Origin of the sequence: Pseudomonas sp. MD330_10, assembly GCF_042610415.1 — a bacterium.
In the GTDB taxonomy this organism is placed as follows: Bacteria; Pseudomonadota; Gammaproteobacteria; order Pseudomonadales; family Pseudomonadaceae; genus Aquipseudomonas; species Aquipseudomonas rhodesiae.
Genome location: NZ_JBHGZU010000007.1, coordinates 113,514 through 168,819 on the forward strand (window position 1 = coordinate 113,514; position 55,306 = coordinate 168,819).

Sequence of the window (55,306 nt, forward strand, 5' to 3'; positions counted from 1 at the left end):
CATCGCCCAGGCTCTGCCTGAAGGTGTCGACAACGGCCACGGCGACCGCGACCGGGTGCTGGCGTTGGCCCAGGCATTGCCGGCCGAAGACGTGCAGTTCTATTACCAGATGGGCCTGATCGGCCGTCGCGATTTGCCCCTGGCGCCGGATCCGCGCGGCGGTTTTGAAATGGTGCTGTTGCGCATGCTGGCGTTCCGGCCCGCCGATACGGCGGATGCGCCGAGACAGCCGCTAAAGCCAGTGGGGATCAGCCAGGCCACAGTTGATTCCGCCAAACCTGTGGCTGGCGCCGCCGTAGTCGCGCCAGTTGCCGCCGCGCCTGCGCCGGTCGCGCCTCCAGCTGAGGCGCCTGAGCCAGTAGTGGTTGCCGCGCCTGAGCCCGACCCTGTGGTCGACCTGCCGTGGAACGAACCGGCGGACGCCGAGCCCGAGCCCGAGTTGCAGCCTGCCGTGGAGCCCGTGCTGGAAACCACCGGCGAGCAACCCGAACTGACCCCGATGCCCACGCCGACGCCTGACAGCGTGGTGCCGGATGCGCCGGAGTGGGTGTCCGCGCCAGTGCCCGAGCCGACGGTCGCCCAAGTCGACGCGGCCACGCCGGGCATCGACCTCGACGACGAGCCGCCGCTGGACGAAGACTACATCGAGCCGGACATGGATTCGGCCTACAGCTACCTGGACGAATTGGCCAGCGAACACGCCGCCGAACCTGCCCCGGAGCCCGAGCCTGAACCCGCCGCAGCGCCGGCCACCGGTCTGGCTCTGCAGTGGCTGGAACTGTTCCCGAAATTGCCGATTTCCGGCATGACCGGCAGCATCGCCGCCAACTGCACACTGATCGCCGTCGACGGCGACCACTGGTCGCTGCACCTGGACCCGGCCCACAGTGCCTTGTTCAATGCAACCCAGCAGCGTCGCCTCAATGATGCCCTTAACCAGTACCATGGGCGCACGCTGACGATCAGCATCGAATTGATCAAGCCTGAGCAGGAAACCCCGGCCCAGGCCGCGACCCGCCGGCGTCTGAACCGCCAGCGTGAAGCCGAGGACGCGATCCACGCCGATCCGCTCATCCAGCAAATGATGCAGCAGTTCGGTGCGGTGGTGCGCCACGATACTATTGAACCTGTCGAAGCTCCGGTGCCCCAGGCGTCATGACACCGGGCTACTAACTTGATCCACGTACTTTTGAGGTGATTCCCATGATGAAAGGTGGCATGGCCGGCCTGATGAAGCAGGCGCAGCAGATGCAGGAAAAAATGGCCAAGATGCAGGAAGAACTGGCCAACGCCGAAGTCACCGGTAAAGCCGGTGGCGATATGGTCAGTGTGGTGATGACCGGTCGTCACGACATCAAGCGCGTGAGCATCGACCGGAGCCTGCTTGAAGGCGTCAGCGATGACGACCGTGAGGTGCTGGAAGATCTGTTCGCGGCTGCCGTGAACGACGCCGTGCGCAAGATCGAAGCCAACAGCCAGGACAAAATGTCCGGTGTGACCGCCGGCATGCAACTGCCGCCGGGCATGAAGCTGCCGTTCTGATCCACAGGCTTTAGCTAGACTCCAATGCCAGGCATCGCGCCTGGCATTTTTGTTTATGCCGATCCGATCGAACCCCGGCACGGCACCCATGGTCTGCACCCTATACCGATGAATTCGATAAGGAGCCCTCTGATGCCTCACGAACCGACACTCAACCAGCGAATCGTCCTGGTTTCGCGTCCTAAAGGCGCACCGACCCCTGAGAACTTCCGCCTGGAGCGTGTGACTTTGCCGGAGCTGGCGGACGGCCAGGTGCTGCTCAAAACCCTGTACTTGTCCCTTGACCCCTACATGCGTGGGCGGATGAGCGATGCGCCGTCCTACGCGGCACCGGTGGAAATCGACGAGGTGATGACCGGCGGCGCTGTCAGCCGGATCGAGCAGTCGCGTCATCCGAAGTTTGAAGTGGGTGATCTGGTGGTCGGTGCGACCGGCTGGCAGAGCCACAGCATTTCCGACGGCCGCAACCTGATACCGGTGCCTAAGGGGCTGGCCAGTCCTTCCATGGCGCTGGGTGTGCTGGGCATGCCCGGCATGACCGCCTACATGGGCCTGATGGACATCGGCCAGCCAAAGGCCGGCGAAACCCTGGTGGTGGCCGCGGCGTCCGGAGCGGTCGGCTCGGTGGTGGGGCAGGTGGCTAAGCTCAAGGGCCTGCGTGTGGTCGGTATTGCGGGCGGCGCGCAGAAGTGCCGCTATGTGGTGGACGAGTTGGGCTTTGATGCCTGTATCGACCATAAAAGCGAGGATTTTGCCGACGAGCTGGCCCAGGCCTGCTTCAAAGGTGTAGACATCTATTTCGAAAACGTCGGCGGCAAGGTCTTCGACGCAGTGTTGCCGCTGCTGAACGCCAAGGCACGGGTGCCGCTGTGCGGCCTGATCGCCGGCTATAACGCCCATGAGGCGCCCAGTGGTCCAGATCGTCTACCGGCCCTGCAACGGACTCTGCTGACCAAGCGCGTGCGCATCCAGGGCTTTATTGTGTTTGATGACTACGGCGACCGTCAGCCCGAGTTCCTCAGCGCCATGGCGCCGTGGGTGCGCGAGGGCAAGATCAAGTTCCGCGAAGATGTGGTCGAGGGCCTGGAGCAGGCGCCCGAAGCCTTTATCGGCCTGCTCGAAGGGCGCAACTTCGGCAAGTTGGTGGTGCGCGTCGCGCAGGATTGATCATTTGACGCTAATCCGGGGCGCGGGTATAAACCGCGTCTCGTCGTTTTGTCGGACCCATGCCCCATGAGCTTCAGCCCTCTGATTCGTCAACTGATCGACGCCCTGCGTACTTTGCCGGGTGTCGGCCAGAAAACCGCCCAGCGCATGGCGCTGCAATTGCTGGAGCGTGACCGCAGCGGCGGCACTCGCCTGGCCCAGGCCCTGAGCCAGGCCATGGAAGGCGTTGGCCACTGTCGCCAGTGCCGCACTCTCACCGAAGAAGAGCTTTGCCCGCAATGCGCGGACCCGCGCCGCGACGACACTTTGCTGTGCGTAGTGGAAGGGCCGATGGATGTGTATGCGGTGGAACAGACCGGCTATCGCGGACGCTACTTCGTGCTCAAGGGCCACCTCTCGCCGCTCGACGGCCTCGGCCCGGAGGCCATCGGCATCCCGCAACTGGTGGCGCGTATCGAGGAACAGGGCACCTTTACCGAAGTCATCCTCGCCACCAACCCCACGGTGGAAGGTGAAGCGACTGCCCATTACATCGCCCAACTGCTGACCAACAAAGGCCTGATCACTTCACGCATCGCCCACGGCGTGCCGCTGGGAGGCGAGTTGGAACTGGTGGACGGCGGCACCCTGGCGCACTCGTTCGCCGGTCGCAAACCCATCGCCCTCTAGCCAACCCGGCTGTTGTAGTGAGCAGGCTTGCCCTGCGCTGGGCTGCGAAGCAGCCCTACAACCTGGTAACCGTTTCCGCCTGACCCACCGCAGCGCCTGGAGACAGGGCCGCTTCGCGCCCCAGCGCGGGACAAGCCCGCTCACCACTGCAGCATGTGCGCCGCTCCCCGTGTAGTGAGCAGGCTCGCCCTGCGCTGGGCTGCGAAGCAGCCCTACAACCTGGCAACCGTTTCCGCCTGACACACCGCAGCGCCTGCAGACAGGACCGCTTCGCGCCCCAGCGCGGGACAAGCCCGCTCACCACTGCAAGCATGTGCGCCGCTCCCTGTGTAGTGAGCAGGCTTGCCCTGCGCTGGGCTGCGAAGCAGCCCCACAACCTGGCAACCGTTTCCGCCTGACCCACCGCAGCGCCTGGAGACAGGGCCGCTTCGCGCCCCAGCGCGGGACAAGCCCGCTCACCACTGCAAGCACGTGCGCCGCTCCCCGTGTAGTGAGCAGGCTTGCCCTGCGCTGGGCTGCGAAGCAGCCCTATAACCTGGCAACCGTTTCCGCCTGACCCACCGCAGTGTCTGGATACAGGGCCGCTTCGCCGCAACAAGTGTGTGGCGGGTTCAGTTCGGATTTCTTTGGCACCACGTTTTTTCGAATGCTTGTTAACCAAGCAAGCGCTTGGTAATTTCTCTCCACCGTTGCGTGGAGTTTGCCGATGTCTGCCTATCAGGATTACTTCGACCCCCATCACCAGCTGATCCGCGACAGCGTGCGACGCTTTGTCGAGCGCGAGATGCTGCCGGGCATCGAGCAATGGGAGGAGGCTCAAAGTTTCCCCCGCGAACTCTACGACAAGGCCGGTGCGGCGGGGATCCTTGGCATCGGGTATCCAGAATCATTGGGTGGCAGTCACGAAGGCGATTTGTTCGCCAAGGTTGCGGCCAGCGAAGAGTTGATGCGCTGCGGCTCCGGCGGCGTTGTCGCGGGGCTCGGTTCGCTGGATATCGGCTTGCCGCCGGTCGTCAAATGGGCACGGCCCGAAGTGCGCGAGCGAGTGGTGCCGCAGGTGTTGGCAGGGGCGAAGGTCATTGCTCTGGCGGTTACCGAGCCGGGTGGCGGTTCCGATGTGGCCAACCTGCACACCCGCGCCGTGCGCGACGGCGACTGTTACCGCGTCAGCGGCAGCAAAACCTTTATTACCAGCGGCGTGCGCGCCGACTTCTACACCGTGGCGGTGCGCACCGGTGGGCCGGGATTTGCCGGTATCAGCCTGCTGTTGATCGAAAAGAACACCCCTGGTTTTACCGTCGGTCCACCACTGAAGAAGATGGGCTGGTGGGCGTCGGACACGGCTGAGTTGTTCTTCGATGACTGCCCAGTGCCCGTCGGCAATCTGATCGGCGCCGAGAACATGGGGTTCGCCTGCATCATGGGCAACTTCCAAAGCGAACGCCTGGCTCTGGCATTGATGGCCAATATGACCGCGCAGATGGCCCTTGAACAGAGCCTGCAATGGGCCGCTCAGCGTGAGGCGTTCGGCAAACCCATCGGTAAATTCCAGGTGCTCAAGCATCGCTTGGCGGAAATGGCCACGGCCGTGGAAGTCTCGCGGGAGTTCACCTACCGCCAGGCAGCGAAGATGGCGGCGGGCAAAAGTGTGATCAAGGAAATTTCCATGGCCAAGAACCTGGCCACCGACACCGCCGACCGCGTCACCTACGACGCCGTGCAGATCCTCGGCGGCCAGGGCTATATGCGCGGCAATCTGGTGGAGCGGCTGTATCGCGACAACCGCATCCTGTCCATCGGCGGGGGGACTCGGGAGGTAATGAACGAAATCATCAGCAAGCAGATGGGCTTGTGATGGTCAGTGCCATTAGCGTTCAGTCAATGAAAACTGCGTCAGGCAAAACGTCGGGATGCCCATGTCTTCCAAGCGCTGCGAGCCACCCAGCTCCGGCAGGTCGATGATTGCGGCGGCTTCGAACACCTTCGCACCCATGCGCCGTACCAGGTTCGCAGCGGCTATCAGCGTACCGCCAGTGGCGATCAGGTCATCGAATATCAGCACCGAGTCGCCTTCGCACAAGCTGTCGGCGTGCACTTCCAGGAAGGCTTCGCCGTATTCTGTCTGGTAACCCTCGGCCAGCACATCGGCCGGCAGTTTGCCTTGCTTGCGAAACAGGATCAGCGGCTTGTTCAACTGATAAGCAATGATCGAACCGATCAGAAAACCACGAGCATCCATCGCGCCAATGTGGGTGAACTCGGCTTCGACGTAGCGCTGGGCAAAGCTGTCCGCCACCAGGCGCAGGGCCTTGGGCGATTGGAACAGCGGGGTGATGTCACGGAAGATCACCCCAGGCTTGGGGAAGTCGATGACAGGGCGGATCAGGGATTTGATGTCGAACGAGTCGAAGGTCATCGTCGAGGAGTCCTGGGTGCGGAAAACGGACTCGAAGTATACCTGCGACCTTGCCGATTGGCGCGGCCGCAGGTGTCTGCATCAACCTTCTATGGAGCCACCGGCCAGCGCGCACAGCTGGATCGGGTCGAGGATATGCACTTCCTTGCCTTCGGCGGCGAGCAGTTCGTTCTGCTGGAAACGGGTGAATACGCGGGACACGGTTTCCACCGCCAGCCCCAGATAGTTGCCGATTTCGTTGCGCGACATGCTCAAGCGGAACTGGTTGGCCGAGAACCCACGGGCGCGGAAACGGGCAGAGAGGTTAACCAGGAAGGTGGCGATGCGCTCGTCGGCGGTTTTCTTCGACAGCAGCAGCATCATTTGTTGATCGTCGCGGATCTCGCGGCTCATCACACGCATCAATTGGCGGCGCAGTTGCGGCAATTGCAGCGCCAGCTCATCCAGGCGTTCGAAGGGGATCTCGCACACCGAGGTCGTCTCCAGCGCCTGGGCCGATACCGGGTGAATCTCGGTGTCCATGCCCGATAACCCCACCAGTTCACTCGGCAGATGGAAACCGGTGATTTGTTCCTCGCCGCCGTCGCTCAGGCTGAATGTCTTCAACGCGCCGGAGCGTACTGCATAGACGGAATCGAACTTGTCGCCCTGGCGAAACAGAAACTCGCCTTTCTTCAGCGGGCGACCGCGTTTAACGATGTCGTCCAGCGCATCCATGTCTTCCAGATTCAGCGAAAGTGGCAGGCAGAGGGGGGCCAGGCTGCAATCCTTGCAATGGGCCTGGTTATGAGCGCGCAGCTTGACTGGCTCGGACATTACTAAAATCCTTGTGGGGAATCACACATAATGCGTAAGGGTAACGCACTGTGGGCAGTCAGGCCAGCCTGTACAAAAAAGCACCAATAGTATAGAGGTTAACGCAAGCCCGGCCCTCACCGCGCCGGGGCTTGCCCTTCAGATCACCCGCGAAAACCGCTGCCGGTTCTGGTGCTCCAAGTACGCATCGAACACCATGCACACCGAACGCACCAGCAGTCGGCCGGCCGGCAGCACGCGAATGCCGTGTTCGTCGAGGGCGATCAGACCATCCGTGGCCATCGCCTCCAGTTGCGGCCAGAGATCGGCGAAATACCCGCGAAAATCAATATTGAAAGCCTGCTCTACAGGTTCGAAAGCCAGGCTGAAATTGCAGATCAGTTGCTGAATCACTTCACGCCGCAAACGATCGTCCGTGGTGCAGACCAGGCCACGGCTGGTGGCCAGTTGCGCGCCAGCCAAGGTGTTCTGGTAGGTATTCAGGTCACTGCTGTTCTGACAATACAGATCGCCGATCTGGCTGATGGCCGACACGCCAAGCCCGATCAGATCGCAATGACCATGGGTGGTGTAACCCTGGAAGTTGCGTTGCAGCCGGCCCTCTTCCTGGGCGATGGCCAGCTCGTCGTCGGGCAGGGCGAAGTGGTCCATGCCGATGTAGCGATAGCCGGCCTGGGTCAGTTGTTCGATGGTGGTTTGCAGCATCAACAGTTTTTGCGCCGGGGAGGGCAGTTCGTCGCTGTTGATGCGGCGTTGCGGCATGAAACGTTCCGGCAGGTGCGCATAGTTGAACACCGACAGGCGGTCCGGCTGCAGCTTGATGACTTCCTCCACGGTGCGCGCGAAGTTGATCGGCGTCTGTTTAGGCAAGCCGTAGATCAGGTCGATGTTGATCGAACGAAATTGCAGGGTGCGCGCCGCGTCGATCACCGCGCGGGTTTCTTCCAGACTTTGCAGACGGTTCACTGCGCGCTGGACCTCGGGATCGAGGTCTTGCACGCCGATGCTCACGCGGTTAAAGCCCAGCTCGCGCAGCAGGCCCATGGTGGCCCAGTCGGCTTCGCGCGGGTCGATCTCGATGCCATAGTCGCCGGAGTCATCGTCTAGCAGGTTGAAGTGCTGGCGCAGGCAGGTCATGACCTGGCGCAGTTCGTCGTGGCTGAGAAAGGTCGGAGTGCCGCCGCCGAAGTGCAGTTGCTCCACCGGCTGCTTGGGGTCCAGGTGGCAAGCCACCAGTTGGATCTCTTGCTCCAGGCGTTGCAGGTAGGCGTGGGCGCGGCCTCGGTCCTTGGTGATGACCTTGTTGCAGGCGCAGTAGTAGCAAATGTTCGCGCAGAACGGCACATGCACGTACAGCGACAGCGGCCGTGTGGCCTTGCGGCTGTCACGCAGGGCGTGGAGCAAGTCGAATGTGCCGACTTGGCTGTCGAATTGCACGGCGGTCGGGTAGGACGTGTAGCGCGGCCCTGCCAGGTCGTAGCGGTTAATCAGATCGGTGTCCCAACGAATGGCGTCGAGCATGCGGGCGTCCCCCGGATAGGCTAGTGGGCCGAGTCTAGGGGTTGGCCGTAGGGGGCGCCTTGATTTGCGTCAACGGGGAGCGGCGCTATGCCACACGGCGTTTCAATGCCCCATCAACCAGTGCTGATGCGGGCCGGGCAGGGTCCAGATACCGAAGAGCACCACCAGCACACCGCCGGCCATGCGCACGCTGCGCTTGCGCAGTAAGGCAGTGACGCGTTCCGCCGCCAGCCCGGTGGCCAGCAACACCGGCCAGGTGCCCAGGCCGAACGCCAGCATCAGCAAACCACTGTCCAGCGCATTGCCTTGGCTGGCGGCCCAGAGCAGGGTGCTGTAGACCAACCCGCACGGCAACCAGCCCCACAGCGCGCCCAGCAACAACGCGCGGGGCAGGCTGGACACCGGCAGCAAACGGTTGGCAATCGGCTGGATATGCCGCCACAGGCCGCGCCCGAGGCGTTCGATACGGGTCAGACCGCTCCACCAGCCGGCCAGGTACAGGCCCATGCTGATCAGCAGCAGACCGGCCAACACCCGCAGAGTCATGGCCGCCGGGCTATTGGCCACGGCCCAGCCGGCCATGCCGATCAACAACCCGGCGCAGGCGTAGCTGAGGATGCGCCCCAGGTTGTACGCCAGCAGCAGACGGAACCGACGGCTGCGCTGCTCTTGAGGGATGGCCAGGGTCAGCGCGCCCATCAGCCCGCCGCACATGCCCAGGCAATGGCCGCCACCGAGCAGGCCGAGGATCAGCGCGGAAACCAGTAACGGCGCCAGTTCAAGCATGGGGTGGTTCTTGGGGCTTGGGCGGTTGCTCGGGGCTGTTGGCTTCTTCGACGCCGGCCAAGTGGTTGGGGTCCTGGTCATCGAACAGCACGCTGTGGGCCGGGCCGTCGAGGTCGTCGTACTGGCCGCTGTCCACGGCCCAGAAGAAGATGTAGATGGCGACGCCCACTAATAGCAGCGCCGCCGGAATCATCACGTATAAAGCTGGCATCTGCACTCCATGCCCGCGCGGCTCAAGCCGGCAGCGGGCGGGTTACTTGAGGGGCGCTGGCGGCCGGCGCGCTCGGCAGGCGAGTCAGGCGCAGGGCGTTGAGCACCACGGTCAACGAACTGAGGGACATGCCCACCGCCGCCCAAATGGGCGTGATCCAGCCGAGGGCGGCGAACGGCAGCATAAGGCCATTGTATAGCCCCGCCCACACCAGGTTTTCAATGATCACCCGTCGGGTGCGCCGCGCCAGGCTGAAGGCCTGCACCAGCGCATCCAAGCGGTTGGACAGCAGCACCGCGTCGGCGCTGGTCTTGGCCAGGTCGGTGGCCGAGCCCATGGCCACACTGATATCCGCGGCGGCGAGCACCGGCACATCGTTGACTCCATCGCCGAGCATCAACACCCTGCGGCCTTCCTGGTGCAGGCGTTGCAACACTTGCAGTTTGTCGTCGGGACGCAGGCCGCCGTGGGCCTCGTCGATGCCCAGCTCAAGCGCGACGCTGGCGACCATCGGCGAACTGTCCCCCGAGAGCAGCAGGGTGCGCCAGCCGCGTGCCTGGCAGGCTTGCAGCAAGGCCGGTGCGTCGCTGCGCAGGCGGTCGTCGAGCACGAACCAGGCGAGCGGGCCCTGGCGGTCACCCAGCAGCAGCCATTGTCCGGCTTCGTCGGGTGAGGCGGGCAAGGCGCAGCCGCTGAGTTCACACACGAACCCCGGCTGGCCGATGCGCAGCAGGCGCTCGCCCACGCGACCCTCCAGGCCGAGGCCGGGGGTGCTCAGCACTTCATCGGCAGCCAGCGGCGCACGCCCGAAAGCACGGGCAATCGGGTGCTCTGAACGGTTTTCCAGGGCGGCGGCCAGGCCCAGGCAGGCATCGCTGTCCAACGGGCCCAAGGGGCGAATCGCTCGCAGCGCCAGGCGGCCTTCGGTGAGGGTGCCGGTCTTGTCGAAAATCACCGTGTCGATTTGGTTAAGACCCTCCAGCACATGGCCGCGGGTCAGCAGCAAACCGAGTTTGTGCAGGGTGCCGGTGGCGGCGGTGAGGGCGGTGGGTGTGGCCAGCGACAAGGCGCACGGGCAGGTCGCCACCAGCATCGCCAGTACGATCCAGAACGCCCGCGACGCGTCCAACTGCCACCACCACAGGCCGATCAGCGCGGCGGCGAGCAGCGAGCCCAGCAGGAACCATTGCGCGGCACGGTCGGCGATCTGGGCCAGCCGCGGTTTCTCGGCCTGGGCCCGTTCCAGCAAGCGCACGATGGCGGACAGGCGGGTGTCGTGGCCCAGGGCGCGTACTTCAACGGTCAGCGCGCCTTCCACATTGAGGGTGCCGGCGGTGACGCTATCGCCCGCCTGGCGCGCTTGCGGCAGGTACTCGCCGGTCAGTAGTGACTCGTCGATGCTGGACTGACCGTCGAGGATCACTCCGTCCGCCGGCAGCACCGCGCCTGGGTGTACGCGCACGCGATCGCCCACGGCCAGTTCGCTGAGCAGGATGCGCTCGCTCTGCCCGTCGCTTTGCACGCGCAGGCACGAGGCCGGCAGCAGGTTGACCAGTTGCGCAGTGGCGGCGGCGGTGCGTTCGCGGGCGCGGCGTTCCAGATAGCGCCCGGCCAGCAGGAACAGCGCGAACATGCCCACTGCATCGAAATACAGCTCGCCCACGCCACTGATGGCGGTCCAGATGCCCGCCAGGTAGGCGCCGCCAATCGCCAGGGACACCGACACATCCATGGTCAGATGGCGGGTGCGCAGGTCGCGCAACGCGCCTTTGAAAAACGGCGCGCAGCTGTAGAACACGATGGGGGTGGTCAGAAACATCGCTACCCAGCGCAGGATGACGTGCAGCTCTGGGCTCAGGTCGATATTGAATTCCGGCCAAGTGGCCATGGTTGCCATCATCGCCTGGAACCACAGCAACCCGGCCACGCCCAGTTGGCGCAGGGCCAGACGGTTTTCACTGGCCAATTGCTCAGCGGCGCGGTCCGCCTGATACGGGTGGGCGGCATAGCCGATATGGCGCAGTTCGCTGAGCACCTGGCTCAACGGCAGTTGCCCATCGGCCCAGCGGACCTGCAAGCGATGGTTGGACAGGTTCAGCCGTGCCTCGGCCACGGCGGGCAGGCTGCGCAGGTGTTTTTCGATCAGCCAGCCACACGCCGCGCAACTGATGCCTTCCATCAGCAGGGTGGTTTCGGCCAGTTCGCCGTCATGGCGCACAAAGGGTTTTTGCACGTCGGCGCGGTCATACAGCGCCAGCTCCTCCACCAGTTGTACCGGCAGCGCTTCGGGGTTGGCCGAGGCTTCGCTGCGATGCTGGTAATAGCTTTCCAGGCCCCCGGCCACAATCGCTTCGGCCACCGCCTGGCAACCTGGGCAGCAGAGTTCACGGCGCTCGCCGAGGATCTGAGCGGTGAACCGGCTGCCGGGCGGCACGGGCAGGGCGCAGTGGTAGCAGGGAAGCGGGGTGGTCATGGCTTGGAATCTTTAGGGGCTGGTAGGGCCTCGTCGCGGGCCAGCCCGACTCTCGCAGGGAGGGGCGGGGCCGCGACGTGCGAAGCGCAGAGTGTTTACTTCTTCAGGTCTTCGGCGCCCTGCAAGGGCTCATCTCCCAGCAGTAAGTCTTTGTCGTGGCTGACTTCTTCTTCCTCGAACAGGCGCCAGGTCTTGTCGCCTTCCACACCCAAAAGCTCCACGAAACGGCGGCCTTCGACTTTATCGGTCACCTGACCCAGGTAGCGGCCCGGCTCGCTGTCGCTGCGGGTCAGGTTGATCTTGCGGTCTTTCTCCGGCTGGGTCGGTGAAATCAGGTTCAGTTGCAGGGTGTTGGGGTTGCTGTAGCCGGTGAGGTTCAGCTCGACCTCGCCGGTCAGTTCGTCCAGGTGCAGCTTGGCGCGCAACTGCAGGGTCTGGGCCAGGCGTTCACGATCCAGGGAGCGGTTGATGCCTTTGCCGGCCTCGTAGTAGTTGTCGTTGACCAGGTTGTCCGGGTTGTTCACCGCGATCGTCACCATGGACAAGGTCAAGGCCACCGAGCAGGCGAGGATACCGATGATGATCCAAGGCCAGAGGTGCTTGTACCAAGGGCTTGCGGCAGTGGCTACGGGCATTGTTCGGCTCTCTGTTTAACAACGTTGGGTTAACGGACCTGAGGGCCGATGAATCGGCTCTTGGCTTCGACGTGAATGCTCGGGTCATCGGCATCCTTGAGGATGAACGTCACCTCGTTGGTGCTCGATGGCACTTGTTCCGGCGCACTCGACAGTTCCACCGGCATGCTCACGATATCGCCGGCGGACACCTTGATCTCGCGGCGGCCCTGCAACTTGAGATCCGGCAGGCCGGCGGCATCGAGCACGTAGGTGTGGTCGCGCTGGTCCTTGTTCATGATCTTCAGGCTGTAGACGTTTTCGATGCGGCCTTCGGCGTTTTCGCGGAACAGCACGCGGTCTTTGCTGACGTCGAAGCCCACCAGCGAACGCATGAAAAACGCGGTGACCAACAGGCTGATCATCGCCAGCAATACCAACGCATAGCCGATCAGACGTGGACGCAGCTTGTGGGTTTTCTGGCCGGACAGGTTGTGCTCGGTGGTGTAGCTGATCAGGCCGCGTGGGTACTCCATCTTATCCATGATGTTGTCGCAGGCATCGATGCACGCCGCGCAGCCGATGCACTCGATCTGCAGGCCGTCTCGGATGTCGATGCCGGTCGGGCATACCTGTACGCACATGGTGCAGTCGATGCAGTCGCCCAGGCCCTGGGCCTTGTAGTCGGCGCCTTTTTTACGTGGCCCGCGCAGTTCGCCACGGCGTGGGTCGTAGGAGACGATCAGGGTGTCCTTGTCGAACATCACGCTCTGGAAACGCGCATAAGGGCACATGTAGATGCACACCTGTTCGCGCAGCCAACCGGCGTTGCCATAGGTGGCAAGGGTGAAGAAACCGACCCAGAAATACGACCAGCCATCGGCCTGGCCGGTGAAGAAGTCGAAGACCAGTTCGCGGATCGGCGAGAAGTAACCGACGAAGGTCATGCCGGTGACGAAACCGATGATCAGCCACAGGCTGTGCTTGCTGAACTTGCGCAGGAATTTGTTTGCGCTCATCGGCGCTTTGTCCAGCTTGATGCGTTGGTTGCGGTCGCCTTCGGTGACCTTTTCGCACCACATGAAGATCCACGTCCACACGCTTTGCGGGCAGGTATAGCCGCACCACACGCGCCCGGCGTACACCGTGATAAAGAACAGGCCGAACGCGGCGACGATCAGGATGCCAGACAGCAGAATGAAGTCCTGAGGCCAGAAGGTTGCGCCGAAAATAAAGAACTTACGTTCCGGCAAATTCCACCACACGGCCTGGTGACCGCCCCAGTTCAGCCACACCGTGCCGAAGTAGAGCAGGAACAGCGCGGCACCGCCGAGCATGCGCAGATTGCGGAACAGGCCAGTGAAGGCACGGGTGTAGATCTTCTCGCGCGCGGCGTAGAGATCGACCGTCTGGCTTGAATGTTTGGCAGGCGGGGTAACGTCATGTACCGGTATTTGGTCGCTCATCATTGCATCCCACGGCGGTGGAGATTTGCCTCGGCCAGTACGTGCCAACCGGGGTCAAATTAAGGATGTTGCAGTAGCGTAATGATACGCCCCCGATGGTACGCCAAGGGTGCGACCTTTGGTCGCGTTGGGGGAAATCAATTGATGGTGTACGTGATCTGGATCAATTGACTTGGGAAGTATGGACGGTTTTGCCGGTTCGACCTTCAAAAATGCCAGAGATCCAATGTGAGAAGGGCTGGCCCCCGATAGCAGAGTGTCAGTCAATAAAGGCATGACTGGCCCACTGCTATCGGGGGCCAGCCCCCTCTCACATGGGTTGTTTCTGTGTTGCTAAATAACGATCAGTCTCACTGCTCCTCGGCCTTTTTGTCTGCATGAGACAAGCTGTACACATACGCCGCGAGCAAGTGCACCTTGTCGTTGCCTTGCAATTGTTCCTGCGCAGGCATCTGGCCCTGACGGCCGTAGCGGATGGTCTGCTGCAACTGAGCGAAGCTCGAACCGTAGATGAACGCGCCGGGGTGGGTCAGGTCGGGGGCGCCCATGGCGGGGGTGCCTTTGCCGGCGGGACCGTGGCAGGCCACGCAGTTGGCGGCGAAGAGTTTTTCGCCGTTGGCCACGTCGGCCTTGGCCCCTTCAGGCAACTTGCGACCATCGAGCTTGGTCACCACAAAACCGGCCACATCGGCCACGCCTTGTTCGCCAATCACTTCGGCCCAGCCTGGCATCACCGCGTGGCGGCCTTTGAGGATGGTTTCCTTGATGGTGTTAGGTTCGCCGCCCCAGCGCCAGTCGGCGTCGGTCAGGTTGGGGAAACCATAGGCGCCCTTGGCGTCGGAGCCGTGGCACACCGAGCAGTTGGAGGCGAACAGGCGGCCGCCCATTTTCAGCGCTTGCGGATCCTTGGCGACTTCTTCGATCGGCATCGAGGCGAATTTGGCGAAGATCGGCCCGAACTTGGCGTCCGAGCGGGCCATTTCCTTCTCCCATTCGTGCACGCCGGTCCAGCCGGTCTGACCGTTGGCGAAGGGGGTTTGCTTGTCGTTGTCGAGGTAGTTATAGCCCGGCAGCAGACCCTTCCAGTTGCCCAGGCCCGGGTACAGCACCAGGTAACCAAGGGCAAACACGATGGTGCCGACGAACAGCATGAACCACCACTTGGGCAGCGGGTTGTCGTACTCCTCGATGCCGTCGAACGAGTGGCCGACGGTTTCGTCGGTTTGCTCGGCGCGCTGGCCCTTGCGGGTCGACAGCAGCAGCCAGGTCAGGGCGAAGATGGTACCCAGACTGAGGACTGTGACGTACAGACTCCAGAACGTAGTCATTCTTTGTTACTCCTAGAAGCTTGCTCGACGTGCTTGATGGCTTCGGGGTCATCCGCAAAGGGCAGCATGGTTGCGTCGTCAAACTCCGACTTGCGCTTGGGGCTGAACACCCACAGCGCCAGGCCGACAAAGGCCACCATCACCACAACGGTGCCCAGGCCACGAATCATCCCGATATCCATGAAGAATCACCGTTTGCTTTTGATGATGGTGCCCAGGCCCTGCAGGTAGGCCACCAATGCGTCCATTTCGGTCTTGCCCTTCACGGCAGCCGCGGCACCGGCGATGTCTTCGTCGGTGTAGGGCACGCCCAGGGTGCGCAAGACTTCCATCTTCTTCGCGGTGTCCTTGCCGTCGAGCTTGTTTTCCACGAGGAACGGGTACGCCGGCATTTTCGACTCGGGCACGACGTTGCGCGGGTTGTACAGGTGGGCACGTTGCCAGTCATCGGAGTAACGCCCGCCCACGCGCGCCAGGTCCGGGCCGGTGCGCTTGGAACCCCACAGGAACGGGTGGTCCCACACGCTTTCGCCGGCGACCGAGTAGTGGCCGTAGCGTTCGGTTTCGGCGCGGAACGGGCGGATCATCTGCGAGTGGCAGCCCACGCAGCCGTTGGCGATGTAGACGTCGCGGCCTTCCAGTTCAAGGGCGGTGCGCGGCTTCATGCCTTCGACCGGCTTGTTGGTCACGTCCTGGAAGAACAGCGGCACGATTTGGGTCAAGCCGCCGATGCTCACGGCGATGACCATGAAGAAGGCCAGCAGGCCGATATTCTTCTCGACTACTTCATGCTTCATCAGTGGGCTCCCACAACGGCGATCTTGGCGGCGGCTTCAGCTTCTACGGGGTCCGAGGCCCGCACGGTGCGGAACACGTTGTAGGCCATGAACAGCATGCCGGCGGCAAAGAACGCACCGCCCAGGGCACGAACGATGTAGCCCGGGTGGCTGGCTTGCAGCGCTTCGACGAAGGAGTAGGTGAGGGTGCCGTCATCGTTGATCGCACGCCACATCAGGCCCTGGGTGATGCCGTTGACCCACATCGAAGCGATGTAGAGCACGGTGCCGATGGTAGCCAGCCAGAAGTGCGTGTTGATCAGCCCGACGCTGTGCATCTGCGCGCGGCCGAACAGTTTGGGGATCATGTGGTACAGCGCGCCGATGGAGATCATCGCCACCCAACCGAGGGCGCCAGCGTGAACGTGGCCGATGGTCCAGTCGGTGTAGTGGGAGAGCGAGTTGACGGTCTTGATCGCCATCATCGGACCTTCGAAGGTCGACATGCCGTAGAACGCCAGGGACACCACCAGGAAGCGCAGGATCGGGTCGGTGCGCAATTTATGCCAGGCGCCCGAGAGGGTCATCATGCCGTTGATCATGCCGCCCCAGCTTGGCGCCAGCAGGATGATCGACATCGCCATGCCCAGGGATTGCGCCCAGTCCGGCAGCGCGGTGTAGTGCAGGTGGTGCGGACCGGCCCAGATATACAGGGTGATCAGCGCCCAGAAGTGCACGATGGACAGGCGATAGGAGTAGATAGGGCGTTCGGCCTGTTTCGGCACGAAGTAGTACATCATCCCCAGGAAGCCGGTGGTGAGGAAAAAGCCTACGGCGTTATGCCCGTACCACCACTGGATCATTGCATCCGTCGCGCCCGAGTAAGCTGAATAGGACTTGAACAGGCTGACCGGCAACGACGCGTGGTTGACGATGTGCAGCATCGCCGTCACCAGGATGAACGCGCCGTAGAACCAGTTGCCCACATAGATGTGCTTGGTCTTGCGCTTGATGATGGTGCCGAAGAACACCGCAGCGTAGGTCACCCAGACCACGGCCAGCAAAATGGCGATGGGCCATTCCAGCTCGGCGTATTCCTTGGTGGTGGTGTAACCCAACGGCAGGGTGACGATGGCGCCGATGATGACCGCTTGCCAACCCCAGAAGGTGAAAGCGGCGAGGCCATCGGAGATCAGTCGCGTCTGGCAGGTTCGCTGCACGACATAGTAGGAGGTGGCAAACAATGCACATCCGCCGAAGGCGAAAATCACCAGGTTGGTGTGCAGCGGGCGCAGGCGACCGAAGGTCGTCCAGGGCAGGTCGAAATTCAATTCCGGCCAGACCAGTTGCGAGGCGATGAAGACCCCGAGCCCCATGCCAAGGATCCCCCAGACCACCGTCATGATGGCGAACTGGCGGACTACCTTATAGTTATAAGCAGTCGGACTGATTGCTGTGCTCATTCTAAGGTTCCACGGTTTAGGTTTTTTTATAGGTAAAAATCGGCCGCAAGTATGTAGAAAGCGAGGGGTCATTGCAACGCAATGACTGACCTGTATCAATGCGTTCCACGCCAGATTCTGCGCCCTTTCCATGTTTGGCGTAAGGACAAAATCCGAAATGGAAAGCTGATCGAGTGGACAGGAAATTTTGCAGGTCGCAACGTGACTCGTCGCGTACACCAGGATCGGTCCACTGTGCAAGCAAGCGTAGACCCGAATGGGAGGAGGGGAAAGGTTTGCTTTAGACGGGTGCGACACTTGGTCGCGTAGGGCGGTCGGTGTGGGAGCGAGCAAGCCCGCTCCTACAGACGAAGCAGCGGCCGCCCCGGGCGGGGCGGCCTTGTGTGGTTATTGCGCTTGGCTTTCTGGCTTTGCGCCATCAGCGTTGTGGGACAGGCTGTACACGTAAGCCGCCAGTAGGTGCACTTTGTCATTGCCTTGCAGGGCTTCCTGTGCTGGCATCTGGCCTTGACGGCCGTGACGGATGGTCTGCTGCAATTGCGCCAGGCCGGTGCCGTAGATGAAACCGGCGGGTTCGGTCAGGTTAGGCGCGCCCATGGCTTCCACACCGTGGCCTTGCGGGCCGTGGCAGGCAACGCAAGTGGTGTTGAAGGTGGCTTGGCCAGCGGCCAGATCGGCGGTGCTATCGGCCGGCAGCGGCAACTTGGCCAGGTCGTGGCGCACATAGGCCGCGACGTTTTTCACGCCGTCTTCGCCCAGTACTTCACCCCAGGCCGGCATCGCCGCGTGGCGACCGTTCATGATGGTGGTCTTGATCGCCTCGGCAGAGCCGCCCCAGCGCCACAGGTTGTCGGCCAGGTTTGGGAAGCCGTACGCGCCCTTGGCATCCGAGCCGTGGCACACCGCGCAGTTGGAGGCGAACAGGCGGCCACCCATTTTCAGCGCTTGTGGGTCTTTGGCTACTTCTTCCACGGGCATGGCCGCGAATTTGGCGTAGATCGGCCCAAATTTCGCATCGGCCTTGGCCATTTCCTTTTCCCATTCCTTGGCCTGGGTCCAACCGCCTTCATAGCCCGGCAGCACGCCTTTCCAGTTGCCCAGGCCCGGATAGAGGATCAGGTAGCCGACCGCGAACACCAAGGTGCCGACGAACAGCATGAACCACCACTGGGGCAAGGGGTTGTCGTATTCCTCGATGCCATCGAAGGCGTGGCCCATGGTCTGGTCGACACTGCCTTTGGTCTCGCCCTTGCGGGTGGAGATCAACAGCCAGGTCAGCCCGATCAGGCTGCCGATGGTCAGTACGCAGATCCATGTACTCCAAAATAGGGTCATGGCCGAGTGCTCCTTATTGCAGGCTCTTCTTGAGCGTCGGATGGGGGGGCGGTGGGCTCGTCGGCGAACGGCAGCAGGCGCGCCTGCTCGAATTCCGCATTGCGCCGATTGTTGAACACCCACAGCGACAAGCCGATAAAGGCGATGGCGACCACCAGCGTGCCGAGGCCGCGGATGGTGCCCGCATCGAATTCAAATCCCATGGCTCACCTCTTGCTCTTGATGGCAGTGCCGAGCACTTGCAGGTACGAGACCAGCGCGTCCATCTCGGTTTTGCCCTTGAGGCTGGCCACGGCGCCCTTGATGTCGCCGTCGGTGTACGGCACGCCGAGGGTGCGCATTACGTTCAACTTGGTCTCGGTGTGGCTGCTGTCGACCGGCGCCGTGACGAGCCACGGGTAGGCCGGCATTTTCGACTCAGGCACCACGTTGCGCGGGTTGTACAAGTGCGCACGGTGCCAGTCGTCGGAGTAACGTGCGCCGACGCGCGCCAGGTCCGGGCCGGTGCGCTTGGAGCCCCACAGGAACGGGTGGTCCCACACGCTTTCGCCGGCGACCGAGTAGTGGCCGTAGCGTTCGGTTTCGGCGCGGAACGGGCGGATCATCTGCGAGTGGCATTGCACGCAGCCTTCGCGGATGTAGATGTCGCGGCCTTCCAGTTGCAGCGCGGTGTAGGGCTTCATGCCTTCGACCGGCTTGTTGGTCACGTCCTGGAAGAACAGCGGGACGATCTGGGTCAGGCCGCCGATGCTCACGGCGAGCACCATCAGCAGCATCATCAGGCCGACGTTCTTTTCAATCGTTTCGTGTTTCATCACTGACTCCTCAGGCCATCTGCGCGACAGGGGCGGCTTCGACAGGTTGTGCCGAGCGCACGGTGCGCCATGTGTTGTAAGCCATCAGCAACATGCCGCTGAGGAACACCGCGCCGCCCACCAGCCGCACGATGAAGCCTGGGTGGCTGGCCACCAGGGTCTCGACGAAGGAGTAGGTCAAGGTGCCGTCGTCGTTGATCGCACGCCACATCAGGCCTTGGGCAATGCCGTTGACCCACATCGAGGCGATGTAGAGCACGGTGCCGATGGTGGCCAGCCAGAAGTGCGCGTTGATCAGGCCAAGGCTGTACATCTGCTCGCGGCCGAAGACTTTCGGGATCATGTGATACAGCGCGCCGATGGAGATCATCGCCACCCAACCGAGAGCGCCGGCGTGTACGTGGCCGATGGTCCAGTCGGTGTAGTGGGATAGCGAGTTGACGGTCTTGATCGCCATCATCGGACCTTCGAAGGTCGACATGCCGTAGAACGCCAGGGACACCACCAGGAAGCGCAGGATCGGGTCGCTGCGCAATTTATGCCAGGCGCCCGAGAGGGTCATCATGCCGTTGATCATGCCGCCCCAGCTTGGCGCCAGCAGAACCAGCGACATCACCATGCCCAGGGACTGTGCCCAGTCCGGCAGTGCGGTGTAGTGCAGGTGGTGCGGACCGGCCCAGATATACAGGGTGATCAGCGCCCAGAAGTGCACGATGGACAGGCGATAGGAGTACACCGGACGCTCGGCTTGCTTGGGCACGAAGTAATACATCATGCCGAGGAAACCGGCGGTGAGGAAAAAGCCTACCGCGTTGTGCCCATACCACCACTGCACCATGGCATCCGTCGCACCGCCGTACAGCGAGTAGGACTTGGTCAGGCTGACTGGGATTTCCAGGTTGTTGACGATATGCAGGATGGCCACGGTGATGATGAACGCACCGAAGAACCAGTTACCGACGTAGATGTGCTTGGTGTTGCGCTTGGCCACGGTGCCGAAGAACACAATGGCGTAGGCCACCCAGACGATGGTGATCAAGATGTCGATCGGCCATTCCAGCTCGGCGTATTCCTTGGAGCTGGTGTAGCCCAGCGGCAAGGTGATTGCGGCGAGCAGGATCACCAGCTGCCAGCCCCAGAAGCAGAACGCGGCGAGTTTCGGCGCGAACAGCTGGGTCTGGCAGGTGCGCTGCACCGAGTAGAAGGAGCTGGCGAATAGCGCACAGCCACCGAACGCGAAGATCACCGCGTTGGTATGCAATGGGCGTAAACGGCCAAAGCTGGTCCAGGGCAAATCGAAGTTGAGCGCGGGCCAAACCAATTGGGCGGCGAGAAAAACCCCGAGCCCCATGCCGACGATGCCCCACACCACCGTCATAATGGCGAATTGGCGGACCACCTTGTAGTTATAGGCGGTACTTAATGTAGTGTTCATGGTTCCCCATCCACGGTTCAACCCAAGCCGAGCGGCACTTGGGCTGGAGTTATAGGCAGACTAAATAGCGAGGCAAGCATGGGCAAAGAGCACAAGGCCAGTATTGACGGGGATCAATGGGCGCAGTGTGCGCGGGAACATGGCTGGTTGTGGGATGTCGCGTCCAACGCGCCCTCGGGCGGGCCGATCACGCTGATCCTGGCCCACGGCGCCGGCGCGCCAATGGACTCAACCTTTATGAACGACATGGCTGCACGCCTTGCCGCACAAGGCGTGAACGTGTTGCGCTTCGAGTTTCCCTATATGGCTCAGCGCCGGCTCGACGGCGGCAAACGCCCACCTAACCCGGCACCGAAACTGCTGCAGGCCTGGCGTGAGGTGTATGCCGAGGTGCGGCGTCATGTCGCTGGGTCTGTGGCCATCGGTGGCAAGTCCATGGGCGGGCGCATGGCCAGTCTGGTGGCCGACGAACTGGGCGCCGATGGGTTGGTGTGCCTGGGGTATCCGTTTTATGCGGTGGGCAAGCCGCAGAAGCCTCGGGTCGAACATTTGGCCGAGCTGAAGAGCCCGACCTTGATCGTGCAAGGTGAGCGCGATGCTTTGGGTAATCGGGCCGCGGTAGAGACTTATGCGTTATCGCCGAGTATCGAGGTGATGTGGCTGGAGGCGGGGGATCACGACTTGAAGCCGTTGAAGGCTTCGGGGTTTACGCATGAGCAGCATTTGGAGGCTGCGACCGTGCAGGTGGCTGAGTTTCTCAGCGTCTGTTAGGGCCAATCGGGAGCAAGCCCCCTCCCACATTCGACCGCATTCCAAGGGATGTACGCGGTTAACTGTGGGAGGGGGCTTGCTCCCGATAGCGGTCTATCGGTTGAAACGTTCGACCAAGGAATACTGGCTATTAGCTGTATGGGTCAGGTCTTCACTCAATTGCGCCGAGTTCAGGGCCTGTTCCGAGGTTTGATCGGCCAGCAGTGCAATGGTGCTGATATTGCGGCTGATCTCCTCAGCCACCGAGCTTTGCTCCTCGGTCGCGGCGGCGATCTGGCTGGTCATATCGGTGATGTGCGCCACCGCTTCGCTGATGCCCACCAGCGCCTGATCCGCTTCCATTACCCGTGCCACGCCTTCTTCGGCCTGGCGATGCCCGGCATCCATGGTCTGCACGGCCGCGCTGGCGGTTTGTTGCAGCTTGGCGATCAAGGTATGGATCTGCCCGGTAGACTCGGCGGTACGTTGCGCCAGTTGGCGAACCTCGTCGGCCACTACGGCAAAGCCTCGACCCATTTCACCGGCACGCGCCGCTTCAATGGCGGCGTTCAGCGCCAGCAGGTTGGTCTGGTCGGCAATGCCTTTGATCACATCGACCACGCCACCGATTTCATCGCTGTCCTTGGCCAGTTGGGTCACGGTGACACCGGTTTCACCCACGGCGGTGGACAAGCGCTGAATCGCCTCGCGGGTTTCCCCGGCGATATCGCGGCCGCGACCGGTCAGGCGATTGGCTTCCTGGGTGGCATCGGCGGTGCGCTGCACGTGGCTGGCCACTTCCTGGGTGGTCGCGGCCATCTGGTTGACGGCGGTGGCCACTTGTTCGGTTTCGACGCGCTGGCGCTCCAGGCTGCTGGAGCTGTTATGCGCCAGGGTATTGGACTGCGACGCCTGATCGTTGAGGTGCTCGGCAGTGTCTTGCAAGCGGGTCAGACACGTCCTCAGACGCGCCTCCTGGCTGAGGATCGACATCTCCAGACGCGCCTGGGCGCCACGGCTGTCGGTGTACATCTGCGCGATCAACGGGTCGGACGTGGTCTGCTCGGCCAGGCGCAGCAGGCGCTTGAGGCCGCGCTGTTGCCAGCTCAGGCCCAGCAGGCCCAAGGGCACCGACAGCGCCGCGGCCAAGGCAAAACCCCAGTGGGAGTTAAGCCAGGCCCCAATCATAAAGCTCAACTGGCTCACCAGAATAAAAGGCACCCAGTCCTGAAGCACCGGTAGCCACTTGTCGCGCTGTGGAATCGCCGACTTGCCCTGGTTGATGCGTTGGTAGAGCGCTTCGGCCCGGCGGATCTGCTCGGCGGTGGGTTTGACCCGCACCGATTCGTAGCCGACCACCTGGTTGCCATCGAAAATCGGCGTTACATAGGCATTCACCCAGTAATGATCGCCGGTCTTGCAGCGGTTCTTGACAATGCCCATCCATGGCAAGCCTTGTTTGAGCGTCGTCCACATGTGCGCGAACACTGCCGCCGGAACATCCGGGTGACGTACCAGGTTGTGCGGGGCGCGCAGCAGTTCTTCACGGCTGAACCCACTGATCTCGACAAACGCGTCGTTGCAGTAAGTGATCACGCCCTTGGCATCCGTGGTGGAGATCAACCGTTGCTGAGCGGGGAAGGTACGTTCGCGCTGGGTAACGGGCTGGTTATTACGCATGATTGTTCAATCCGCAAGGCTTTCAGGGGGTATCGACCGGCACGGGGGTTTATTTAACTTATTTTTGCAACAATCAACCGGCCAGCATCGGATAGGTAAACAAGCCGAAGTGAAGCAGGTTCAAGCCAAAGTGCGTGGCAATCGCCGCCCCGAGGCCGCCAAACCGGTATGCCAAGCCGTAACCGACCCCGGCAATGCTCGCCAGCAGCACCCAGTGCCACCCCGCCCCCAGGTGCACCAGGCCGAATAGCAGCGACGCCAACAACAGCGCGAGGTTGTCGCCATAGGGCAGGTGCTTGAAGCGCCGGCTCAAGCCGCCTTGAATGTAGCCACGGAACAGCGCTTCTTCCACCAGCGTGACCAACAGCAGATTATTGAGCACCCACAGCCACGCCGGATCCGGCCATTTCGGTGCCCAACTGATGATGCCAAGCAGCGCCGCGCCGCCCAGGGCCGCGATGGCGGTGAGGGTCAAGGCTAGGGCGGTGACACAGATCGACAGGCGCAACGCGCGCCGCGCCACGATCCAGGGGCAGGCCAGCAGCAGCCAGAAGCCGATCAGAGGTTTGTCCTGATTCAGGTACATCGAGAACGGCACTGCATCGGGGGTGAAGCGTTGCGGGTCGATCCCGCGGCCGTTATAGAAGCCCGGCAACCAATGCATCGCCAGGCCCAGCGCCAATACGATAAACAGGCCGTGGCCCAGGTAGCGCGCCCAGGGTGTGCGTTGTTGGCGCACGGCGTAGCCGGCGACCAGCAGCAGGGCGACTGACACCAACGCCAGTGCACCCAATTGTCCGTAAACCAGGGCCATTACATAGCCGATGGAAAGCAGTGCCAGGTACAGCCAGGGCAGGGTCAGCATGGGGGGAATCCTTGAAAATACCGGGCGGCAGTATAACGACCGTCCCTGGCTCCCCGCATGAAACCTGCCTACAAGGTCTTGGCCAGTTTCCCTACCCGTAATACCAGCCACAGCGCGCCCGCGATCAACACCCCACCATATAGATGAGCCATGGACAGCGGCTCATCCAGCAATAAGGCACCCCACAGCACGCCAAACGGCGGGATCAGGAATGTGGTGGTCATCGAGCGCACCGGCCCGATGGCCGTCAGCAAGCGGAAGTACAGCACGTAGGCAAACGCCGTACACACCAACCCGAGCCCCAGCAGCGATGCCCAGACCTGCCAACCGCCCCAACTGGCCGGTGGCTGATATAGGGCACTGACGGCGAAGAATGGCAGTAGAAACAAGGTCGCGCCGAGCATGCTGCCTAGAGCGGCGAGGCGGCTGTCCAGGCCGCCGCGTCGATCCAGCCAGCGGCGTGCCAGGAACCCGGCAAAGCCATAACAGGTGGTGGCCAGCAGGCAGGCAAGGGCACCCATCAGCAGGGTCAGGTCGAACGCCACCGGCCCGGCGCGGGTCAGCACGGCCACGCCCAGCAGGCCCAGGCACACGCCGGCGATTTTCGACGGGGTCAGGCGTTCGCTGAAGAACAACCCGCCGATCAACACGCCCATCAGCGGCGTGGTGGCGTTGAAAATCGCCGAATAGCCGGCCGGCAGCACTTGGGCGGCCACCGAGTACATGGTGGCGGGGATCCCGGAATTGATCACCCCCAGCAGCAGGACGGTTCTGAATTTACCCTGGAAATCCCATTTCACCCGCATCACGGCCAGCATTACCAGCAAGCCGGCGGCGGCGATCGATACGCGGAAGAACGCGGTGGGCAGCGTACCGATTTCCGGCGCAATGATGCGCATAAACAAGAAACTCGCGCCCCAGATAGCGGCCAGTCCCAGCAGGTAGAGGGTGTCGACAGGTCTCACGGAAAACTTCCTACGCGAATAAGCCGGCGAGTGTTGCCCAGCGGCCCGCGCGGCACAATCCCTGATTACAGACACGGCAGGGTGCGCACTGGTTTTTTGTCTGGTTGAATCCAACTGCGCCGAAAATCCTTCTTCTCCTGGGTTCCCGCACTGGCTAAGCTCAGGGCTTCCCGATGCCCGTTCGAGGTTTCCCGCATGTCGCAGCCCACGCCCGCCCTTGCCATCGCCCGCACCATCCTTGAGGGCTTCGATGACTACCGCGAACACTTTCGTCAGATCACCGATGGTGCGCGCGAGCGTTTCGAAAAGGCCCAATGGCAGCTGGGCCAAGCGGCATCGGCGGCGCGGATCAACCTGTATGAAGAAAAGGTCGGCGAAGTCACCACGCGGCTGCGCGCTGGGTTCGAGGCCGCCGATTTGCTGGACATCGACCTATGGCCTTTGGTGAAAAGCGCCTATATCGGCCTGATCGACCTGCGTTTCGACGATGAATTGTCCGAGACTTGGTACAACTCGATCTTCTGCGGCCTGTTCAGCCACGACCTGATCAGCGACGGCTGCATGTTTATCCACACCACCCGGCCCAGCCTGCGCCGCGCGCGCGCGGCGCAAACCCGTGTCTACGCGCCGGCCGGGCAGATTGCCGAGATGCTCGCGCAGATCGTCGAGGACTACCGCTTCAGCGAGCCCTATGCCGACCTGGCGGCCGACTTGCACCGACTCGAAGCCCAACTGCGGGAGAACTTGCCGGACTGGGTGTGCAAAGACCCGGACCTCAAAGTCGAGCTGTTTTCGTCGGTGCTGTACCGCAATAAAGGGGCCTACCTGGTCGGGCGCATCTATACCCGCGATGAGCAATGGCCGCTGGTGATTCCGCTGCTGCACCGCGAAGGGCAGGGCATCCGCATCGATGCGCTGATCACCGATGAGGCCGAGGTGTCGATCATCTTCTCGTTCACCCGTTCCTACTTCATGGTGGATGTGCCGGTGCCGGCGGAATTCGTCGGGTTTCTCAAGCGCATTCTGCCGGGCAAGCACATTGCCGAGTTGTACACTTCCATCGGTTTCTATAAGCACGGCAAGTCGGAGTTCTACCGCGCGCTGATCAACCACCTGGCCACCACGGACGACCAGTTCATCATGGCCCCCGGCGTGCGCGGCATGGTCATGAGCGTGTTCACCCTGCCGGGCTTCAACACCGTGTTCAAGATCATCAAGGACCGTTTCTCACCGTCGAAAAACGTCAACCGCGCCACCGTGATCGAAAAGTACCGCCTGGTTAAAAGCGTCGACCGCGTGGGGCGCATGGCCGATACCCAAGAGTTCGCCGATTTTCGCTTTCCTTTGAGTAAGTTCGACCCTGATTGCCTGGGCGAACTGCTGGACGTGGCCGCCGGTACCGTCGAAGTGGAAGGCGACACCGTGCTGATCCGCCACTGCTGGACCGAACGGCGCATGACCCCGCTCAACCTCTACCTGGAAAACGCCAACCCCGCACAGGTACGCGAAGCCCTGGAGGATTACGGCCTGGCCATCAAGCAGTTGGCGGCGGCGAATATTTTCCCCGGTGACATGCTGCTCAAGAACTTCGGCGTCACCCGTCACGGCCGCGTGGTGTTCTACGACTACGACGAAATCTGCTTTCTCACCGAGGCCAACTTCCGCCACATTCCCGCCCCGCGTACACCCGAGGATGAAATGGCCTCCGAGCCCTGGTACTCCATCGGGCCGCTGGACGTGTTCCCGGAGGAGTTCCCGCCGTTCCTGTTTGCCGACATCGGCCAGCGCAAGCTATTCAATGAACTGCATGGCGAGTTGTACAACGCGGATTATTGGAAGGGCCTGCAAGAGGCGATTCGGGCGGGGAAGGTGATCGATGTGTTTCCTTACAGGAGAAAGGGCCAGCCGTAAGTTTCAAGCGGCCCTTGCTGGCCGCTTGAAGCTTGCCGCTAACCCCCGTTTTTCTGCCACAATCGGCGCCCTGCATAAATAGACGGCCCTCACGTACCAGATGACTGACCAAGCGCCCACTATCGACCAACTGCTCAAAAACCTCGATCACGCCATGCTCGCCGACCGCCACCGCTTGCGCCGGCAGTTGCTTGAGCTGCGCAAGAAACCCGACGAGGAAAAGTTGGCGCAGTGGGTCGCGCGCATGCAGGCCTCCTGTGCCCAGGTGACGGCGCGGCGCGCCAGCCTGCCAGTGATCCGCTATGACGACAGCCTGCCCATCGCCGCCAAGCGCGATGAGATCAAGGCCGCGCTGAGCAAGCACCAGGTGTTGATCATTGCCGGCGAAACCGGCTCGGGTAAGACCACCCAGCTGCCGAAGATCTGCCTGGAGATCGGTCGTGGCCAGTACGGCCTGATTGGCCATACCCAGCCACGCCGGATCGCTGCGCGTAGCGTGGCCAGCCGCGTCGCCGAAGAACTGGCCACGCCCCTCGGCGCGCTGGTCGGTTACCAGGTCCGTTTCGAAGACCAGAGCGACGCCAACACCCTGATCAAGCTGATGACCGACGGCATCCTGCTGGCGGAAACCCAGAACGACCGTTATCTGGAACGCTACGACACGATCATCGTCGACGAAGCCCACGAACGCAGCCTGAACATCGACTTCCTGCTCGGCTACCTCAAGACCCTGTTGCCGCGTCGCCCCGACCTCAAAGTGATCATCACTTCGGCCACCATCGACCTGGAGCGCTTCTCCAAGCACTTCGACGATGCGCCGATCGTGGAGGTATCGGGCCGAACGTTCCCGGTGGAGACTTGGTACCGCCCGCTGACCCTGGAGCAGGACGAGGAGGGCAACCGTGTCGAGGACGACCTCACCGTCGACCAGGCGATCCTCGCCACCCTCGATGAAATCGCCGCCTACGAGCGCAGCGAACGGCGTAGCCCCGGCGACGTGTTGGTGTTCCTGCCGGGCGAGCGCGAGATTCGCGACGCCGCCGACATGCTGCGCAAGGCCCAGCTCAAGCACACCGAAATTCTGCCGTTGTATGCGCGCCTGTCGCCGGCCGAGCAGCAGCGGATTTTCCAATCCCATCCGGGCCGTCGCGTGGTGCTGGCGACCAACGTCGCGGAGACCTCGCTGACGGTGCCGGGCATTCGCTATGTGATCGACAGCGGCACGGCGCGCATCAGTCGCTACAGCTACCGCGCCAAGGTGCAGCGCCTGCCCATCGAAGCGATTTCCCAGGCCAGCGCCAACCAGCGTAAGGGCCGCTGCGGTCGGGTTGAGCCGGGCATCTGCGTGCGTTTGTACAGCGAAGAGGATTTTATCGGCCGTCCGGAATTCACCGACCCGGAAATCCTGCGCACCAACCTCGCCGCGGTGATCCTGCAAATGCTGCACCTGCGCCTGGGCGAAATTACCGACTTCCCGTTTATCGAACCGCCGGACGGCAAGGCCATCAGTGACGGTTTCAATCTGCTGCAAGAGCTGTCGGCGGTGGACCGAAACAGCCAGTTGACCCCACTGGGCCGCCAGTTGGCGCGCCTGCCGGTGGACCCGCGCATGGGCCGCATGCTACTGGAAGCGGCCAAGCTCGGCAGTTTGCAGGAAGTGCTGATCGTCGCCAGTGCCATGTCGATCCAGGACCCGCGCGAGCGCCCACCGGAGCGCCAACAGGCCGCCGACCAGGCCCACGCGCAGTGGAAAGACCCGGATTCGGACTTCGCCGGCTTGGTCAATCTGTGGCGCGGCTTTGAAGAGCAGCGCCAGGAACTGACCGCCAGCCCGCTGCGCAACTGGTGCCGCAAAAACTTCCTCAACTATTTGCGCCTGCGCGAGTGGCGCGACTCCCATCGGCAGTTGAGCCTGATTTGCCGCGATATGCAGTTGGCCATCAATAAAGACCCGGCGGACTACCCGAAACTGCACAAAGCCGTGTTGTCTGGTCTGCTCAGCCAGATCGGCCAGAAGACCGAAGACGGCGATTACCTCGGGGCGCGTCAGCGGCGCTTCTGGATCCACCCGTCCTCGGGCATCGGCAAAAAGCGCCCGCAATGGCTGATGACCGCCGAACTGGTGGAAACCACCAAGCTGTATGCGCGCATGGTGGCCAAGATCGACGCCGACTGGATCGAGCCGTTGGCCGGGCACTTGATCAAGAAGAACCACTTCGAGCCCCATTGGGAGAAGAAGCGCGGCCAGGTCGTGGCCTTTGAGCAAATCACCCTGTTCGGGCTGATTGTGGTCGGCCGCCGGCCGGTGCATTACGGCCCGGTCGACCCGGTCGTCTCACGGGAATTGTTTATCCGCGAAGGTTTGGTGCGCGGCGAGATTCAGTCCCGCGCCAGGTGCCTCAGCGCCAACCAGCGCTTGCTGGAGCAGCTCGACGAACTGGAAGCCAAGGCCCGCCGTCGCGATATCCTGGCCGACGAAGAAACCCTGTACGCCTTCTACGACGCGCGCTTGCCGGCGGAAATCCACCAGACCGCGACCTTCGACAGCTGGTACAAGATCAACAGCCAGAAAGATCCGCAATTGCTGATCATGCGCGAGGAGGACGTGCTGGCCCGCGAGGCCAGCGAAGTCACCGCCGCGCATTACCCCGACACCTTGCACTTGGGCGATCTGGCCCTGGCCTTGAGTTACCACTTCGAACCCAACCACCCGCGCGACGGTGTGACCTTGCGCGTGCCGGCGCCGCTGTTGCCGGCGTTGCCCGCCGAGCGCCTGGAATGGCTGGTGCCAGGTTTGATCGAAGCCAAGTGCATCGCGCTGGTGCGCAACCTGCCCAAAGCGTTGCGCAAGAACTTTGTGCCGGTGCCGGACTTCGTCAAGGCCGCGCTGCAACGTATCGAGTTCGGCCAGGGCTCGCTGCCCCAGGCGCTGGGGCGCGAACTGCTGCGCATGACCGGTGCGCGGGTCAGTGACGAAGCCTGGGCCGAAGCGGCGCAGCAGGTGGAAAACCACCTGAAGATGAATCTGGAAGTGGTCGACGGCCAGGGCAAGTTCCTCGGTGAAGGGCGCGACCTGGCCGAACTGACCGCACGCTTCGCCGAAGCCAGCCAAGCCGCGCTCGCCGTGCCGCAGACCGCGAAAAGCCAACAACCGGTGGAGGCCAAGGTGTTCGCGGCGGTGGCCGAGAAGACCCAGCAGAACATCGCCGGGCTGTCCATGACGGTGTACCCGGCGCTGGTGGAAGAGAACGGCACGGTCAAGGAAGGGCGTTTTTCAACCGCCGCCGAGGCAGAGTTCCAGCACCGTCGCGCTTTGCAGCGCCTCTTGATGCAGCAGCTGGCGGAACCGGCAAAATTCCTGCGCGGCAAGTTGCCTGGTCTTACCGAACTGGGGCTGATGTACCGCGAACTGGGGCGTATCGACGCTCTGGTCGAGGACATCCTGTTGGCCAGCCTCGACAGCTGTGTGTTGGAAGGCGAAGCCAGCCTGCCGCGCGACGGCGCCGGCCTGGCGGCCCTGGCCGAGCGCAAGCGCAGCGGCTGGACCGAACACGCCGAGCGCCTGGCGCGCCTGACCCTGGATGTGCTGAAACTCTGGCACGGCCTGCAAAAGCGCTTCAAAGGCAAGATCGATCTGGCCCAGGCCGTGGCGTTGAACGACATCAAACAGCAACTGAGCAACCTGGTGTACCCAGGCTTCGTACGTGAAACGCCGGCGCAATGGTTCAAGGAACTGCCGCGCTACCTCAAGGCCATCGAATTGCGTCTGGAGAAGCTACCGAGCCAGGTACAGAAAGATCGAGTGTGGAGCGGTGAACTCAGCGGCCTGTGGACGCAGTACCAGAACCGCCTGAACAAACACACCCAAGAAGGCAAGCGCGACCCGCAACTGGAGCTTTACCGCTGGTGGCTGGAGGAATACCGCGTGTCACTGTTTGCCCAACAGCTTGGAACCAAGGTGCCGATTTCCGACAAGCGATTGAGCAAGCAGTGGAGCCTGGTCGAGGCCTGATCCCTTTTTCGGTCGGCCAGGCAGGCAGATTAAAATAGGAGAGGGGGCGTGGCGCCTCTCCTATTGAAACCCGCTGGCAGATGGCGCCAAATCCCGGTGTTTGTGGCAAACTTCGCCGCTATAAATGCCGGGATCGTCGCAGAAGTCTGCGGCGCGATGGAATAAAGCGATGCCAGTTTGGTGTCCGCGGTGCGGAATCGGACTACTTACAGTTTGGTACGACGGTACCAATATCTTCTGCCTGACAGATTTAGAGGAACGACCGTGCATAACGTCGTCATCAGCGGCACTGGCCTGTACACCCCGGCCAACAGCATCTCCAACGAAGAGCTGGTGCAGTCTTTCAATACCTACGTGCATCAGTTCAACAGCGACAACGCCGCCGCCATCGAGCGCGGCGATGTGCAAGCGCTGACCGAGTCCAGCGCGGCCTTTATCGAGAAAGCATCGGGTATCAAAAGCCGCTTCGTGATGGACAAGGACGGCATTCTCGACCCCCAGCGCATGACCCCGAGCCTGCCGGAGCGCAGTAACGACGAGTGGTCGGTGCTCTGCCAGATGGCCGTCGGTGCCGCTGAACAGGCCCTGCAACGCGCCGGTAAGACCGCCGCCGACATTGACGGTGTGATCGTCGCCTGCTCCAACCTGCAGCGCGCTTACCCGGCCATCGCCATTGAAGTCCAGGAAGCCCTGGGTATCGCAGGCTTTGGTTTCGATATGAACGTGGCCTGTTCTTCCGCTACGTTCGGCATCCAGAATGCCGCCAACAGCATCCAGCTGGGCCAGGCCCGGGCGATCCTGATGGTCAACCCGGAAGTTTGCACCGGTCACCTGAACTTTCGTGACCGCGACAGCCATTTCATCTTCGGCGATGCCGCCACGGCGGTGATCCTGGAGCGTGCCGACCTGGCCACCTCTGAGCATCAATTCGACGTGGTCAGCACCAAGCTGCTGACCAAGTTCTCCAACAACATCCGCAACAACTTCGGCTTTCTCAATCGCGCGGCGCCGGAAGGCATCGGTGCGCCGGACAAGCTGTTCGTGCAGGAAGGCCGCAAGGTGTTCCGCGACGTATGCCCGATGGTCGCTGAGCTGATTGGCGTGCACCTGCAAGAAAACCAGCTGAATGTGGCGGATGTGAAGCGCTTCTGGCTGCACCAGGCCAACCTGAGCATGAACCACCTGATCGTGAAGAAACTGCTGGGCCGCGAAGCCACGGTGCAAGAGGCGCCGGTGATTCTCGATACCTACGCCAACACCAGTTCGGCCGGTTCCGTGATTGCGTTTCACACTTACCAGGACGACTTGCCCAAGGGCTCGGTTGCCGTGCTCAGTTCGTTCGGCGCGGGTTATTCGATCGGCAGTGTCATCCTGCGCAAGCGCTGAATAACCGGAGTCTTTAATGGCTGCAGCGGACGACGCGCACCTGCTTGAACGCCTGCTCAAGGGCGAGCAGCAGGCTTACAAAGAACTGGTTAGCACCTATCAGAGCGCGATGCGGGCGGTGGCTTATGCCATCGTCGGCCAGCGCCATGCCGATGAAGTGGTACAGGACGCCTGGCTGTCGGTGGTGCGCAACCTGGCGAAGTTCGAGGGGCGTTCCAGCCTCAAGACCTGGTTGCTGACCATCACCGCCAATGCCGCCAAGGGCCGTTACAAGCAGAATCGTCGGGAGGTGCTGCTCGACGATTTGCCTTCGCCCCACGGCACCATCGGCGACGACCGTTTCAGCCCCGATGACGGTCACTGGGCCGTCGCCCCTTATGCCTGGCACCAGGACACGCCGGAGGCGTTACTCACCGAGGACGAACTGCGCGACTGCCTGGAACATACGTTGCTGAGCTTGTCCGAGCTGCAAAGCAGTGTGTTGGTCTTGCGCGAACGCCAGGGCCTGGCGTTGGAAGAAATCTGTAATCTGCTGACCCTCTCGCTCTCCAATGTGCGAGTGCTGTTGCATCGGGCACGGCTTAAAGTCTTCGCCACGGTGGAGCATTTTGAGGAAACCGGCGAATGCTGACCTGTAAAGAACAAGTGGCACGTTCCAGTGATTATCTCGATGGGCAATTGACCTTTCGCGAGCGCCTGATGGTGCGTCATCACTTGATGTTCTGCGCGAACTGCCGCCGGTTTATCCGCCAGATGCGCCTGATGCAAGCCACCTTGAAGATGATGCCCGACGCGCCGGTCAAGAATGTGGATGCCTTGGCGCAGCGGCTCGCTGACGAGCGGCGCAAGGATCGCAAAGACGGGAAATAAATAGGCTCGCGTGGGTGAGCCGAACGGATGATGGGGATCGCCCCGCCCACGCCAGACTGTGACAACCACCTCGGGCCTTCCTGGCCCAAGGCTTACAACGCCTAGCTTCAGAACTTGGCTTCGGCATCCAACTGCAGGGTGTTGGTGTCGGCGTCGCGCTGGGTACGGCTGGAGAAATCCGCCTTGGTCAGGAAGTACGTGGCACCGACCGCGAAGTTCTTGTCGATGTCGTAACCCACTTTGAACTTGTGACCGCGCGAACCGGTGGTGCCGTTGGCGAAGTCCGAGTCGGTGAAGGCGCCGACCACGGCGTTACGCTGGGTGTCGCGGTAGTTGTAGTCCAGGTTGAAACCGAACACTTTGGACTTGGCGCCCAGCAACCAGGCGGTGTCCTGATCGGTGGAGGCGTCGTTGTTTTTCACGTATTGACCGTACAGCGACAGCGGTACGGCCAGGCCGCCGATGTCCAGTTGGCTGAAACCTTCGTACAGGCGGAACTCTTCGTTGGCCGAGTTACCGTTGACCGCCAGCGCGCACGGCGTGGTGGTCGTGGTGCAGCGGCTGTCCTCATCGTTCTGATAGGCGTAGACGCTGCCGCCCACGGTCAGTTTCAGGTTGTCGGTCAGCGAGAAACGCGAGCCCAACTGGCCGGCGGTCAGGCGCAGGTCGTGGCGGAATTGCACGCCGTCGCCGTCGACGTTGTCTTTGAGGTTGTAGTTACCGATGCTGCCGAACAGCTCGGCGCTGCTGCCCAGCGGGTACTTGTAGGTCAGGGCCAGGCCTTCAGGGTTGATATCGCTATCCCAGATCACATCGCCCATGTTGACCCACGGTTGCAGCATCTTGCCGCCGATCACGTGCAGGTTCTTGATCTGGTCGGGGTGGTAGTCGATGTAGCCCAGGTCCAGCCAGATCGACTTCTTGTCGAAGTAGCCATCCTGATCCTGGTTGGTGGAGCGCGCATCGTCGCCGCCGCCGGTGGCGATACGGATGCCGGTGTCCACTTGCGGGTTGATCTCGGTGTAAGCGCCGAGGCGGGCACGGATGCGCTGACGATCCTTGTCACGCCCGCCGTTGTTGGGTTCGCCGTCGATCTTGATGGTTTCCTGGCGGAAGCGTACATCACCCTTGAACTGCGTCTTGGCGGCCCAGGCCAGCTTCTGGTCGAACACGCTCAGTTCGTTGGCTTTCTTGGCGGTGGCCGCGATCTGTTCGTTGGTCTCTTGTTGAGCTTGCCGTGCGATCTGCTGTTCTTTCTGGTCTTTGGCCAACTCGGTTTGCAGTTCGGTGTACTGCGCCGCAGTGATCTGGCCGTTGGCCTTGAGCATGTCGAGCAATTTAGCGTCGACTGCGGCGCTGGCCGGAACGCTCAAGGCCAGCAACAGGCCGCCACACAGGACCGCCGCAGTTTTAGTGGAAGCAAGACGCATATCAATCTCCGAAAGTGGGGAGGGATGGCAAACCATCCAGGACACAACCGACCGTTGACGGACGGAAAAAATAACCGCCTGCTAGAACCAGGCGCTCTAAAAACAGGCGTCAGTATCGCGGTGGTTTATGACGGAACAGTGGCAAAGTAATGTCATGTCGGTGACAAATTGTTCGGGCGTGGAACTATTGGTTTAGAGCCTTGTCCGGCGATTCAAGGGTGTGCTGGTCGCGGCGATAAGCGATACTCGCGAAGCTTTCACGCCATGATGTAGTGAGGATGCCGATGCCGTTGCAACGCCTGGACAGCCTGTCCGAAATCGCCCCGCAGACATGGGATGCGCTGCTACCGAGCGCCCAGCCCTTTGTGCGACATGCCTTCCTCAGCGCTTTGGAGGACAGTGCCAGCCTGGGCCCGCAGTCAGGCTGGCAAGCGGAGCATTTGCTGCACTGGGAGGGCGATCGACTGGTGGCGGCGCTGCCCGGTTATCGCAAATGGCATTCCTATGGCGAGTACGTGTTCGATCACGGCTGGGCCGATGCCTGTGAGCGCGCCGGTATCGATTACTACCCCAAACTGCTGGTAGGCGTGCCGTTCAGCCCGGTAAGCGGCCCGCGTTTGCTGGCCGCCAGCGTCGAGGATGGTTTTGAGCTGCTCAACAGCCTGCCCGGTTACCTGGAAATCGAAGGGCTCTCCAGCGCGCATATCAACTTCACCGACGGGTTGGCTGACGAGGCCTTGGCCGGCCAACCGGGCTGGTTGCAGCGCCTGGGTTGTCAATTCCACTGGCAGAACCGCGGCTACCGCGACTTTCAGGATTTCCTCGACGCCCTGAGTTCGCGCAAACGCAAGCAGATGCGTAAGGAGCGCGAGCAAGTGGCGGGGCAGGGCATCGAGTTCGAATGGCTGCAAGGCCACGAACTGAGCGAGGCGCAGTGGGATTTTGTCTACGCCTGTTACGCCAACACCTATGCAGTCCGTCGCCAGGCGCCGTACCTGACTCGCGCCTTTTTCAGCCTGCTGGCCGAACGTATGCCCGAGGCAATCCGCGTGGTACTGGCCAAGCAGGGCACACGCCCAGTGGCCATGGCTTTCAGCCTGATCGGCGGCGACAGCTTCTACGGCCGCTACTGGGGCTGCCTGGCGGAATTCGACCGCCTGCATTTCGAAACCTGTTTCTACCAGGGCATGGACTACGCCATCGCCCAAGGCCTGCAACGTTTCGACGCCGGTGCCCAGGGTGAGCACAAACTGATCCGTGGGTTCGAGCCGGTGATCACGCGGTCATGGCACTACCTGCGGCATCCGGGCTTGAAAAAGGCGGTGGAGGATTTTCTCGAGCGTGAAGGGGTAGGCGTTTTGGCCTATGCCGAAGAAGCGAGGGCGGCGCTGCCGTATCGGCAGGCGTAAGCCGTTCGTGCGCGTCGCGGCAAACGAACTGTAAAATTGGCTATTTTGTATGTACAAAAGTACATACAGGCATTGCCATGCGTTTTGAATGGGATGAATCAAAAAACAAGGTCAATATTTCCAAGCACGGAATCGATTTCAATGACGTACCCGATATTTTTCGCCATCCGATGCTGGCCTTGCGCGATGATCGAGCGGATTATGGGGAAGAGCGTTGGATCTGTATTGGCTGGATAAAACGGTTAATGGGTGTAGTCGTATACACCGAGCGGTGTGGTGATGTGATTCGTATCATCTCCGCCCGAAAGGCAACTTAGAAGGAGGCCAAATACTATGACGCAAACATCCAAAACTGATTGGGAGCGCCTGGCCAAGATGAAAGATAAAGAAATCGATACCAGCGACATCCCTGAGCTGGACGCCGAATTTTTCCGACGTGCGGAGTTACGTGTGCCTGTAAAACAGGCGGTGACTATTCGGCTGGATGCTGACGTTCTTGAGTGGTTCAAAGGTCAGGGTACGGGCTACCAGACACGGATCAACCAATTGTTGCGTCAATACATGCAGGCCCATCAGGGTTAAGTCAGCCTCTATTGAATGCAGCCCTGCCCTGTATCGGCAGGGCTGCCCCGGCCCATCGTGGTATGGGGGCGTCAGGCTGGAGGCTCCTTACCCAACCATCCGTAAATAAAACCGCCGATCGCCGCACCCAGCAACGGCGCCAGCCAGAACAACCACAACTGCTGGATCGCCCACCCACCCACGATCAGCGCCGGGCCTGTGCTGCGCGCCGGGTTGACCGAGGTGTTGGTCACGGGAATGGAGATCAGGTGGATCAGGGTCAACGCCAGGCCGATAGCGATGGGTGCCAGACCCTTGGGGGCGCGTGGGTCGGTGGCGCCGAGGATGATCACCAGGAACATCGCCGTCATCACCAGCTCACTGACGAACCCCGCCGCCAGCGAATAGCCGCCGGGTGAGTGCTCGCCATACCCGTTGGCAGCCAGCCCCGACGCCAATTCGAAGCCTGGCTTGCCGCTGGCGATCATATACAACAATGCCGCCGCGACTACGCCGCCTATGACCTGGGCGATGATATAGGCCGGTAACTCCTTGGCCGGAAACCTCCCGCCGACCACCAAGCCCACCGTCACGGCTGGGTTGAGGTGACAACCGCTGATATGGCCGATGGCGACCGCCATGGTCAACACCGTCAGCCCGAACGCCAGGGACACCCCCAGCAACCCGATCCCAACCGCTGGGAACGCTGCGGCCAATACCGCGCTGCCGCACCCACCCAACACCAGCCAAAACGTACCCAGCCCCTCTGTGACTGAACGCTTGAACAAAGACATGAAACCCGTCCTTGATAGATCGCTCTACCGAATCAGTAAATCAGTGATGCTCCCTGCAGATTTACTTCAGCGCCCGTCTGGGCACTGCACTGAATTACAGCATGGTCAGCGCAAAGTGCCAGGCGGACGGTGCAACCAGCGTTGTGTTCAGTCGATACCGACGAAGCCGCCGGTTTGATGCTGCCACAGCCGCGCATACAGCCCGCCATGGGCCAACAGTTCGGCATGGCTGCCGCTCTCGGCGATCCGGCCTTTCTCCAGCACCACCAAGCGGTCCATGCGGGCGATGGTCGACAGGCGGTGGGCAATCGCGATCACCGTTTTGCCTTGCATCAGGGTTTCCAGGCTTTCCTGGATCGCTGCTTCTACTTCCGAGTCCAGCGCCGAGGTGGCCTCGTCCATGATCAGGATCGGTGCATCCTTGAGCAGCACCCGCGCAATGGCGATGCGCTGGCGCTGCCCACCGGAGAGTTTCACCCCGCGTTCGCCGACGTGAGCGTCCAACCCGGTGCGGCCTTCGGAGTCTGACAGCAGTGGGATGAATTCATCGGCGCGGGCTTTGTGGATCGCGCTCCAGAGTTCTTCATCGGTGGCGTCAGGCTTGCCGTAGAGCAGGTTGTCGCGGATCGAGCGGTGCAGCAGCGAGGTGTCCTGGGTGATCATGCCGATCTGCTCGCGCAAGGTTTCCTGGGCCACCTCGGCGATGTTCTGGCCGTCGATCAGGATGCGCCCACCTTGCAGGTCGTACAGGCGCAGCAGCAGGTTGACCAAGGTCGATTTGCCCGCGCCGGACGGCCCGATCAGGCCGATTTTCTCCCCGGCCTTGATGGTCAGGTTCAGGCCGCCAATGATCCCGCTCTGTTTGCCGTAGTGAAAATCCACCTGCTCGAAGCGTACTTCGCCATGGGGCACACTCAGGCGCGGGGCGTTTTCACGGTCGACCACGGCCAGCGGTTGGGCGATGGTCTTCAACCCGTCCTGCACCATGCCGATGTTTTCGAAAATACCGTTGACCACCCACATGATCCAGCCGGACATGTTGACGATGCGGATCACCAGGCCCGTGGCCAGGGCGATGGCGCCCACCGAGATCAGCGACTGCGTCCATAACCACAGGGCCAGGCCCGTGGTAGTGACGATCAACAGGCCGTTCATGGTGGTGATCGCGATGTCCATGCTGGTGACCACACGGCTGGCCAGCTGGGTTTTTTCGGTCTGCTCGATGATCGCTTCCTTGGCGTATTGCTGCTCGTACTGGGTGTGCGCGAACAGCTTCAAGGTGGTGATATTGGTATAGCCATCGACGATGCGCCCCATCAGTTTGGAGCGCGCCTCGGAGGAAATCACCGAGCGCTCTTTGACCCGCGGCACGAAATACCGCAGCGCCAGGCTGTAGCAGATGATCCACGTCACCAGCGGGATCATCAGGCGCCAGTCCGCTTCGGCAAACAGCACCAGCGAGCTGATGGCATAAATCGCGACGTGCCAGATCGCATCCACCGCCGCCACAGCGGAATCGCGCAGCGAGTTGCCGGTTTGCATGATGCGCTGGGCGATCCGCCCGGCGAAGTCGTTCTGGAAGAAATTCAAGCTCTGTTTGAGCACGTAGCTGTGGTTCTGCCAGCGGATCAGGCTGGTCATGCCGGGGCTGATCGTTTGATGCACCAGCAGGTCATGCAGGGCGCCGAAGATCGGGCGCATCAACAGGGCGACCACGGCCATCCAGATCAGCTCGCTGCTGTGCTCCTGGAAAAAATTCGCCGGCGGCGTGCCCTGCGCCAGGTCGATGATGCGGCTCAGGTAGCTGAACAGTGCGACTTCGATCAGCGCACCGATCAGGCCCACCACCAGCAGGGCGGCAAAATGCGGCCACACTTGGCGCAGGTAGTAGAGGTAGAAGGGTAGGACTTTGTCAGGTGGTGCGGCGCTGGGCGCGTCGCGAAAAATATCGATCAGTTGTTCGAAACGACGATAGAGCATTGGGGTTGACGCCCGCCGAGCGGGCTCTCCTTTCAGGTGCGCGCACAGCCTTGTGGGCTGTGCGCGGAGCATCCTGCAGACGTCAGTCGATGCGCTTGGCCGACTTGATCACGACAGGGTCGATCGGCACGTTTTGCATGCCTTGCTTGTTGGTGGTCTGGGAGTTGACGATGATGTCGACCACGTCCATGCCCTTGACCACTTTGGCGAATACCGCGTAACCGGCGTCACGGCCTGGGTCGAGGAACGCATTGTCCGCCACGCTGATGAAGAATTGGCTGGTGGCCGAATCCGGGTTGGAGGTGCGTGCCATCGACAGCGTGCCACGCACGTTGTGCAGGCCGTTGCTGGCTTCGTTCTTGATCGGCGGCTGGGTGTCTTTCTGCTGCATCTGTGGAGTGAAACCCCCGCCCTGGACCATGAAACCCGGAATCACGCGATGGAAAATGGTGTTGGTGTAAAAGCCTTTGTCTACGTAGTCCAGGAAGTTTTTGGTACTGATCGGCGCCTTGACCGGGTCCAGTTCGACTTCAATGTCACCATTGGTGGTGGAGATCAAAACGTGTGGCGCCTTGGCCGGCTGGGCCGCCATCAGGTTGGCAGCGAACAGAACGGAACCGGCAAAGAAGGCGATTTTTTTCAGCATGGGTCAGTGATCCTGAGCAGTGGTGTCGACGGTCTTTAGAAATTCGAGCAGGGTTGCGTTAAAGACCTCGGGTTGATCCAAGGGCGTGGCATGGCGGGAATCTTCGATGACCACCAGTCGCGCATCGGGCAGCAGTTTTACATAGATTTGTTTTTGCGCCACAGGGGTGTAGTCGTGGTCGGCGCTGATGACCAGGGTTGGACAGGCGATGCTGGACAGTCGTTCCTGCACGCCCCAGCCCACAATGGCGTCGAAGCTGGCGAGATAAGCACGTTTGTCGTTTTTTGCCCAGCGTTCGGCCATCTTGCGCCGCAGGTCGGCCTGCTGCGGTTTGGGAAACAGCCGGTCACCGAGAGCCTTGCCGATGGTGTTCAGGCTGAGCACCCGGGCCAGCGTCCAGCGTTTGGTCCATTGCCAATAGTCATTGGCGCTGCGCAACTTGACCTCAGGCGCGCTGTTGACGATGCACAGGCTGCGGACGCTGCCGGGCTCGTCCACCGCCAACTGAAACGCAATGCCACCCATCGACAACCCCACCACATGGGCCGGCGGCAGGTCGAGGTGTTGGATCAGTGCGCTCAGATCGGCGCTGAAGCCAGGGATGCTGTAGCGTTCGCGAGGTTTGTCGGAGCGCCCATGGCCGCGTACATCTACCACGATCAGGCGGTAATGCCGGGACAGCACCGGCACCTGCAGCTCCCAGTCCTGGCTGCTGGAGCCCAGGCCATGAATCAAGATCAGTGGGGTGCCGTGGCCGTATTCCTCGTAGTGCAGGCTGCGGTCGTCATGGTCGAACCAGGGCATGCTTGAACTCCGTTTCAGGCTTGTCGAGGGGCGGCGAAAGGGGCGTCCAACGGAGCGGTGTCGAAGGTGCGCAGCAATTCCACGAGGATCTGCGTGGCCGGCCCCAAGGGTTTGTCCTTGTTCGAATACAGGTAGAACGTGGGATGGCGGCTGCCGCCCTGTTCCAAAGGTAGCTGCTTGAGCACGCCCTCGGCGAGTTCGCGTTCGATCATGTGCCGTGGCAACCAGGCAAAGCCCAGGCCGCTGCCTACAAAGGACGCCGCCGTGGCCAGGCTGCCGACGGTCCAGCGCTGTTCGGCGCCGAGCCAGCCCACATCCCGCGGCTGCTGACGGCCGGAGTCGCGGATCACCACTTGCATCTGGCTTTCCAGGTCCTGGAAGCTCAGCGCGCGGTTCATACGGTGCAGGGCGTGCTCGGGGTGGGCGACGGCGACAAACTCCACATCGCTCATCTCGGTGCCCAGGTAGCCGGGGATACTGAAACCGCAAATCGCCAGGTCGGCCACGCCTTCGATCAGCAGCTCTTCGACGCCGGACAGCACTTCCTCACGCAAGCGCACGCGGCAACCGCGGCTTTGCGGCATAAATGCACTCAAGGCGCGCACCAGGCGAGCGTTGGGGTAGGCGGCGTCCACCACCAGGCGCACTTCGGCTTCCCAGCCTTGCTCCATATGGTGGGCGAGGTCTTCCAACTGGCTGGCGTTTTTCACCAGTTGCCGCGAGCGGCGCAACAGCACTTCACCGGCGTCGGTGAGTACAGCCTTGCGCCCGTCGATGCGCAGCAGCGGCACGCCGAGTTGGTCCTGCATGCGGGCTACGGTGTAGCTCACCGAAGACTGCGAACGGTGCAGCGCTTCGGCCGCCTGGGCGAAGCCGCCATGGTCGACCACGGCTTGCAGCGTGCGCCATTGATCGAGGGTAACGCGGGGCGCTTTCAAGATGGGTTCCTCTTGTCCTAAGCTGGCGGTCCTTATTGGAGACTGCCGAATGAGAAAATTCTGTTGTGTGCTGCTGGCGCTGCTGCCGTTGAGCGCGTTCGCCTACCCTATCGATGTGAGCAAAAAGATCGACGGCGTGAGCGTGGACTACACCGCGACCGACGTGGATGCCGATATCAGTTCGATTCAACTGAATAACTACGGCACCAACGATGCCCAGTGCTCGGTAGTCTTCACCAACGGTCCGGAGTCGCCGCGTCGGCGTACCGTCTCGGTACCGGCCGGCAAGAGCACCAACACCACGGTCAAATTCAACCGCGCGATTATCAAGATGCGTATCGCCCTGACCTGCACCCCGAAATAACGCATCAGCGGAGCAGGCCAACAGGGATACTCCGCTTATCAACAAATTTCTAGATGGGTTATAGCAGTTTTTTGCGCTTTTTTATCGAATGAGCCCTGGTTAATCTTTTCTCCATCGACTTACAGCAGTTTCAGATGGAGCCTACATAGCCATGTCCAACGTTCTGATCATCGAAAGCAGTGCACGCCAGCAGGATTCCATTTCCCGCCAACTCACTCAACAGTTCATCAGCCAATGGCAGGCCGCCCACCCGGCGGACCGGATCACCGTGCGCGACGTGGCCCTCAACCCGGTTCCGCATTTGGACGCCAACCTGCTCGGCGGCTGGATGAAACCGTCGGAACAGCGCAACGACGACGAACAGATCTCTCTGGACCGCTCCAACGAATTGACCGATGAGCTGTTGGCCGCCGACGTGCTGGTACTGGCCGCGCCGATGTACAACTTTGCCATCCCCAGCACCTTGAAAGCCTGGCTGGACCACGTATTGCGTGCCGGCGTGACGTTCAAATACACACCCACCGGGCCCCAGGGCCTGCTGACCGGCAAGCGCGCCATTGTGCTCACCGCGCGCGGCGGCATTCATACCGGCGCCAGCTCTGATCATCAGGAACCGTATCTGCGCCAGGTCATGGGCTTTATCGGGATTCATGAGGTCGCTTTTATTCATGCCGAAGGGGTGAACCTGAGCGGCGACTTCCAGGAAAAAGGCATCAATCACGCCAAGGCCCAGCTGGCCCAGGTGGTGTGAAGCTTTAATCGCCAGATAATCCCGCAGTGTTTATATCGCTGCACGCCAACCCTTCAAGTACGCGTAACGAACCTCCCTTTGCACTTGTGCTCCTGAGTGCTCCTGCCCGACTGACGCTTTAGCGAGGTCGGGTTTTTTTTGCCCCGAGTTTCGTCCCGCGACGAAAAGCTTTAATGTCCCGCCCATTCGAAACGAGGCGCGCATGGGCTATCTACTGGTTGTCACCCTGATTCAGGCATTTTCCTTCAGCTTGATCGGCGAATACCTCGCCGGTCACGTCGACAGCTACTTCGCGGTGCTGGTGCGCGTGGTGCTGGCCGGGCTGGTGTTTATCCCGCTGACGCGCTGGCGTTCGGTGGAGCCGGCGTTCATGCGCGGCATGCTGGTGATCGGCGCGCTGCAGTTCGGCGTGACCTACGTGTGCCTGTACCTGAGCTTTCGCGTGCTTACCGTGCCGGAGGTGCTGCTGTTCACCATCCTCACGCCACTGCATGTGACCCTGATCGAAGATGCTCTCAACCGCCGCTTTAATCCCTGGGCATTGCTGGCTGCCCTGGTGGCAGTGGCGGGTGCGGCAGTGATTCGCTTCGACCAGGTCACCCCGCACTTCCTGATGGGCTTTTTGCTGCTGCAATTGGCCAACTTCACCTATGCCGCCGGGCAGGTCATGTACAAGCACCTGGTGGCGCGCTACCCGAGCGACCTGCCGCACTACCGACGCTTCGGCTATTTCTACCTTGGCGCATTGCTGGTGGTGTTGCCGGCGTTCCTGTTGTTCGGCAAAGCTGATTTTCTGCCGCAAGCGCCGCTGCAGTGGGGTGTACTGGTGTTCCTCGGCCTGGTCAGCACGGCATTGGGCCTGTACTGGTGGAACAAGGGCGCATGCCTGGTCAACGGCGGCACCCTGGCGGTGATGAATAACTTGCACGTACCGGTTGGGTTGTTGCTCAACCTGTTGATCTGGAACCAGCACGAGCCGCTGGGCCGGTTGGCCTTGGGCGGGCTGGTGATTGTGGGGGCGGTGTGGATCAGTCGGTTGGGCGTCAAGTCGCCCAACCGCTCGCTGGCTTAAACCGCCGGGTAATCCGGGGCTGCTAAATGACTGGCGCCCGCCACCGCCGGCAGCATCCCCGCCCGCAGATCGTTGCCACTGGGTTGCTGGTACAGGCTCAGGCCGAACTCCGGCAACACCGCCAGCAGGTAATCGAAGATATCGCCCTGGATTCGTTCGTAATCGGCCCACGCCGTGGTGCGGGTGAAGCAGTAGATCTCCAGCGGCACGCCTTGGGCGGTGGTCTGCATCTGGCGGACCATGCAGGTCATGTTCGGCTGGATGTCCGGGTGGCTTTTCAGGTAGGCCAGCGCGTAGGCGCGGAAGGTGCCGAGGTTGGTCATGCGCCGGCGGTTGGCCGACAACTGCGCGCTGTGACCCTGAGCTTGGTTCCAGGCCCTGAGTTCGGCTTGCTTGCGGCTGATGTAATCGGTGAGCAGGTGCACCTGGGTCATGCGCACTTCTTCGTCGTCACGCAGGAAGCGCACGCCGCTGGCATCGATGAACAAGCTGCGCTTGATGCGCCGCCCGCCCGAGGCCTGCATGCCGCGCCAGTTTTTGAACGATTCGGACATCAAGCGCCAGGTGGGGATGGAGACGATGGTTTTATCGAAGTTCTGCACTTTCACCGTGTGCAAGGTGATGTCCACCACATCGCCGTCGGCGCCGACCTGGGGCATTTCAATCCAGTCGCCGACCCGTAGCATGTCGTTGCTGGTCAACTGCACGCTGGCGACGAACGACAGCAGCGTGTCCTTGTAGACCAACAGAATCACCGCCGACATTGCACCCAGGCCGGACAACAGCAACAGCGGCGACCGGTCGATCAGGGTGGCAACGATGATGATCGCGCCGAACACGAACAGCACCATCTTGGCCAATTGCACATAGCCCTTGATCGAACGGGTGCGTGCGTGTTCGGTGCGGGCGTAGATGTCCAGCAGGGCGTTGAGCAGGGCGCTTATGGCCAGCACCAGGAACAGGATGGTGAACGCCAGGGCCACGTTGCCGATGAACAACGTGGCGGTCTTGCTCAGGTCGGGCACCAGATACAGGCCGAACTGAATCACCAGAGACGGTGTCATCTGCGCCAGACGATGGAAAACCTTGTTGTGCCGCAGGTCGTTGAGCCAGTGCAGGGCCGGTTGGCGCCCGAGCAGTTTGACCGCGTGCAGGATCAGGTAGCGCGCCACCCGACCCAGCACCAGGGCCACCACCAGCAATACCAGCAAGCCCAGGCCCGCATGCAGCATGGGATGTTGGTCGAGTGCGTCCCAAAGGTCTTGGACGTTGCGCCAGAGCTGTTTGATATCCATGAATAAAGCGATTCCTCGGTAAGACAAGTCGGGGGCGATTAGAGCACCTGAGTGCGACAAAGTTGACGTCGCCGACACAATCAAGCACAAAAAAACGCCTGATTGGGCCCGTTCGCGTAAAGAAACTCGGTTTGGACGCCCGAAACCGTTACCCTATGCAGCTGATATTTTGCATTTCTTCGAGGTAGCACCCGTGTTTTCCCAATTCGCCCTGCACGAACGCCTGCTCAAAGCCGTGGCCGAGCTTAAATTTGTCGAGCCTACGCCTGTGCAAGCCGCGGCCATCCCGCTCGCGCTCGAAGGGCGTGACCTGCGGGTGACAGCGCAAACCGGTAGCGGCAAGACCGCCGCTTTCGTCCTGCCGGTCCTGAATCGTTTGATTGGCCCGGCCAAGGTCCGCGTCAGCATCAAGACCCTGATCCTGCTGCCGACCCGCGAGCTGGCCCAGCAGACCCTGAAGGAAGTCGAACGCTTCTCGCAGTTCACCTTCATCAAGTCCGGCATCATCACCGGCGGTGAAGACTTCAAGGTGCAGGCCGCCATGCTGCGTAAGGTGCCGGACATTCTGATCGGCACGCCAGGGCGCATGATCGAACAACTCAACGCCGGCAACCTGGACCTCAAGGAAGTCGAAGTGCTGGTACTCGACGAAGCCGACCGCATGCTCGACATGGGCTTTGCCGACGACGTGCAGCGCCTGGTGGGCGAGTGCGTCAACCGTCAACAGACCATGTTGTTCTCCGCCACCACCGGCGGTTCGACCCTGCGCGACATGGTCGCCAAGGTGCTGAACAACCCGGAACACCTGCAGGTCAACAACGTCAGCGACCTCAACGCCACCACGCGTCAGCAGATCGTCACCGCCGACCATAATGTGCACAAAGAGCAGATCCTCAACTGGCTGCTGGCCAACGAGACCTATCAGAAAGCCATTGTGTTCACCAACACCCGCGCCGCCGCCGACCGCATCTACGGCCGCCTGGTCGCCCAGGAATACAAGGCGTTCGTGCTGCACGGCGAGAAAGACCAGAAAGATCGCAAGCTCGCCATCGACCGCCTCAAGGCCGGCGGTGTGAAGATCCTGGTGGCCACCGACGTGGCCGCCCGTGGCCTGGACGTGGATGGCCTCGACCTGGTGATCAACTTCGACATGCCGCGCAGCGGCGACGAATACGTGCACCGTATCGGCCGCACCGGGCGGGCCGGCAACGATGGCCTGGCCATCTCGCTGATCTGCCACGGCGACTGGAACCTGATGTCGAGTATCGAACGCTACCTCAAGCAGTCGTTCGAGCGCCGCACCATCAAGGAAGTCAAAGGCACCTACACCGGGCCGAAGAAGGTCAAGGCGTCGGGCAAGGCCGTCGGCGTGAAGAAGAAAAAGACCGACGCCAAGGGCGACAAGAAGAAAACCGGCGCCAAGTCGCCGACCAAGCGCAAGATCGCCAACCGCCCGAAGACCGACAACCTGTCGTTGGTGAGCAAGGACGGCATGGCCCCGCTCAAGCGCCGCAAACCCGAAGCGCCAGCTGCTGAATAAGCCTGGGGCGATATAAAAAAACCGGACGATGTCCGGTTTTTTTATGGGCTCAGTTTTCGGCCTTGGCGGCGGCCTCTTTCAGTTCTTTGAGGCGCGCGTCGATCAACTGACATTTGTCGGGGAACTCCGCGCTCTCGGTGTCCAGGTCCATTTTCTGCAGTTCGTCGTTCATCTCCTTGGCCTTGGCTGGGTTCTGTTCGGTGAGCCGGGTCACTTGTTTAGCCAGCTCCTCGCGCTTGGCGGTGGCTTCTTCCGGCGTACAGGCCCAGGTCGGCAGGGCGGTGAGCAGAGCGGCGGCGACGGTTAGATTCATCAGGGTTTTCATGGGGCGACCTCCTTGGCGTTTGTACGCAGTTGAGGGGGCGAACGTCTGGAAAGTTCAGAGAAATGACGCCCGTCCATTCGGCTGAACGGCTGCCGACGTGACAGGTCCCACCTGCTGACGGGCCACTTTTGCTCACGCCCGCAGGAGGAATCAGGATGACGACTTACAACTGGGATTTGATCGAACGTTTGCTGCACGAAGTGCAGAACGGCGAGGGCAGCTTTGCCCCGCGCAAATATGCGGAGCAGGAAGCCGCCGACAAGGCCACGGCCGGTGAGTCCATCGGCAACCTGGATACGCTGAAAAAGACCGCTGCCGACTATGAAGCGTTGCTGTTCAAACGCGGCTTTATCGAATCGCGCCCGGAAGAACAGGGCGGTAACGGCGAGAATTTCATTTTGACCCCACGGGGAGCGAGCCTGCTGTCCCTGATTGACAGCTCCATTCCTGGCAACGCTCATCCGCGTCAGGTCATGGACGAGCAGGAAGACGCATTGGACCCTGAAACCTTTGATCGCGTGGCTTCCGAAGCGGCGATTGCGGGCGGCGCGATCTAGGATCGTTGTCGAGTTGCTAAGGCAGCCCGCATTTCAACGGGCAGCGGCCTTGAGGCACTTGAGTGCCTTGAAGTCGCTGCGCACGCCGTCGATTTTCTGGGTGAGTTTTAACCGCTGTTGCGGCGTGCTGTCGGCCATCAAGTCGACGATCAGGCTTCGCGCTTGCGCTTCAGTCTGGGCGTAGGCGGCACGGTATTGCGGGGTCCATAGGCTTTCACGGTCCACCAGCAGTTGCTGCATCTTTTGTGGGAAATCGGCACTGCGGCGTTGCTGGACCGCGTCGATAAACTGCGCCTGCCAATGGGCGCGGTTGCCGATCCACTGCTCATTCTGCTCACCCAGCGCGACCGACCAGGCCAGGACGCGGGCTTGCTGGCTGGGGCTGAGCGGGCCCATCCAGCTGTCCAGGCGCTTGCGCATGCGTTCGGCGCGCTCCTTGATCTGCTGTTGCAGTGGGGGCTTGAGGTATTCGTCCTGACGCTTGCGCAGGTCTTTGACCAACGCGGCGTTCATGTCCTCGACCTGCTCATCGTCCAGCCCTTGCAGCAGCTCGATGGCCGACGGGGTGATTTCTCGTGCTACTTCGGCAATCGCTTGTTTGGCCTCGACGGTGCGGGTTTGCAGCGCGGCGTCCGTGACTTGATTGGCGTCCACCATCTGTTGCAGACGGTCCAGCCAGTCCAGGTAACCCGGCAGTTGCGTGGTGCAATGCCAGGCCAGGTGTTCTTTGAGTGTGTCGTTGAACCAGCTCTTCTGCCCGGCGTTCATGTCCAGGTAGTCATTGAGAGTCCAGGGGATGATCACGTCCAGATTGCGATAGGCCAGGCCCACGCGATTGCAGCCGGCGAGCACCAGGCTCAGGGTCAGTACTACCACCAATAGTTTGAGCCGACGCAGCATGAGCGGATACTTGCACAGAGGGGACTTGTGCATGTGAACCCTGGCCGGGTCCGACAGTTCAGCCCATCAATAAAACGAGCGCACGGCCTTGAGAGTCAGCAGGCCATCGCATTGCGCGTTGTGCCCGGAGTAGGCGGAGCAATTGCCGCCACTGAGGCTGGAATCGCTGTAGATCAGGTCCAGGTCGATGCCCTTCCAGGCGCGGGAAAACTGCACCGACCAGTCGCTGAAACTGCTGATGGAGCCGCCATCCACCGACACTGGCGAGCCTAACTGATGGGTGGTGTACTTCATGCTTACCCCGATCCCGAACGGCTGTGTGCCGCTAAGGTCGGCAAAGAGGGTGCTGTCCTGGCGGTCCGGGTCGTTGCTGAAGGAGGCGCCGAAACGATTGCCGAGCAGGTTCAGACCTCCGTAGAACTCCTGGCTGTTGAGCGGGCTGAGGGTGGGGTAGCTGTAGTGGATCAAGCCGACTTCGTAGCCCAGGGTCTGATCGAAAGGGTGTTTGAAGCCCATATACGAATCGATTTCGAGGTTGCTGGAGGAGGATAGCCCCATGTTCGGCGAGAACTGGCCGAAGTACAGGCCGCTGTCGTGGCTCAGATCCAGGCCGCCGTGGAACGAGCCACTGCCCGGCGACGTCGGCTTGACCAGGCCCTGGGCCATGCTGCGGCTGGGGGTTGTACCCAGTTTCAGGTCGAAGTCGCCCAATTCGCGTTGGAAGATTTGCGCTTCGGCCAGAGGGCTGGCGACCAGGGCAGTGATCAGGAATATGCAGGGTTTAAACATGCTTCACTCCATGAAAAGCGAGGAGCAGTGACGGAAAAATCGGGCAGATGCCCGCGCTAGACGCGTGCAAGGATACCGGCGAATAGCAGTCGGTGAGGCCCGTTCGTCGATTAGGGTGCTATTGAATGCAATGGGAGGGTGGTACTGACGCTAGTCCTAGCGCCTTGAAGGCAAGGCGCTTAGGGACCAGGTGTGTTGCGAGAGTGTTACTTCTTGCCCAGGCTGATCTGCTTGGACGGGCCGAAAGTCTGGCCGCTTACGCCCTTGGCAATTTGCTGGATTTCGCCACCGGATTTAAGGAACGCAGCAATCTGGCTGTTGATCGATTCGCTGGTTTCAACGGCGGGAGCTGGCTTTGCTTTGCTGTTGGATGCTTTTACACGCATGGCGGCCACTAACCTGTAGAGAATTAACTTGGCCAGGCATCGTACATGAAATACTTGACAATTGCTTGGTAAATATCCCCTGAGAATAAAGCGCCCGGTTGAAAATGGGCAAAGTTGGGCCTATGAATAACCCGCTAACTTACTGTTTTAACTGGAAAGCCCTGGAACGACTGGCCTGGCGCTCCGGGCAAAATTCATCGGGATGATCTGACGAGCGGGGCAGGGCCAGCAGAAAGCCACGCAACCCCTGGATTTTTCAGGCGTGCGCGCGTGGCGGGCACAACTCGGGTAGAATGCCGCCCACGTAACGAGGGGTTTGGAAATGGCTTTAGTCGGGCGCTACAACAGCTTGCAAGTGGTTAAACACACTAACTTTGGTTTGTACCTCGATGGTGCGCAAGACGGTGAAATCCTCTTGCCTAATCGGTATATCCCCAAAGATATTCCCAGTGAAGATGAAGACTGGCTTAACGTTTTTATTTATCTGGACAGCGATGACAAACTTATCGCTACAACTGAAAAGCCCAAAGTTCAAGTGGGCGAGTTCGCCAGTTTGAAAGTAGTGGAAGTCAACAGCATTGGTGTATTCCTCGATTGGGGGCTGCCCAAAGATCTGTTGCTGCCTTACTCGGAAGAAAAGCGTCAGTTGAGCGCGGGTGAGTATTGCGTGGTGCATGTCTATCTCGACAAGCACACTAAGCGCATCACCGCCACCGCGCGCCTTGATCGCTACCTGGACAAGACACCCGCCAACTATCAGGTGGGCCAGGAAGTCGATCTGCTGGTGGCTGAAGCCACCGATATGGGTTTCAAGGCGATCATCAACAACAAGCACTGGGGCTTGATCCACAAGAACGAAGTCTTCAAATTCCTGCGTCCCGGCAAGGAAGAGAAAGGCTTTATCAAGGAGATCCGCGCCGACGGCAACATCAGCTTGAGCCTGCAACCGGTCGGTCAGGAAGCGGCCTCCAGCCTGAACTCGAAGATCCTCGCCAAGTTGCGCGAAAACAACGGCACCTTGCCGGTCAGCGATAAAAGCGATCCGGCGGTGATCAGCAACTTGTTCGGCGTGAGCAAAGGCAACTTCAAGAAAGCCATCGGCGCGCTCTACAAACAGGGCCAGATCGTGATTCATGCCGATCGCATTGAACTAAGCTGAGGGCGTTTTGCTCTTCTGTAGGCGCTGACCGGCGCCTACAGAGGCTGTTTCCATGACCAAGAAAATCCTGTTTGCCTACCTGGGCACGTTGCTCGCCTTTTTGATTCTGGACGGCCTCTGGCTCGGCGTCCTTATGGGCCCCACCTACAAATCCCTGCTGGGCCCTCTGATGCTCGATCAACCTCGGCTGTTGCCCGCGGTGCTCTTCTATCTCTTGTATGTGCTCGGCTGCGTGGTATTCGTGGTGCTGCCCAGCGTCAGTTGGCAGCGCGCGGCGCGCTTGGGCGCATTGTTGGGGCTGGTGGCGTACGGCACTTATGATCTAAGCAACTGGGCCACGTTGCAGGGTTGGTCCGCTCAACTGGCAGTGATGGACATGGCTTGGGGCACCTTCCTCACGGCGGCCTGCTGCACGGTGGGTTACGTGTGTGCACATCGGGTGCACTGATGATTGTGTACAGGATAAATCTGCACCGTTGCTGAGCGAAGTGCCGCTGATTAAGGTTCGCTGATCCCCTTGGACTGCCGTAACACAGGGATTGTGTGCCATTGGCACGTATTCTGCTGACGATCTCGTATACAAACCATGCCGCCTCCCGTATGCACCTGCTACGGCAGCGCAGGCCGGTATGACGAGGAGCCAGCGATGACCGAACAATTGCCCAACGGCTACAGCCCACGCCTGTACAACCAGGACCTTGGTCCACTCCCGCAAAAGTGGACCTGGTACAACATCTTTGCCTTCTGGATGAGCGACGTGCACAGCGTCGGTGGCTACGTGTTCGCCGCCAGCCTGTTCGCGCTGGGGCTGGCCAGTTGGCAGGTGTTGATCGCCTTGCTCGCCGGCATCTGTATCGTGCAATTGATCGCCAATCTGGTGGCCAAGCCCAGCCAGCAAGCGGCAGTGCCTTACCCGGTGATTTGCCGTCTGGCGTTCGGGGTGTTCGGTGCGAATATTCCCGCGGTGATTCGCGGCCTGATCGCCGTGGCGTGGTATGGCATTCAGACCTACTTAGCGTCGAGTGCCTTGATCATCGTGGTACTGCGATTCTTCCCACAAATGGCGGTCTATGCCGAGCCGCATTTCGCGGGCCTCTCCTACCTGGGCTGGTTTGGTTTTCTCAGCCTATGGGTGCTGCAAGCCGCCGTGTTCTGGGCCGGGATGGAATCCATCCGCCGTTTTATCGATTGGGCGGGCCCGGTGGTGTACGCCGTGATGTTTATCCTGGCCGGCTGGATTGTGTGGAAGGCGGGTTGGGCGAATATCAGTTTCACCCTGGCGGAAAAATCCCTGTCGGGTTGGCAAGCGTTTGGCCAGGTGATCGTCGCCACGGCGTTGGTGGTGTCGTACTTTTCTGGGCCCACCCTGAATTTCGGCGATTTCAGCCGCTACTGCCGCAGCATGCAAGACGTGCGACGCGGTAATTTCTGGGGCCTACCGGTGAATTTTCTGGCGTTTTCCCTGGTCACCGTGGTGATTGTTTCAGGCACCTTGCCGGTGTTTGGCGAGATGCTGCATGACCCCATAGCCACCGTCTCGCGGATCGATAACAGCATGGCTGTTCTGCTCGGTGCCTTTGCATTTGTAACCGCGACCATCGGCATCAATATCGTCGCCAACTTTGTATCCCCGGCGTTCGACTTCGCCAACGTCGCGCCGAGCAAAATCAGCTGGCGCGCCGGGGGCATGATCGCGGCGGTGGCCTCGATCTTCATCACCCCGTGGAACCTGTTCAATAACCCGCTGATGATCCACTACACCCTGGATATTCTCGCGGCGTTCATCGGGCCGCTGTTCGGCATCCTGCTGGTGGACTTCTACCTGATCAAAAAACAACGGATCGATGTGGATGCGCTGTTCGATGACAGCCCGAACGGACGTTATTACTTCGAAGGCGGTGTGAACTGGACAGCCGTCAAGGCGCTGGTGCCCGCGACGCTGGTGGGCGTTGCGATCACCTTCACCCCGGCATTGCAGGGCCTGGCCAACTTCGCTTGGTTCACTGGGTGTTTGCTGGGCGGCCTGTTCTTTCTGGTGCTGGCGCGACGCGAGCAGGGTCGCGTGCCGGTGCCGTTGGTTGCGAGCTGAGGACGATCCCGCCCGCCACTAACAGACCTGCACCGGCGATTACCAACGCTGGCTGCAAACCGCCGCTCACATGGCTGCTGATCGAGGCCAGCAACGGGCCGCTCAGTTGCCCGATGGCGAAGCTGGCGGTGAGCAGCCCGGTGTTGCGCTGGTAGCCGTGGGGCGCGATCTCTCGCAGACGCGCCATCACCAGTTGCATGCAGGCCAGGAACGGCCCGCCGCATAGCAGCACGCCCAAGGCCAGGCCCCAGCCATTGCCCAGCAGGCAGGCGAACACCCCGGCCGCTTGCAGCCATAAGGTCGTCATCAGCCAAACTCGGGTAGTGTGCGCATCCTTGCGGCGCAGGCTCGCGGCCACCACGCCAAGGGCCGATGCCAGGCCAAAGCAGGGCCAGAACAGATCGGCCTGCCAGGCGCCCTTCAATTGTGCACTGGCCATTTGCGACAGAAAGGTCGCCGGGATGATGTAGCCCACGCCGTACAGCACGTAAACCCAGCACAGATGCGTGATGCTGCCATTGCGGCCAGCGCTGACGTCGGCCCCTGGCGCGGCGGTTGCCTTGACCGGCGGCAGGAACGGCAGAATCGCCAGCAGCATCACCAACGCCACGCCGCCATACACCCGCCACAGTATTGCGCTACTTTGCCCCACTTGGTTGGCGACCAGTGCCAGCACCCCCGTCAGCAAAATCCCCAGCCCCGGTCCGGCAAATACCAGTGCCCCCAAGCGCGGGCGGCCGGCGGCAAGCGCCAGGGGCTGGCTCAGGCTGGTGATCATCACCAACGCCCACGCGCTCGCCACTCCCGTGCCGAACCGGAGTAACAAATGCGCCCAAAAGCCATGGGCCCAAGACGAGGCCACGGTCAGCAGCACACACAGCCATAAGCCGCCGTACAGACGGCCGCGAATATGCTGATGGCTGCGGGCGAACATCGAATCCACTGCGCCGACGAAATAGCCCAGGTAGTTGGCGGCCGCGATCAGGCCCGCGTCAGTCAGGTCGATCTGGCCTTCATTCAATAGGTGGGGCAGTTGCGGAGTGAGCGCGAAACGGCCAATGCCCATAGCCATCATCAAGGCGATGAAGCTGGCGAGTAAGCGGATTAACGGCGACATGGTCAGGGGTTCCTGCAAGAAACGTATGACGGTCAGCCTAAGGTGCATTGACTTTCTGCAAAAATGAATAATAGTGAGCAACTTGTTCAGTTTTGGAGAAAGGCATGGAGTTCAGTCAATTGCGCATCTTCCAGGCGGTGGCCGAAGAGGGCTCCATCACTCGCGCGGCCGAGCGCCTGCACCGCGTGCCGTCGAACCTGTCGACACGCCTCAAGCAGATGGAGGAACAGCTCGGCGTCGAATTGTTCGTGCGCGAACGTCAACGCTTGCAGTTGTCCCCGGCAGGCAAGGTGCTGCTGGACTACAGCACGCGTCTATTGGCCTTGCATGACGAAGCCCACAGCGCGGTGCAAGGCGGTCAGCCGGCAGGGGATTTTGTGCTGGGCAGCATGTACAGCACCGCGGCGATTCACCTGCCGACCTTGTTAGCGCGTTATCACAAGGCTTATCCGCAGGTGAACTTGCAGGTGCAGTCGGCGCCCAGTGGCGAATTGCTTGAAGGCCTGATCACCGGGCGGCTCGACGCGGCCTTGGTGGACGGCCCGCTGACCATCGCCTCTTTGGATGGCATCCCGTTGTGCGAAGAGCGCTTGGTGCTGATCTGTGAAGCGGACCATGCGCCAGTGCGCGGGCCTCAGGACGTGGCTGGTCGCGCAGTGTTCACCTTTCGCCGCAGCTGCGCTTATCGCGCGCGTCTGGAAAGCTGGTTTGCCCAGGATCGTGTGGCCATGGGGCGCGCTATTGAGATCGAGTCGTATCAGGGCATGCTCGCCTGTGTGATTGCCGGTTCGGGAGTGGCGTTGATGTCCGAATCCATGCTTGCCAGCCTGCCGGGCAGGGACAGTGTGTCCGTTCATCCGCTGATAGGGCAATTTGCCACTGCGACCACCTGGTTGATGTGGCGAAAAGGTATGCTCGGCGCTAACCTCAACGCATGGATCGACCTGCAGCAAACAGGCAAGGCCGAGTTGCTGCCAGACACCCGCGCCATCGCTTGAGCGATCCGTCAGGATTCAGACCTATTCGGTAATAGTTCGTTGTGGTTTGCCGCAAGCAATACGTAGTACTTAGGGCTATTATCAGTAGGAAGCGGCGATATTTTATGTAGGGCAATTCAGCTTCCGCCGA

General features: G+C 61.4%; 54 protein-coding genes (1 of these 54 running past the window's edge). 23 read left to right on the forward strand and 31 right to left on the reverse strand.

Annotated elements, in window-relative coordinates; all coding sequences use genetic code 11:
• The 5 genes from dnaX to ACFZPT_RS13470 all read left to right on the forward strand — a co-directional run.
• A protein-coding gene (gene dnaX / locus ACFZPT_RS13450; protein ID WP_034099684.1) for a DNA polymerase III subunit gamma/tau crosses the window boundary here: on the forward strand, positions 1-1,159 show its 3' portion. 878 nt of this gene lie to the left of the window's left edge; the window shows 1,159 of its 2,037 coding nt (coding positions 879-2,037); its start codon lies beyond the left edge, outside the window; the stop codon is at positions 1,157-1,159.
• A gap of 44 nt (positions 1,160-1,203) precedes the next feature.
• On the forward strand, positions 1,204-1,542 hold the full coding sequence (locus ACFZPT_RS13455; RefSeq protein ID WP_099311945.1) for a YbaB/EbfC family nucleoid-associated protein: 339 nt from the start codon (positions 1,204-1,206) through the stop codon (positions 1,540-1,542).
• Positions 1,543-1,674: 132 nt separating this feature from the next.
• Complete coding sequence (locus ACFZPT_RS13460; RefSeq protein WP_034099683.1) at positions 1,675-2,709, forward strand: NADP-dependent oxidoreductase; 1,035 nt, start codon at positions 1,675-1,677, stop codon at positions 2,707-2,709.
• A 66-nt stretch (positions 2,710-2,775) separates the two neighbouring features.
• Positions 2,776-3,378 carry a recombination mediator RecR gene (gene recR, locus ACFZPT_RS13465; RefSeq protein WP_014719453.1) on the forward strand — a complete coding sequence of 201 codons (603 nt, stop codon included), beginning with the start codon at positions 2,776-2,778 and terminating at the stop codon, positions 3,376-3,378.
• A 706-nt stretch (positions 3,379-4,084) separates the two neighbouring features.
• Positions 4,085-5,233: an acyl-CoA dehydrogenase family protein gene (locus tag ACFZPT_RS13470; protein WP_034114797.1), complete on the forward strand. Its 1,149-nt coding sequence runs from the start codon at positions 4,085-4,087 to the stop codon at positions 5,231-5,233.
• Between the two features lie 12 nt (positions 5,234-5,245).
• On the opposite strand, the gene ACFZPT_RS13475 is transcribed toward ACFZPT_RS13470, so the two are convergent.
• The 16 genes from ACFZPT_RS13475 to ccoN (ACFZPT_RS13550) form a co-directional block, all read right to left on the reverse strand.
• Complete coding sequence (locus ACFZPT_RS13475; protein ID WP_034114796.1) at positions 5,246-5,794, reverse strand: adenine phosphoribosyltransferase; 549 nt, start codon at positions 5,792-5,794, stop codon at positions 5,246-5,248.
• 81 nt (positions 5,795-5,875) lie between these two features.
• A complete protein-coding gene (fnrA, locus tag ACFZPT_RS13480) occupies positions 5,876-6,610 on the reverse strand; it encodes a Crp/Fnr family transcriptional regulator FnrA (protein WP_034099680.1) in 735 nt (244 codons plus the stop codon).
• A gap of 138 nt (positions 6,611-6,748) precedes the next feature.
• On the reverse strand, positions 6,749-8,131 hold the full coding sequence (hemN, locus tag ACFZPT_RS13485; RefSeq protein ID WP_034099679.1) for an oxygen-independent coproporphyrinogen III oxidase: 1,383 nt from the start codon (positions 8,129-8,131) through the stop codon (positions 6,749-6,751).
• A gap of 102 nt (positions 8,132-8,233) precedes the next feature.
• Positions 8,234-8,917, reverse strand: a complete 684-nt coding sequence (locus tag ACFZPT_RS13490) for a sulfite exporter TauE/SafE family protein (RefSeq protein WP_034099678.1) — start codon at positions 8,915-8,917, stop codon at positions 8,234-8,236.
• Positions 8,910-9,128 (reverse strand): cbb3-type cytochrome oxidase assembly protein CcoS, encoded by a 219-nt coding sequence (gene ccoS, locus ACFZPT_RS13495; RefSeq protein WP_034099677.1) that lies wholly within the window; start codon positions 9,126-9,128, stop codon positions 8,910-8,912. The genes ACFZPT_RS13490 and ccoS overlap by 8 nt, the downstream gene beginning before the upstream one ends.
• A 22-nt stretch (positions 9,129-9,150) precedes the next feature.
• The gene (locus tag ACFZPT_RS13500) at positions 9,151-11,601 is read right to left on the reverse strand and encodes a heavy metal translocating P-type ATPase (RefSeq protein ID WP_099311947.1); all 2,451 of its coding nucleotides are present in this window, start codon (positions 11,599-11,601) and stop codon (positions 9,151-9,153) included.
• A gap of 95 nt (positions 11,602-11,696) precedes the next feature.
• On the reverse strand, positions 11,697-12,236 hold the full coding sequence (locus ACFZPT_RS13505; RefSeq protein WP_034099675.1) for a FixH family protein: 540 nt from the start codon (positions 12,234-12,236) through the stop codon (positions 11,697-11,699).
• 29 nt (positions 12,237-12,265) lie between these two features.
• Complete coding sequence (ccoG, locus tag ACFZPT_RS13510; protein WP_034099674.1) at positions 12,266-13,681, reverse strand: cytochrome c oxidase accessory protein CcoG; 1,416 nt, start codon at positions 13,679-13,681, stop codon at positions 12,266-12,268.
• A gap of 350 nt (positions 13,682-14,031) precedes the next feature.
• Positions 14,032-15,009, reverse strand: a complete 978-nt coding sequence (gene ccoP / locus ACFZPT_RS13515) for a cytochrome-c oxidase, cbb3-type subunit III (protein WP_034099673.1) — start codon at positions 15,007-15,009, stop codon at positions 14,032-14,034.
• Positions 15,006-15,191 carry a CcoQ/FixQ family Cbb3-type cytochrome c oxidase assembly chaperone gene (locus ACFZPT_RS13520; protein ID WP_020372609.1) on the reverse strand — a complete coding sequence of 62 codons (186 nt, stop codon included), beginning with the start codon at positions 15,189-15,191 and terminating at the stop codon, positions 15,006-15,008. The genes ccoP (ACFZPT_RS13515) and ACFZPT_RS13520 overlap by 4 nt, the downstream gene beginning before the upstream one ends.
• A 6-nt stretch (positions 15,192-15,197) precedes the next feature.
• Positions 15,198-15,806, reverse strand: coding sequence for a cytochrome-c oxidase, cbb3-type subunit II (ccoO, locus tag ACFZPT_RS13525; protein ID WP_003193167.1), 609 nt, complete (start codon positions 15,804-15,806; stop codon positions 15,198-15,200).
• Positions 15,806-17,248, reverse strand: a complete 1,443-nt coding sequence (gene ccoN / locus ACFZPT_RS13530; protein WP_040269079.1) for a cytochrome-c oxidase, cbb3-type subunit I — start codon at positions 17,246-17,248, stop codon at positions 15,806-15,808. Before ccoN (ACFZPT_RS13530) ends, ccoO (ACFZPT_RS13525) begins: the two co-directional genes overlap by 1 nt.
• Before the next feature lie 387 nt (positions 17,249-17,635).
• Positions 17,636-18,583, reverse strand: coding sequence for a cytochrome-c oxidase, cbb3-type subunit III (ccoP, locus tag ACFZPT_RS13535; protein WP_034114792.1), 948 nt, complete (start codon positions 18,581-18,583; stop codon positions 17,636-17,638).
• Positions 18,580-18,786, reverse strand: a complete 207-nt coding sequence (locus ACFZPT_RS13540) for a cbb3-type cytochrome c oxidase subunit 3 (protein ID WP_034099670.1) — start codon at positions 18,784-18,786, stop codon at positions 18,580-18,582. Before ACFZPT_RS13540 ends, ccoP (ACFZPT_RS13535) begins: the two co-directional genes overlap by 4 nt.
• Before the next feature lie 3 nt (positions 18,787-18,789).
• On the reverse strand, positions 18,790-19,398 hold the full coding sequence (gene ccoO, locus ACFZPT_RS13545) for a cytochrome-c oxidase, cbb3-type subunit II (RefSeq protein WP_099311949.1): 609 nt from the start codon (positions 19,396-19,398) through the stop codon (positions 18,790-18,792).
• A gap of 10 nt (positions 19,399-19,408) precedes the next feature.
• The gene (gene ccoN / locus ACFZPT_RS13550; RefSeq protein WP_034138921.1) at positions 19,409-20,833 is read right to left on the reverse strand and encodes a cytochrome-c oxidase, cbb3-type subunit I; all 1,425 of its coding nucleotides are present in this window, start codon (positions 20,831-20,833) and stop codon (positions 19,409-19,411) included.
• A gap of 78 nt (positions 20,834-20,911) precedes the next feature.
• Between ccoN (ACFZPT_RS13550) and ACFZPT_RS13555 the strand changes: the two genes are divergently transcribed.
• Positions 20,912-21,604 carry an alpha/beta family hydrolase gene (locus ACFZPT_RS13555; RefSeq protein WP_099311951.1) on the forward strand — a complete coding sequence of 231 codons (693 nt, stop codon included), beginning with the start codon at positions 20,912-20,914 and terminating at the stop codon, positions 21,602-21,604.
• 93 nt (positions 21,605-21,697) lie between these two features.
• On the opposite strand, the gene ACFZPT_RS13560 is transcribed toward ACFZPT_RS13555, so the two are convergent.
• The 3 genes from ACFZPT_RS13560 to ACFZPT_RS13570 form a co-directional block, all read right to left on the reverse strand.
• On the reverse strand, positions 21,698-23,263 hold the full coding sequence (locus ACFZPT_RS13560; RefSeq protein WP_040269076.1) for a PAS domain-containing methyl-accepting chemotaxis protein: 1,566 nt from the start codon (positions 23,261-23,263) through the stop codon (positions 21,698-21,700).
• Positions 23,264-23,336: 73 nt separating this feature from the next.
• On the reverse strand, positions 23,337-24,128 hold the full coding sequence (locus tag ACFZPT_RS13565) for a CPBP family intramembrane glutamic endopeptidase (RefSeq protein ID WP_034114789.1): 792 nt from the start codon (positions 24,126-24,128) through the stop codon (positions 23,337-23,339).
• Positions 24,129-24,196: 68 nt separating this feature from the next.
• Complete coding sequence (locus ACFZPT_RS13570) at positions 24,197-25,093, reverse strand: DMT family transporter (protein ID WP_099311953.1); 897 nt, start codon at positions 25,091-25,093, stop codon at positions 24,197-24,199.
• Between the two features lie 195 nt (positions 25,094-25,288).
• On the opposite strand from ACFZPT_RS13570, the gene aceK reads away from it, so the two are divergent.
• The 5 genes from aceK (at position 25,289) to ACFZPT_RS13595 (ending at position 33,272) form a co-directional block, all read left to right on the forward strand.
• On the forward strand, positions 25,289-27,004 hold the full coding sequence (gene aceK, locus ACFZPT_RS13575; protein ID WP_099311955.1) for a bifunctional isocitrate dehydrogenase kinase/phosphatase: 1,716 nt from the start codon (positions 25,289-25,291) through the stop codon (positions 27,002-27,004).
• Between the two features lie 100 nt (positions 27,005-27,104).
• Positions 27,105-31,016: an ATP-dependent RNA helicase HrpA gene (gene hrpA, locus ACFZPT_RS13580; RefSeq protein WP_099311957.1), complete on the forward strand. Its 3,912-nt coding sequence runs from the start codon at positions 27,105-27,107 to the stop codon at positions 31,014-31,016.
• A gap of 264 nt (positions 31,017-31,280) precedes the next feature.
• Positions 31,281-32,402, forward strand: coding sequence for a beta-ketoacyl-ACP synthase III (locus ACFZPT_RS13585; protein WP_034099658.1), 1,122 nt, complete (start codon positions 31,281-31,283; stop codon positions 32,400-32,402).
• Between the two features lie 16 nt (positions 32,403-32,418).
• Positions 32,419-33,033: an RNA polymerase sigma factor gene (locus ACFZPT_RS13590; protein WP_034114785.1), complete on the forward strand. Its 615-nt coding sequence runs from the start codon at positions 32,419-32,421 to the stop codon at positions 33,031-33,033.
• The gene (locus tag ACFZPT_RS13595) at positions 33,027-33,272 is read left to right on the forward strand and encodes a zf-HC2 domain-containing protein (protein ID WP_034099654.1); all 246 of its coding nucleotides are present in this window, start codon (positions 33,027-33,029) and stop codon (positions 33,270-33,272) included. Before ACFZPT_RS13590 ends, ACFZPT_RS13595 begins: the two co-directional genes overlap by 7 nt.
• Before the next feature lie 107 nt (positions 33,273-33,379).
• Here the strand turns inward: ACFZPT_RS13595 and ACFZPT_RS13600 are convergent, their stop codons facing one another.
• Positions 33,380-34,702: a putative porin gene (locus ACFZPT_RS13600; RefSeq protein ID WP_034099652.1), complete on the reverse strand. Its 1,323-nt coding sequence runs from the start codon at positions 34,700-34,702 to the stop codon at positions 33,380-33,382.
• Positions 34,703-34,986: 284 nt separating this feature from the next.
• On the opposite strand from ACFZPT_RS13600, the gene ACFZPT_RS13605 reads away from it, so the two are divergent.
• The 3 genes from ACFZPT_RS13605 (at position 34,987) to ACFZPT_RS13615 (ending at position 36,693) form a co-directional block, all read left to right on the forward strand.
• Positions 34,987-36,111: a GNAT family N-acetyltransferase gene (locus tag ACFZPT_RS13605; RefSeq protein WP_099312021.1), complete on the forward strand. Its 1,125-nt coding sequence runs from the start codon at positions 34,987-34,989 to the stop codon at positions 36,109-36,111.
• 77 nt (positions 36,112-36,188) lie between these two features.
• Positions 36,189-36,428, forward strand: coding sequence for a BrnT family toxin (locus ACFZPT_RS13610; RefSeq protein ID WP_047881292.1), 240 nt, complete (start codon positions 36,189-36,191; stop codon positions 36,426-36,428).
• A gap of 16 nt (positions 36,429-36,444) precedes the next feature.
• Positions 36,445-36,693, forward strand: coding sequence for a BrnA antitoxin family protein (locus tag ACFZPT_RS13615; RefSeq protein WP_034114783.1), 249 nt, complete (start codon positions 36,445-36,447; stop codon positions 36,691-36,693).
• Between the two features lie 71 nt (positions 36,694-36,764).
• On the opposite strand, the gene aqpZ is transcribed toward ACFZPT_RS13615, so the two are convergent.
• The 5 genes from aqpZ to ACFZPT_RS13640 all read right to left on the reverse strand — a co-directional run bounded on the left by aqpZ (position 36,765) and on the right by ACFZPT_RS13640 (position 41,834).
• Positions 36,765-37,466, reverse strand: coding sequence for an aquaporin Z (aqpZ, locus tag ACFZPT_RS13620; protein WP_034099649.1), 702 nt, complete (start codon positions 37,464-37,466; stop codon positions 36,765-36,767).
• A gap of 147 nt (positions 37,467-37,613) precedes the next feature.
• Positions 37,614-39,446 (reverse strand): ABC transporter ATP-binding protein, encoded by a 1,833-nt coding sequence (locus tag ACFZPT_RS13625; protein ID WP_099311959.1) that lies wholly within the window; start codon positions 39,444-39,446, stop codon positions 37,614-37,616.
• Between the two features lie 82 nt (positions 39,447-39,528).
• Positions 39,529-40,092 (reverse strand): peptidylprolyl isomerase, encoded by a 564-nt coding sequence (locus tag ACFZPT_RS13630; protein ID WP_047881294.1) that lies wholly within the window; start codon positions 40,090-40,092, stop codon positions 39,529-39,531.
• A gap of 3 nt (positions 40,093-40,095) precedes the next feature.
• Positions 40,096-40,896, reverse strand: coding sequence for an alpha/beta fold hydrolase (locus ACFZPT_RS13635; protein WP_099311961.1), 801 nt, complete (start codon positions 40,894-40,896; stop codon positions 40,096-40,098).
• Between the two features lie 14 nt (positions 40,897-40,910).
• The gene (locus ACFZPT_RS13640) at positions 40,911-41,834 is read right to left on the reverse strand and encodes a LysR family transcriptional regulator (RefSeq protein ID WP_034099642.1); all 924 of its coding nucleotides are present in this window, start codon (positions 41,832-41,834) and stop codon (positions 40,911-40,913) included.
• Between the two features lie 49 nt (positions 41,835-41,883).
• Here ACFZPT_RS13640 and ACFZPT_RS13645 point away from each other — a divergent pair, with 49 nt between their 5' ends.
• The 3 genes from ACFZPT_RS13645 (at position 41,884) to ACFZPT_RS13655 (ending at position 44,021) form a co-directional block, all read left to right on the forward strand.
• Entirely contained in the window at positions 41,884-42,198 is a 315-nt protein-coding gene (locus tag ACFZPT_RS13645) for a hypothetical protein (protein WP_034099640.1), read from the forward strand.
• A gap of 151 nt (positions 42,199-42,349) precedes the next feature.
• Entirely contained in the window at positions 42,350-42,949 is a 600-nt protein-coding gene (locus ACFZPT_RS13650; RefSeq protein ID WP_034114781.1) for an FMN-dependent NADH-azoreductase, read from the forward strand.
• A 202-nt stretch (positions 42,950-43,151) separates the two neighbouring features.
• Entirely contained in the window at positions 43,152-44,021 is an 870-nt protein-coding gene (locus ACFZPT_RS13655) for a carboxylate/amino acid/amine transporter (protein WP_034114780.1), read from the forward strand.
• Here the strand turns inward: ACFZPT_RS13655 and ACFZPT_RS13660 are convergent.
• Positions 44,018-45,316 (reverse strand): mechanosensitive ion channel family protein, encoded by a 1,299-nt coding sequence (locus ACFZPT_RS13660; protein WP_034099634.1) that lies wholly within the window; start codon positions 45,314-45,316, stop codon positions 44,018-44,020. The two genes, ACFZPT_RS13655 and ACFZPT_RS13660, sit on opposite strands and share 4 nt — an antisense overlap.
• Before the next feature lie 193 nt (positions 45,317-45,509).
• Here ACFZPT_RS13660 and ACFZPT_RS13665 point away from each other — a divergent pair, with 193 nt between their 5' ends.
• Positions 45,510-46,856, forward strand: a complete 1,347-nt coding sequence (locus ACFZPT_RS13665; protein ID WP_016979359.1) for a DEAD/DEAH box helicase — start codon at positions 45,510-45,512, stop codon at positions 46,854-46,856.
• Between the two features lie 49 nt (positions 46,857-46,905).
• Here ACFZPT_RS13665 and ACFZPT_RS13670 read toward each other — a convergent pair whose 3' ends face one another.
• A complete protein-coding gene (locus ACFZPT_RS13670) occupies positions 46,906-47,181 on the reverse strand; it encodes a hypothetical protein (protein ID WP_034099632.1) in 276 nt (91 codons plus the stop codon).
• A 155-nt stretch (positions 47,182-47,336) separates the two neighbouring features.
• Here ACFZPT_RS13670 and ACFZPT_RS13675 point away from each other — a divergent pair, with 155 nt between their 5' ends.
• Complete coding sequence (locus ACFZPT_RS13675) at positions 47,337-47,738, forward strand: hypothetical protein (RefSeq protein WP_034099630.1); 402 nt, start codon at positions 47,337-47,339, stop codon at positions 47,736-47,738.
• A gap of 33 nt (positions 47,739-47,771) precedes the next feature.
• Here ACFZPT_RS13675 and ACFZPT_RS13680 read toward each other — a convergent pair whose 3' ends face one another.
• From ACFZPT_RS13680 to ACFZPT_RS13690, 3 genes are all read right to left on the reverse strand, one after another.
• Complete coding sequence (locus ACFZPT_RS13680) at positions 47,772-48,638, reverse strand: DUF6279 family lipoprotein (protein ID WP_099311963.1); 867 nt, start codon at positions 48,636-48,638, stop codon at positions 47,772-47,774.
• A gap of 66 nt (positions 48,639-48,704) precedes the next feature.
• Positions 48,705-49,427, reverse strand: coding sequence for a TorF family putative porin (locus ACFZPT_RS13685; protein WP_034099626.1), 723 nt, complete (start codon positions 49,425-49,427; stop codon positions 48,705-48,707).
• A gap of 206 nt (positions 49,428-49,633) precedes the next feature.
• The gene (locus ACFZPT_RS13690; protein WP_003193095.1) at positions 49,634-49,813 is read right to left on the reverse strand and encodes a hypothetical protein; all 180 of its coding nucleotides are present in this window, start codon (positions 49,811-49,813) and stop codon (positions 49,634-49,636) included.
• Between the two features lie 322 nt (positions 49,814-50,135).
• Between ACFZPT_RS13690 and ACFZPT_RS13695 the strand changes: the two genes are divergently transcribed.
• The 3 genes from ACFZPT_RS13695 (at position 50,136) to ACFZPT_RS13705 (ending at position 53,061) form a co-directional block, all read left to right on the forward strand.
• Positions 50,136-50,972: a S1 RNA-binding domain-containing protein gene (locus ACFZPT_RS13695; RefSeq protein ID WP_034099624.1), complete on the forward strand. Its 837-nt coding sequence runs from the start codon at positions 50,136-50,138 to the stop codon at positions 50,970-50,972.
• Positions 50,973-51,024: 52 nt separating this feature from the next.
• Positions 51,025-51,420, forward strand: coding sequence for a DUF2177 family protein (locus tag ACFZPT_RS13700; protein WP_034099623.1), 396 nt, complete (start codon positions 51,025-51,027; stop codon positions 51,418-51,420).
• Positions 51,421-51,618: 198 nt separating this feature from the next.
• Complete coding sequence (locus ACFZPT_RS13705) at positions 51,619-53,061, forward strand: NCS1 family nucleobase:cation symporter-1 (RefSeq protein ID WP_099311966.1); 1,443 nt, start codon at positions 51,619-51,621, stop codon at positions 53,059-53,061.
• Here the strand turns inward: ACFZPT_RS13705 and ACFZPT_RS13710 are convergent.
• Positions 52,973-54,178 carry an MFS transporter gene (locus tag ACFZPT_RS13710; protein ID WP_099311968.1) on the reverse strand — a complete coding sequence of 402 codons (1,206 nt, stop codon included), beginning with the start codon at positions 54,176-54,178 and terminating at the stop codon, positions 52,973-52,975. The two genes, ACFZPT_RS13705 and ACFZPT_RS13710, sit on opposite strands and share 89 nt — an antisense overlap.
• Before the next feature lie 104 nt (positions 54,179-54,282).
• Here ACFZPT_RS13710 and ACFZPT_RS13715 point away from each other — a divergent pair, with 104 nt between their 5' ends.
• On the forward strand, positions 54,283-55,176 hold the full coding sequence (locus ACFZPT_RS13715; RefSeq protein WP_099311970.1) for a LysR family transcriptional regulator: 894 nt from the start codon (positions 54,283-54,285) through the stop codon (positions 55,174-55,176).
• The last annotated feature ends 130 nt before the right edge of the window (positions 55,177-55,306 follow it).

What these genes read in the sequence shown, in the direction of transcription:
- ACFZPT_RS13600 (WP_034099652.1), bottom strand. Translation starts at nt 34,702, where the DNA reads ATGCGTCTTGCTTCCACTAAAACTGCGGCGGTCCTGTGTGGCGGCCTG.
- ccoO (WP_003193167.1), bottom strand. Translation starts at nt 15,806, where the DNA reads ATGAAGCATGAAGTAGTCGAGAAGAATATCGGCCTGCTGGCCTTCTTC.
- aqpZ (WP_034099649.1), bottom strand. Translation starts at nt 37,466, where the DNA reads ATGTCTTTGTTCAAGCGTTCAGTCACAGAGGGGCTGGGTACGTTTTGG.
- ccoS (WP_034099677.1), bottom strand. Translation starts at nt 9,128, where the DNA reads ATGCCAGCTTTATACGTGATGATTCCGGCGGCGCTGCTATTAGTGGGC.
- ccoN (WP_040269079.1), bottom strand. Translation starts at nt 17,248, where the DNA reads ATGAGCACAGCAATCAGTCCGACTGCTTATAACTATAAGGTAGTCCGC.
- ccoN (WP_034138921.1), bottom strand. Translation starts at nt 20,833, where the DNA reads ATGAACACTACATTAAGTACCGCCTATAACTACAAGGTGGTCCGCCAA.
- ACFZPT_RS13590 (WP_034114785.1), top strand. Translation starts at nt 32,419, where the DNA reads ATGGCTGCAGCGGACGACGCGCACCTGCTTGAACGCCTGCTCAAGGGC.
- ACFZPT_RS13555 (WP_099311951.1), top strand. Translation starts at nt 20,912, where the DNA reads ATGGGCAAAGAGCACAAGGCCAGTATTGACGGGGATCAATGGGCGCAG.
- ccoP (WP_034099673.1), bottom strand. Translation starts at nt 15,009, where the DNA reads ATGACTACGTTCTGGAGTCTGTACGTCACAGTCCTCAGTCTGGGTACC.
- ACFZPT_RS13455 (WP_099311945.1), top strand. Translation starts at nt 1,204, where the DNA reads ATGATGAAAGGTGGCATGGCCGGCCTGATGAAGCAGGCGCAGCAGATG.
- ACFZPT_RS13695 (WP_034099624.1), top strand. Translation starts at nt 50,136, where the DNA reads ATGGCTTTAGTCGGGCGCTACAACAGCTTGCAAGTGGTTAAACACACT.
- ACFZPT_RS13645 (WP_034099640.1), top strand. Translation starts at nt 41,884, where the DNA reads ATGAGAAAATTCTGTTGTGTGCTGCTGGCGCTGCTGCCGTTGAGCGCG.
- aceK (WP_099311955.1), top strand. Translation starts at nt 25,289, where the DNA reads ATGTCGCAGCCCACGCCCGCCCTTGCCATCGCCCGCACCATCCTTGAG.
- recR (WP_014719453.1), top strand. Translation starts at nt 2,776, where the DNA reads ATGAGCTTCAGCCCTCTGATTCGTCAACTGATCGACGCCCTGCGTACT.
- ACFZPT_RS13520 (WP_020372609.1), bottom strand. Translation starts at nt 15,191, where the DNA reads ATGGATATCGGGATGATTCGTGGCCTGGGCACCGTTGTGGTGATGGTG.
- ACFZPT_RS13680 (WP_099311963.1), bottom strand. Translation starts at nt 48,638, where the DNA reads ATGCTGCGTCGGCTCAAACTATTGGTGGTAGTACTGACCCTGAGCCTG.
- ACFZPT_RS13710 (WP_099311968.1), bottom strand. Translation starts at nt 54,178, where the DNA reads ATGTCGCCGTTAATCCGCTTACTCGCCAGCTTCATCGCCTTGATGATG.
- ACFZPT_RS13685 (WP_034099626.1), bottom strand. Translation starts at nt 49,427, where the DNA reads ATGTTTAAACCCTGCATATTCCTGATCACTGCCCTGGTCGCCAGCCCT.
- ACFZPT_RS13610 (WP_047881292.1), top strand. Translation starts at nt 36,189, where the DNA reads ATGCGTTTTGAATGGGATGAATCAAAAAACAAGGTCAATATTTCCAAG.
- ACFZPT_RS13475 (WP_034114796.1), bottom strand. Translation starts at nt 5,794, where the DNA reads ATGACCTTCGACTCGTTCGACATCAAATCCCTGATCCGCCCTGTCATC.
- ccoP (WP_034114792.1), bottom strand. Translation starts at nt 18,583, where the DNA reads ATGACCCTATTTTGGAGTACATGGATCTGCGTACTGACCATCGGCAGC.
- ACFZPT_RS13655 (WP_034114780.1), top strand. Translation starts at nt 43,152, where the DNA reads ATGGGCTATCTACTGGTTGTCACCCTGATTCAGGCATTTTCCTTCAGC.
- ACFZPT_RS13625 (WP_099311959.1), bottom strand. Translation starts at nt 39,446, where the DNA reads ATGCTCTATCGTCGTTTCGAACAACTGATCGATATTTTTCGCGACGCG.
- hemN (WP_034099679.1), bottom strand. Translation starts at nt 8,131, where the DNA reads ATGCTCGACGCCATTCGTTGGGACACCGATCTGATTAACCGCTACGAC.
- ACFZPT_RS13560 (WP_040269076.1), bottom strand. Translation starts at nt 23,263, where the DNA reads ATGCGTAATAACCAGCCCGTTACCCAGCGCGAACGTACCTTCCCCGCT.
- fnrA (WP_034099680.1), bottom strand. Translation starts at nt 6,610, where the DNA reads ATGTCCGAGCCAGTCAAGCTGCGCGCTCATAACCAGGCCCATTGCAAG.
- ACFZPT_RS13595 (WP_034099654.1), top strand. Translation starts at nt 33,027, where the DNA reads ATGCTGACCTGTAAAGAACAAGTGGCACGTTCCAGTGATTATCTCGAT.
- hrpA (WP_099311957.1), top strand. Translation starts at nt 27,105, where the DNA reads ATGACTGACCAAGCGCCCACTATCGACCAACTGCTCAAAAACCTCGAT.
- ACFZPT_RS13660 (WP_034099634.1), bottom strand. Translation starts at nt 45,316, where the DNA reads ATGGATATCAAACAGCTCTGGCGCAACGTCCAAGACCTTTGGGACGCA.
- ccoG (WP_034099674.1), bottom strand. Translation starts at nt 13,681, where the DNA reads ATGAGCGACCAAATACCGGTACATGACGTTACCCCGCCTGCCAAACAT.
- ACFZPT_RS13690 (WP_003193095.1), bottom strand. Translation starts at nt 49,813, where the DNA reads ATGCGTGTAAAAGCATCCAACAGCAAAGCAAAGCCAGCTCCCGCCGTT.
- ACFZPT_RS13540 (WP_034099670.1), bottom strand. Translation starts at nt 18,786, where the DNA reads ATGGGATTTGAATTCGATGCGGGCACCATCCGCGGCCTCGGCACGCTG.
- ACFZPT_RS13490 (WP_034099678.1), bottom strand. Translation starts at nt 8,917, where the DNA reads ATGCTTGAACTGGCGCCGTTACTGGTTTCCGCGCTGATCCTCGGCCTG.
- ACFZPT_RS13470 (WP_034114797.1), top strand. Translation starts at nt 4,085, where the DNA reads ATGTCTGCCTATCAGGATTACTTCGACCCCCATCACCAGCTGATCCGC.
- ACFZPT_RS13670 (WP_034099632.1), bottom strand. Translation starts at nt 47,181, where the DNA reads ATGAAAACCCTGATGAATCTAACCGTCGCCGCCGCTCTGCTCACCGCC.
- ACFZPT_RS13700 (WP_034099623.1), top strand. Translation starts at nt 51,025, where the DNA reads ATGACCAAGAAAATCCTGTTTGCCTACCTGGGCACGTTGCTCGCCTTT.
- ACFZPT_RS13500 (WP_099311947.1), bottom strand. Translation starts at nt 11,601, where the DNA reads ATGACCACCCCGCTTCCCTGCTACCACTGCGCCCTGCCCGTGCCGCCC.
- ACFZPT_RS13675 (WP_034099630.1), top strand. Translation starts at nt 47,337, where the DNA reads ATGACGACTTACAACTGGGATTTGATCGAACGTTTGCTGCACGAAGTG.
- ACFZPT_RS13565 (WP_034114789.1), bottom strand. Translation starts at nt 24,128, where the DNA reads ATGCTGACCCTGCCCTGGCTGTACCTGGCACTGCTTTCCATCGGCTAT.
- ACFZPT_RS13460 (WP_034099683.1), top strand. Translation starts at nt 1,675, where the DNA reads ATGCCTCACGAACCGACACTCAACCAGCGAATCGTCCTGGTTTCGCGT.
- ACFZPT_RS13715 (WP_099311970.1), top strand. Translation starts at nt 54,283, where the DNA reads ATGGAGTTCAGTCAATTGCGCATCTTCCAGGCGGTGGCCGAAGAGGGC.
- ccoO (WP_099311949.1), bottom strand. Translation starts at nt 19,398, where the DNA reads ATGAAACACGAAACGATTGAAAAGAACGTCGGCCTGATGATGCTGCTG.
- ACFZPT_RS13615 (WP_034114783.1), top strand. Translation starts at nt 36,445, where the DNA reads ATGACGCAAACATCCAAAACTGATTGGGAGCGCCTGGCCAAGATGAAA.
- ACFZPT_RS13705 (WP_099311966.1), top strand. Translation starts at nt 51,619, where the DNA reads ATGACCGAACAATTGCCCAACGGCTACAGCCCACGCCTGTACAACCAG.
- ACFZPT_RS13650 (WP_034114781.1), top strand. Translation starts at nt 42,350, where the DNA reads ATGTCCAACGTTCTGATCATCGAAAGCAGTGCACGCCAGCAGGATTCC.
- ACFZPT_RS13505 (WP_034099675.1), bottom strand. Translation starts at nt 12,236, where the DNA reads ATGCCCGTAGCCACTGCCGCAAGCCCTTGGTACAAGCACCTCTGGCCT.
- ACFZPT_RS13605 (WP_099312021.1), top strand. Translation starts at nt 34,987, where the DNA reads ATGCCGTTGCAACGCCTGGACAGCCTGTCCGAAATCGCCCCGCAGACA.
- ACFZPT_RS13635 (WP_099311961.1), bottom strand. Translation starts at nt 40,896, where the DNA reads ATGCCCTGGTTCGACCATGACGACCGCAGCCTGCACTACGAGGAATAC.
- ACFZPT_RS13630 (WP_047881294.1), bottom strand. Translation starts at nt 40,092, where the DNA reads ATGCTGAAAAAAATCGCCTTCTTTGCCGGTTCCGTTCTGTTCGCTGCC.